This window comes from Streptomyces sp. NPDC007189 (assembly GCF_040703635.1).
Classification (GTDB): Bacteria; Actinomycetota; Actinomycetes; order Streptomycetales; family Streptomycetaceae; genus Streptomyces.
The window spans coordinates 302471-358208 of the sequence record NZ_JBEYEY010000004.1 but is presented as its reverse complement, the minus strand read 5'-3'; the positions used below and the strand labels follow the sequence as shown (position 1 = coordinate 358208).

Here is a 55738-nt window from a genome sequence, read left to right as displayed (position 1 = left end):
GCTTCCGGCGGGCCGGCGCCGGTCCCGGGAGCGGCCGACCGTGCCAGGAACGAACGGCGGTTCGTGGGGGCCGGCACGCCGACCTTCTTGAGTACCGCCGAGCAGCAGGGTGTCAACGCGCTCTAGGGGAGGGCCTGGTCGCCGTGGATCGCAGCGCTGATGGGAGCTTCTTCCACGAAGGCGTCGAACGCCGTGATGCGGCCGTCTCGCACCGTCAGTACGTGGACGATCGCGGCATCGAAGGGTTGTCCTGTCGTGCGGCTGGTCCCCCGGGTTCGCCCTACGGCGAGGACTTGGTCGCCGGCGGTGAAGAGGTGCGCAAGCTCGATGTCGCTTTCGATCAGGTCGAAGGTGCGCGTGAACAACTGCTGGAATTGGGGTCGGTCAGGGCCTGCAGGGTCTGCAGGTCGGAGCGTGACAGTGCCTCGTACATGGCCGTGGCGACGTCTTCGGCGCTGGTGGACGTTGCGGGCATGCGATCTCCTTGCGTGAAGCGGCTGGGGCGGTGTCTGTCGGGCTGGTCACACCTGCGGCACTCGCGGCAGGTGGGGCGGCGGGGGCGGGACGCCTCGGTGTAGAGCGAACCCCCGTCGATCAGCCCGGCGGAAGCGGTTGAGCCGTTCTTCCGCGGGCGTGAAGGCGTTCCTGCCGTAAGGCCGCGCGCTGTGGCGCGAGGGCTCGCCGAGTGCGGTTCAGTCGCCGATGTGCAGGATGATCTTTCCGCGCCGGTGTTCGCGCTCCAGGGCCTCGTACGCCGCCCGGCCGTCCGCCAGGGGCAGCACACGGTCGACCGTCGGCGTCAGGCGGCCGTCTTCTATGAGCTGGGTGATCGACTCCAGCCCGGCCCGGTCGGGTTCCACGACGAAGAAGACCGCGCGGGCGTTGTGGCTCTCGGCCTCCTGCGTGTCGGGGGGAGCCGCGATGCCGACCAGAACGCCGCCCGGTGCAAGGACGTCCCAGGACCTGGCCTGGGTCGGTCCCCCGACCAGGTCGACGACGACGTCGACGGGATCGATCTGGTCCTCGAAGCGCTGGTGGACGTAGTCGATGGCCGTGTCGGCTCCCAGCGATCGCACGAAGTCCAGGTCGTCCGGGCCCACGGTGGCCGCGACGTCGGCACCGAGTGCGGCGGCGATCTGCACGACGAAGGACCCCACACCGCCGGCGCCGCCGTGCACGAGGACGCGCTGCCCGGGGCGCAGGCGGGCGTGGTCGACCAGGGCCTGCCAGGCGGTCAGTGCGGCCAGCGGCACGGCCGCGGCCTGGTCATGGGTCAGGGAGGCAGGCTTGGCTGCCACCATGTCGGCGGGGAGGGTGACGTATTCGGCTGCGGCTCCGTTGCGGGTGAACGGGATCAGTCCGTACACCTCGTCACCTTCCTGCCAGCCGGCGTCGGCGTCAGCGCAGGCGGCCACCACGCCGGAGAACTCGTGCGAGGGGATGATGGGGGTCCGGTCGCGGCCCGAGCCGTCGAAGCTGTCGGTCCAGGTGGCGTCCCAGCCCAGTTCCCCGGCGGTCACCGACGCGGCCCGCACGGCTACGAGGATCTCGCCGCGGCCGGGCTGCGGGCGCGGTGCCTTTTCGTAAGTGAGTTGCTCCGGGCCGCCGCGGCGGTGTGCCCGGATCGCGTTCATCTCGTTCATGATCGCTCCTTTGCGTGCAGGATCGATGCCCGGGCCGCGCCAGCTGCCGGCGTCTGGGCCGGGCCCAGGCGGACACACCGGTCACCGCCGTCCGTGCGGTTACCAGGTGGGGACGAATCCACCATCGATGACCATGTCACTGCCGGTGATGTTCCGTGCGTGGTCGCCGGCGAGGAACAGGACCAGGTCGGCGACTTCCTCGGGCGTTGAGAACCGTCCGGTGGCGGTAGAGCCGGCCACCTGCGCGACCACGTCGTCGGGTGTGATGTTCGCGGCGGCGGAGACGGTGGCCGCGACGCCGCCCTGGGCCAGCCACAGGTCGGTCTGCACCGGTCCGGGGCTGACGGTGTTGACGCGGATGCCCTTGGGCCCGACTTCTTTCGACAGGGCCTTGGAGAAGGCGACGAGGGCGGCCTTGCCGGCGCTGTAGTCGATCACCATCGGGTCGGGCAGGGTGGCGTTGACGGAAGCGACCGTGACGATCGAGCCCTGCCCGGCCTCGAGCATGAGCGGCAGGGCCGCTCGCGTGACCCGTACTGCGCTGAGCAGGTTCAGATCGAGGATGTGCTGCCAGTCGGCGTCGGTCACCGAGAGGAAGCCGCCGGTCCGGGCGGGGGCGGCGCCGACATTGTTGACCAGGATGTCGATGCGTCCCTTGGCCTCCTGGATGATCCGCTCGGCGTCCTGCGGCTTGCTGAGATCGACGGGGACCCAGGTGACCGTGCCCTTCTCCACCAGCGCGTCCAGTTCGGGTGTGGAGGTGCGGGATCCGGCGACGACCGTCGCCCCGGCCTGGGCCAGAGCTGCGACGATGGCCAGGCCGATGCCCTTGCTGGCACCGGTCACCACGGCGGTGCGGCCTTGCAGTGGGGTGTTCATTTCGTGCTCCTGGTTCGTCCGGTGCCGATGTGCACCGGTGCTTCGGGATGGGTCCGGCGCCGGCCGGCGGTCTGCGGCGCTGGTGGTGGAGCTGCCTGGTGGACCAGGGCGAGCGGGTCCGGCGGGGGGTCGTGGGTCAGGCGTATGAGGTGTCCTGGCCCTTGATGCCCTGGCGGGCCAGCCACTGAAGGGCGTAGTCGGCGACGACGGGCCAGCCGTGGTCGATCACCAGGGAGTGACCGCGGTCGGGGAACTGCTTGAGTTCAGTGACAGCCGTCGAGTTGCCGTACAGCTTGTACGCCGAGCGGGTCACCGCGTCCGGGACGGTGTGGTCGGCCTGGCCGGAGATCAGCAGCAGCGGCCCGCGCTCGGTGTTGCCGGTGGCCACTGCGGCCGGTGAGGTGCGGGTGAAGTTGGCGAGCGCGGCCTCGAACAGCGGCCTGCCCGGCGAGGGGATGGTGAACCGCGCGTGCAGGTCGTCGGATTCCTCGCGCGCGAGCGCGTTGCCGAAGCCGTAGGCGAACTGCGCGGCGGTCAGTGAGACGGCACGGCGGCGGTTCGCCGGGTTGCCCAGGACCGGGAAGCCTGTCCGCAGCTGGGCCGGGGGGAGAGCCTTGACGCCTTTGATCTGGGCGGGGTCGATGGCGACGGCGGCGCGCGCCAGACCGGCGCCCAGCAACTTCTGCGCGACCAGACCACCGAAGGAGTGCCCGATGAGCACCGGCGGACGGTCCAGGGAACGGATGACGCCGGCGTAATGGGCGGTGACGTCGTCGATGCCGAGCCCGGCGACCTCATCGGGGTGCCGTCGTGCCTCGGCCACGGTGGCGGCCTCACCGGGCCAGCCGGGAGCGAGCGGCGTGTAGCCGTGCTCGGCGGCCAGGTCCAGCCAGGGCTGCCAGGAGGAGGCGTGCAGCCACATACCGTGGATGAACACGGCGGGAATGCGTGAGTCGGACATGACTGTCTCCTGGGCCTTCGGGAACCGCTTCGGGCGGCTTCACTGCATCCAGGCTCCGGTGACAGTCATGAGCCCCGCATCAGTCGAACGACTGCAGTCACCTACTGCCAGGCCGCACGAGCTTGTGCCGGCCCGGCCGTCACTTCTCGGGGTCCGCTTCGGCCGTATCGGTGAGGGCGTCTCGCAGGGCGGCTCTGGACGTGATGCCGAGCTTGGGGAAGATCCGGTAAAGGTGGGCGCCGACCGTGCGCGGGGACAAGAACAGCTTGGCGCCGATCTCCCGGTTGCTCAGTCCGCCGGCCGCAAGCTCGGCGATCCGCCGCTCCTGCGCGGTCAGCGCAGCCTGGCCCGGTCGGGTGTGCTGCCCGGCGCGCCGGTGGCCCGCAGCTCGGCCTGTACCCGCCGCACCCAGGGGGCAGCACCGAGCCGTTCGAAGGCATCGGCGGCTTGCGCGAGGACGGTGCGTGCGGCTGCGCGTTCCCTCGCTCGGCGCAGCCACACGCCCTGGGCCAAGCGGACCCGGGCCAGCTCGAAGGGATAGTCGGCGGCTGCCGGATGGTGCGTGGCGCGCTCGAAGGCGGCGCGGGCGGCGTCGCCTTCGGTGGTCATGGCGTCGGCTGCGGCGGTGAGGAAGTCCAGTCGCGGGGAGATGGCGGGCAGGCCCTGGTGTCGGGCGGCGGCCGGGTGGGCGCGGGCCTGGTCGCCCCGGCCGGTGTGCAGGGCGGCCTCGACGAGGTCCAACAGCGTGCGGGGGGCCTGTTGCGAGTACGGAGTGAAGGTGCCGGGCGCGGTGATGCCGCTGGCGTAGGCGTAGGCACTTTCGTAGTCGCCCTCTGTGAGGCTGGTGGCCGCGCCGATGGCCTCGGCCAGCTGCGTGAGGTATCCGACCCCGCGAGGCCGGGCCCAGCGGTCCAGCCGGTTCATCGCGGCTGTGGCCCGGGGGGCGTCTCCCCGCCAGGCTGCGATCAGGCCCAGGAAGCCGTGGTATTGGTGCTCGAACAGGCTGTAGCCGTGTGTGGTGGTCAGTTCCAGGCCACGATGCCCGGTGCGTTCGGCGCCGTCCCAGTCACCGCTGGAGATCTGGTCGAGCATGACCACCTGCAGCAAGGTCATGGCATTGGTCACCGCACCGCTGCCGGATTCGCGTTCGGCGACCTGACGGACCAGAAACCTGTAGTCGCCGAGTGCATCGAGACAGTAGGCGGCCACGCTCAGCCGCATGACGTCCCACGGCTGCTCCTCGTCCAGCCGTGCGAACAGCTCCTGCAGGTGCTGCCGGGCGCCGTGTCCGCGCCTGGTGATGTCCCCCCAGACATCCCGGTACAGCACGGTGGTCTCATCACCGCTTGCCCTCCGGGCGTCCACGAGGCCATCGGTCACGCTCCACAGGGCCGGGTCGGCCGAGAACAGGCTGATGGCCAGCAGCAGGTTCAGCAGGCGGGTCCGGATGGCCGGGTCGGTCTGCGGGGACATGGTCCGCAGCGCATGGGCGACACGGCGGTGAGCCGACCGCACGTCGCCTTGCTGGTACAGGGCCGCGTAGGCAGCAGTGATCACGGCGGTGGGGGACTGGGAGCTTGACGCCAGGCGGTCCGACGCCTGCCGTAGTTCCTGCGCCCTGTCCAGAAGAGCGGATTGCGCGGCGACGAAGGCCGCATCACCCAAACGGCGGGAACGCTGCCCGGCTGCGGGGCTGAGTTCCGCGGCGCGCGTCAGCAGTGCCACGGCCGCGGCGGCGCCGCCACGGGCACTGGCCGAGCGAGCGGCGCGCTCCAGGACGGCACCAACGGTTTCGTCCGGATCGACTGTTGCGGACGCCAAATGTCCGGCGTGCCGCTCCAGGTCATCGCGATGCAGCTCAGCCAGCTGGCCGTGGGCCGCGCGGCGCTCATTGGGGGTGGCCGTCTGCAGCAGCGCCGAGCGCACCAGAGGATGCCGGAAGACCAGCTCACCGGACGCGGCGTCCCTCACCAGCAGGCCCCTGGCGACCGCTTCCTCGGCCTGCTCCAGCCGGTACCGCGTCCGGCCGGCCGTCGACGCGTCGGCCGCGCTGCCGTCCAAGGCCGCAAGGAGCAATCGGGAGCGCTCGGCGACGGGCAGGTCCTTGATCCGGTCGCCATACATGCGCTCCAGGCGCCGCGGCAAAGGCAGCGCCTCGACCACCATGCTGCTCGCGGTGCCCTCCTCGAGGGCATGCGGCAGTTCCGTGAGGGCCAGCGGGTTGCCCTGCGCCAGCGCCAGCACACGCGAGCGCACGGCCGAAGGCATCCCCGGAGCCTGCATGCGCAGCAGGTCAGCGGATGCCGCGGCGTCGAGCGGCGCAACGGCCAGCTCCGGCAGAGCGGCCGCATCCCATGCCGAGGACGTTTCAGCACGGACCCCGATGATCATTCGCACGGCATGCCCAGCCAGGCGGCGGGCGATGAAACCGCCGACCTCGGCACTGTGCGGGTCGAACCAGTGCCCGTCATCGACGACCACCAGCAACGGCACATCGCTGGAGGCCAAGGCCATCACATCGAGGACGGCGATGCCCAAGGCCATCACCGACGGCACCTCGCCCGGCCGCCGCCCGAAGACCGTGTCCACCACTGCCTGTGCTGCCTTGTCGAGGCCGGACATCGTGTGCAGCAGAGGATGCAGTATCTGGTGCAGGCCGGCGAAGGGCAGCGCCGTCTCCGACTCCACACCGGTCACCCTGATCACCCGATGGCCCCGAGCACCAGCCTGCTCAGCGGCCGCAGTCAGCAGCACACTCTTGCCCACGCCGGCCTCGCCCCGCACCAGCACCGCCTGGCCATCGGACGACGCCACCAGGCGTGACAACTCCGCCAGCTCCGCTTCCCGGCCGACAATCAGCTGCTTCTCCATGGTTCCTCGTCTTCTGCCTGGCGCTGCGGAGCGACAACGGCTTGGCGATACGGCGGCCCGCATACGCACATCACGCCAATTCTCCGCGGCTCCTCGATTCCGTGATGCGTCATTGCGGCCATCGACGACGTCCCTGCAGCACCTTTATGGTGTGCGCACGCACTCCCACGCCCAGAACTATGGTGTCCCACCACATACGCCTCTGACCTGCCCGTTCCTACGGTGTGGCGACACGCAAACGTCCCCCGTCGAACGCCAGGAAGTGGTGCCGATGTCGTCGCCCGCAAGCGCTCCACCAGCCCCGTCCAGCCTCCCCCGCATCGTCGCCGCCAGCCTCATCGGCACCACCATCGAGTGGTACGACTTCTTCCTCTACGGCTCCGCAGCCGCGCTCGTGTTCAACAAGCTGTTCTTCCCCGGCTCCGATCCGCTGGTCGGGACCCTGCTGTCGTTCCTGACCTACGCCGTCGGTTTCGCGGCCCGCCCACTGGGCGCGCTGGTGTTCGGGCACTACGGCGACCGGCTGGGGCGCAAGAAGCTGCTGGTGCTGAGCCTGGTGATGATGGGCGGGGCGACCTTCGCCATCGGGCTGCTGCCCACGCACGCCACGGTCGGGGCCGCAGCGCCCGTGCTGCTCACCGTCCTGCGGCTGGTCCAGGGGTTCGCGCTCGGCGGCGAGTGGGGCGGCGCCGTGCTGCTCGTGTCGGAGCACGGGGACGCGCGCCGGCGCGGCTTCTGGGCCTCGTGGCCGCAGACCGGTGCGCCGGCGGGGCAGTTGCTCGCGACCGGTGTGCTCTCCCTGCTGACCGCGGTGCTCTCCGACGACGCGTTCGGGACCTGGGGCTGGCGCATTCCCTTCCTGCTCTCCGGTGTGCTGGTGCTCATCGGCCTGTGGGTGCGGCTCTCCGTCGACGAATCGCCCGTGTTCAAGGAGGCGTTGGCGCGGGCGGAGTCCCGGCGGGAGGACGCGGTGGCGGAGAAGCTGCCGCTCGTCTCCGTGCTGCGGCACCACTGGCGGGACGTCCTGGTGGCGATGGGCGCCCGCATGGCGGAGAACATCAGCTACTACGTCATCACCGCCTTCATCCTCGTCTACGCCACGACCTCGGCCGGTGTCTCCAAGCAGACCGCGCTCAACGCCGTGCTCATCGGCTCCGCCGTGCACTTCGCCGTCATTCCGGCCTGGGGCGCGCTGTCCGACCGGGTCGGGCGGCGGCCGGTGTATCTGCTCGGCGCCGCCGGTGTCGGCCTGTGGATGTTCCCGTTCTTCTCGCTCGTGGACACCGGGTCGTTCGGCTACCTGATCCTGGCCGTGACCGTCGGGCTCGTCCTGCACGGCGCGATGTACGCGCCCCAGGCCGCCTTCTTCGCCGAGATGTTCGCGACGAGGATGCGGTACTCGGGCGCGTCCATCGGCGCCCAGTTCGCCTCCGTGGCGGCCGGCGCGCCGGCCCCGCTCATCGCCACCGCGCTCCTCGACGACTACGGCAGCTCCACTCCGATCGCCCTGTATGTGATCGCCGCGGCGGTGCTGACCCTGGTCGCCGTGGGTGTGGCGCGGGAGACACGGCACCGGGACCTCGCCCGTGTCGAGGCCGAGGACGCCGAGTCCGCCGGTGCCGGCACGGCCGCGCAGGCCCGCACGGCCTGACGGGCCCGGCTCCCCGCACGCGTCCGCCGCCCGCCCCCGTACGGCACGTCCGTACGGGGGTCAGCGTCTGTCCGGGGCCGCCAGCCGGTGCAGCCGCAGGGCGAGTTGGATCTCCAGGGCGCGGGCCGGATCCTGCCAGTCCTCGCCCAGCAGACGGCCCACCCGCTCCAGCCGCTGGGCGACCGTGTTCACGTGCACGTGCAGCGCGTCCTTGGTGCGCGCCGGGCTCATCCCGCAGGCGAAGTACGCGTCCAGGGTGCGCAGCAGTTCCGTACCGCGCCGCTCGTCGTAGTGCACGACCGGGCCGATGGTGCGGTCGACGAAGCCGGCGATGTCCCGTTCGCCCGCGAGGAGCAGGCCGAGGAAGCCGAAGTCCTCGGCCGCCGCGCCGTCCCCGGCCCGGCCCAGCAGGCGCAGTGCGTCCAGGCAGCGGCGGCCCTCGGCGTAGGCGGCGGCGACGGTCTCGGGGCGGGTGGTGAGACCGGTGACCGGGGCCGAGGCGCCGACGGTGACGGGCTGGTGGACGGCCGTGCCCAGCTGGCGGGCGGTGCGGCGGGCCAGGTCCGTGGCGGTGTCCCCGCCGGCGAGCGGCAGCAGCAGGACGGTGCCGCCGTCGCGTGCGGCGGACAGGCCGTGCCGGGTGGCGGCGAGGTGGGAGGCGGCCGACCACAGGCGACGGCGGGCCGCGGCCTCCTCGTCGGCGTCGGCCGCGGGGCCGTCGAGGCGTGCGGCGAGGACGACATGGGTGGCGTCGAGGTCGGCGTGCAGCCGGGTGGCGCGCTCGCGCAGCAGGCGCGGGTCCCGGTCGCGGGCGTCGAGCAGGTCGTCCAGCAGTTCGCCGCGGACGCGCTGCTCGGCCTCGGCGGCCGACCGGCGGGCGAGCAGGAGCAGCGAGGTGACCATCGCCGCGCGCTCCAGGGTGCGCTGGTCCACCGGGTCGAGGCCCGGGTGCCCGCGCAGGACCAGCGCGCCGAGGAGTTCACCGCCGGCGGCGACCGCGGCGATCCAGTCGCTGCCGTGCCGTACGGCGTGGCCCTCGGCGCGGGACGCCTCCAGCGCCTCGGCCGGCGCGGCGTCGGCCTCGCAGAACTCGACGGCGCCGTCGAGGACTTCGGAGACGGCGGCGGCCACGTCGTGCACCCCGCCGCCGCGCAGGACGAGTTCGGCGAGCCGGTCGTGGACGTCGGAGGCGCGCTCGATGACGGCGCTGCGGTCCCGGATGATCTCGTTGGCGCGCTCCAGGCCCGCCAGGGCGGCGCGGGTCTCGGTGAGCAGATTGGCGGTGTCGATCGCGGCCGCGGCGAGGGCGGCGAAGGAGCCGAGCAGGGCGATCTGCGCGCGCTCGAAGACGCGGGCCCTGCGGTCCGCGGCGAAGAGGACGCCGATGACGTGGTGGCCGAGCATGAGGGGGACGCCGAGGATGGCGACCAGGCCTTCGTCGCGGACGCCGGCGTCGATGGTGTGGGTGTGCTGGAAGCGGGCGTCCTTGAAGTAGTCGTCCGTGACGTACGGCCGGGTCGTCTGGGCGACCAGTCCGCCCAGGCCCTCGCCCATGCCGAGGCGCAGTTGCTGGAAGCGGGCGGAGACGGATCCCTCGGTGACCCGCATGTAGGTGTCGCCGCGCGCCGGGTCGTTCAGGGTGAGGTAGGCGACGTCCGTGCCGAGCAGGGAGCGGGCGCGCTGCACGATGGCCTGCAGGACGGCGTCCAGGTCGCGCAGCCCCGCGAGGTCGTGGGCGGTCTCGAAGAGCGCGGACAGCTCCGCCTCGCGCCGGCGGCGGCCCTCCAGCTCGGCCCGGACGCGCAGGGCGAGCAGCTTGGCCTGTTCCAGAGCGGCGATCCGGTCGGCCGGTCCGCCCTCGGCGCGGGCGAGCAGCACCGGCTGCTCGTACGCCTCCGCGGAGGCGTCGCGGGCGAGCAGCTCGAGGTACGGGGCCTCGATGCTGCCGCTGGGGGCCGGCTGAAGGTGATCGCGAGACATGGTCACAGGATTCCGCATCGGCCGCCCGGCCGGTCAGGCCTGTGGAAAACTCCGGGGCCGGGCGCCGCCGGGCGCTTCAGTGGGCCGTCCACCCGCCGTCGAGCACCAGGGAGGTGCCGGTGACGAAGGACGCCTGCGGGCTGCACAGGTAGGCCACGGCTTCGGCCACCTCCTCCGGTTCGATGAGCCGCTTGACCGCGCTGTCCTTGAGCAGGACCTCGGAGAGCACACGGTCCTCGGGGATGCCGTGCGCCTGCGCCTGGTCGGCGATCTGCTTCTCCACCAGGGGGGTGCGCACGTATCCGGGGTTCACGCAGTTCGAGGTCACTCCGTGCGGGGCGCCTTCCAGAGCGGCCGTCTTCGACAGGCCCTCGAGACCGTGTTTGGCGGCCACATACGCGGACTTGAACGCGGAGGCGCGCAGTCCGTGGACGGAGGACACATTGACGATGCGGCCCCAGCCCTGTGCGTACATGTGCGGCAGGGCCCCGCGGATGAGGCGGAACGGCGCCTCCAGCATCACGGTCAGCACGGTGTGGAAGACGTCGGGCGGGAACTCCTCGATGGGGCGCACCAGCTGCAGACCCGCGTTGTTGACCAGCACATCGGCGCCGGCGGCGGCGCGTTCGGCGGCGTCGAGGTCGGTGAGGTCGACGGCGAGCGGTTCGACGGCTCCCGGCAGGCCGGCGGCGCGTTCCGCGTGCTGTGCCAGCTCGGCCAGGCCGGCCGTGTCCCGGTCGACGGCCCGCACCTTCGCTCCGGCGGCCGCCAGCCGCAGCGCGCAGGCGCGGCCGATGCCGCTGGCGGCGCCGGTGACGAGGGCGGTCCGGCCGGCGAGGTCGAGGGCGAGGGGCTGGGGGCGAGGGCCGGGCGGGAGGCTGGACGTGGTCATGTGCTCGACCCTAAGCGGAGCCCACCCGTCACCACATGTGGTGGCCACCCATACTTCAGTCGGCAGCCGTAGTGTCAAACCATGTGGGTGCGTCCGACATGGCCTGCTTGATCCGGAAGCGGCCGAACTCATGGAGCTCGGGCAGCGCGTCCACGTCGAACCAGGCCACTTCCAGGGACTCGTCGTCGTTGACCCGGGCCTCGCCGCCCACCGCGCGGCAGCGGAAGGTGATGTCCATGTACTGGCACTGGTCGCCGTTGGGATACGTGACCGGCTCCAGGGCCTGTACGAGGACGACCCGCTCGGCGACGCACCGCACCGCCGTCTCCTCGTAGACCTCCCGCACGGCACAGGCCGCGGGCTGCTCGCCGGGCTCCGGGATCCCCCCGATCACCGACCACTTGCGGGTGTCGGCCCGCCGCCCCAGGAGCACTCTGCCCTCGTCGTCGAAGACGATCGCGGTGATCCCGGGGAGCCAGAGCAGCTGCTGACCCGCGGTGGCCCTCAGCGTGCGGATGAAGTCAGGAGTAGCCATGGGCCCGACCCTAACCGGCCGGGCCCGCCCTCCCGGGGCAGTTCCCGGGGCGTACGCGCCGGTTCAGCGGGTGTACGCGGGCCGTACGGCCGCACGCCACCCGGCGCTGCGATCAGGGTCGTACCGCTACGCGCCCTCGGTACGCCGGCGGCGCAGCCCCGAGCCGATCGCCCAGCCGACGCCGCCCGCGGCGACGAGCACCAGAGCGATCTCGGGGAGGACGCCCAGATCGGTCGCGGGCGTCCTGGACGTGCGCAGCGGCACCTTCTGCTCGAGATAGGCGGGCACGAACATGCCGGTCCTCTGGGTGATCCTCCCGTCCGGCATGATGATCGCGCTGACGCCGCTGGTGACCGGCACGGTGACGGTGCGGCTGTGCTCGACCGCGCGGATCCGGGACATGGCGAGCTGCTGGTAGGTCATCTCGCTGCGGTCGAAGGTCGCGTTGTTGCTCGGCACGGAGATCATCTCCGCGCCGTGGGTGACGGTGTCCCGCACGTCCCAGTCGAAGGCGGCTTCGTAGCAGGTGGCGAGGCCCACCTTGGCGCCGTCGATGTCGAACACGCCGGGCGTGCTGCCGCGGCTGAAGTCCTGGCGGACCATGCCGGTCCAGTTCTTGTTGATCGCGCCGACGAGCCCGCGCAGCGGCAGGTACTCGCCGAAGGGCTGGATCTGCCGCTTGTCGTAGGTCTGCGTCGGCCCCTTGGCCGGGTCCCACAGGATCTGCTCGTTGAGCAGCCTGCCGTCCCGCTCCACGACGGCGCCTACCGAGATGGGCACGCCGACGGCCCTGGCGGCCTCGTTGATGACGGCGGCCGCGTCGGGATTGGCGAAGGGGTCGATGTCGGAGGAGTTCTCCGGCCACAGCACGTAGTCGGGCCTCGGGGTCTTGCCCGCCTTGATGTCGGCGGCGAGCCGCAGCGTCTCGCGCACGTGGTGGTCGAGCACGGCGCGCCGCTGGGCGCTGAACTCCAGACCGGAGCGGGGCACGTTGCCCTGGATGACCGCGACGGTCCGGGTGCCGTCCTGTGCCTTGTCGCTCACCAGCGGCCGGGCGGCGACGGCGCCCGCGACCGGGACGGCCACGCTCAGCAGCGCGGCGGCCGCCGCTGCGCGCCGCAGGGTTCGGGTCCGGCGCCGCTTTGCGAGCAGCCGCCCGGCCTCGTACAGACCGAATCCGCACAGCACGACGGCGAAGCCGAGCACGGGCGTGCCGCCCACCGCGGCGAGCGGGAGGAAGACGCCGTCCGCCTGCCCGAACGCGATCTTGCCCCAGGGGAAGCCGCGGAAGGGCACGCGCGCGCGTACCGCCTCGCCCGCGATCCAGACGGCGGCCGCCCACACCGGCCAGGCCGGCAGCCGGGAGACGGCGGCGACGCCGACGCCGACCAGGGCGACGAAGACCGCCTCGATGGCGACGAGGGCGAGCCAGGGACCGGGACCGACCTCGACGCCGGTCCACACCAGCAGCGGCAGCAGGAAGCCGAGCCCGAACAGATAGCCGAGGCCCAGGGCGGCCTTCCAGCCACGGCCGCGCAGCACCCAGCCGAAGCCGGCGAAGGCGGGCAGCGCCAGCCACCACAGGGTGCGCGGCGGGAAGCTGACGTAGAGCAGCACTCCGCACAGCGCGGAGGCGGCGGCCGGGACCAGGCGGAGCAGCCAGCCGCGGAACCCGCGGGGCGCGGGGGACGGCTGAAGCTGATCCGGCTGGTCCACGGAAGTTGCGGTGACGGTCACCCGGGTGAGTGTACGGCGGCTTCCCGAGCCGCCGACAGCGCGGTTCGCGGGCCGGACCGGCGGCGTCGGCGCTGGTCCGCCGCTGGTCGGCGCGCTCCGCGACCGGCCGGGGAGCCGGTGCGGCGCCGGGCGTTCCCCCACGACGTTCCGCCGCATCTCGTGCCCAAAGCGGTCATCAGCCGCTACGGTGTGCCCAGCCTCGGCGGTGCGGCCGGATCCGGCGCCATGCCCGGCCGTGGCCTGAGGACAGGGGTCGGGGACCGGGGACGAGGGGCAGTGGTGGGGTCGACGGGGACGAGGCCCGCGTCCGGTGTGGACGCGGACGCGGCCGACGTCAGGCGAAACGTTTCTGACGGGGCGGGCATGATCCTGCTCGGCGCCTGCGCCGGCTGGTCGCTGATCACCGCGGCGGTGCACGACGGACGGCCCGAGGGCGTGCTGCTCGCGGTGCTCGCCGTGGCCGCCGGTCACGCCGTCGGCCGGGTGTCCGGCGCACTGCTGCCGGTGGCCGCGCCCTGCGCCGGCGCGGCGGCCGGAGTGACGCTGGCCGTGGCGCTGCCCGGTCTGTCCGTGGGCGCCCGGTACACCGCCCCGCTCGGCCACGCCGGTGGCACGGCGGCCCTTCTGGCGCTGGCCACGGGCGCCGTGTGCGGTGCCGCCTGGGCCACGCTCGTACCGGAACTGAGGCTGGTGCTGCGGCTGCCGGCCGTCGCGATCGTGCCGGCCGGGGCCGTGCTCGGGTCGCCGGCCGGCTGCGCGGCCAGTGCGGCCGTACTGCTGTGTTCGCTCGCCGCCGGTCGGGCGTCCCGGCGGGGCGTGTGGCTGCTGGGTCTGGCCACGGTGGCGGCCCTGACGGCCGGCACGGCCTGGGCGCTCGCCGCGCGCCTGCTGCCGGGCGGCCTCGCCCGGCTGCTGGAGGACCGGCTGGGCGCCCACCGGGTGGCGCTGTGGCAGGACGGCCTGCGGCTGGCCGGCCGCGACCGGGGCCTCGGCGTCGGTCCGGGACGGTTCGGCGAACTGGCCGGTACGGCGCCGCCCGCGCTGTCCGCCGACGGCAGGCCGCACTCGGCCCTGCTGCAGCTCGCGGCCGAGCAGGGCGTCGTCGGGGTGCTGCTGTGCGTCGCCGTGTTCTGCTGGGTGCTGCACGCGCTGTGGCGCTCGCCCCGCTCCACACCGGTCGTCCTGACCGCCGGCGCCGCCCTGACCGCGCTCGCTGCGTTCGCGGCGGTGAGCGACGCGCTCAGCTTCACCACGGTGACCGTGGGCGCCGGGCTGCTGGCCGGGTGGGCGACGGCGCGGCCGTGGGCGCACCGGGGCGCCGAGCCCCGGCTCTGAGCAGTGACCGGCGCGGCCTCAGTGGGCCGGACCGGGAGTGATCGTGCGCAGCCGGTCCCGGATGGCCCGTACCGCCGCCTCGGCGTTGTCCACGGTGATCGTGAAGGTGTGGCCGTCCCACAGGCGCAGCACGATGCCCTCTCCGCGCCGCACCACGACGGCGGTGCCCTTCTCGGGGCGCCACCGGTAGCCCCAGCCGCCCCAGTGCCGGGGGGTGACGAGGGCGGTGAAGTCGGCGCCGGCCACATGGGAGAGCGGGATGCGGCGGCGCGGCAGCCCTATGTGGCCGCAGCGCACTTCCACGCACTCCTTGTCGAGTCTGAGGTCGACGTGCACGAAGGCGAGCGTGCCGAAGAGGACCAGCAGACCGGCGGCGATGCAGCCGACGACGGACATCGCGAGCGCGGCGATGCCGGAGGTCCAGGCGGAGTCCACGGCCAGTTCGACACCCAGTGCCATGCAGGCCGCGCCGACCAGCGCCAGCAGCCACTGGACCCGGTTCGTGGCGCGCCCGGTCCAGATCTCGGGGGGCCGGCCGTCCTCGGCGTGGGGGTGGTCCCTCATGGTTATGAGGTTACTCAGGTTTCGCTGCGCGGGTAGTGCGTCGCGGAGGGTGACTGCCCCGGGTGGGCCAGGGCCGGCCCGCCGGCCACGGGTCAGCGGACGGGGCTGACCGCCTGCAGGAAACGGCCTTCCGCATAGGACAGCGCCGTGTCCGGGAGGGTGGCCTCGCGGCCGCTGAGCAGCACCGTGAGCCCGGCGCCGGGGGCGGCGTCCGGGTCCGCCTCGGCGCCGATCCTGCGCAGGGCCTGCGCGGCCACCGCTCCGGCGGAGCCGTGCAGGGCGAGCGGCGGACGGCCGGGGCGCTGGACGGCGGCCCGGATGCGCTCGCCGACCAGCTCGTAGTTGGTGCAGCCGAGGACGACGGTGGTCACGTCCTCCGGGGTGCGGGCGGCGGCCGCGGCGATCGCGGCGTCGATCGCGGCGTCGTCCGCGTGGTGCACCGCGTCCGCGAGTCCCGGGCAGGGCACCTCGGTGACGTCGACGCCGGCGGCGAACTGCTCGATCAGGTTCCGCTGGTAGGCGCTGCCGGTGGTGGCGGGGGTGGCCCAGATCGCCACGTGCCCGCCGCCCGCGGCGGCCGGCTTGATCGCCGGGACGGTGCCGATGATCGGCAGCTCCGGTTCGAAACGGGCCCGCAGCACCGACAGGGCGTGCACGGAGGCGGTGTTGCAGGCGACGATCAGGACATCGGGGCCGTGGGCGGCGGCGGCCTCGCACACGGCGAGGGCCCGCTGGGTGATGTCCTCGGGGGTGCGCGGCCCCCAGGGCATCCCGTCCGGGTCCCAGGAGAGCACCAGCTCCGCGTCGGGCCGCAGCCGACGTACCGCGGCGGCCGCGGGGAGCAGGCCGATTCCGGAGTCCATGAGCGCGATCTTCACCCGGCCACGATAGACGATCGGGCCTTGCCCGCCGCTCGGGTGGGGCAGACTGCGGGCGTGAGCGCCCTGATGTGGATCACCGTCGTATCGCTGGCCGCCTGGTGCTGGCTGCTGCTGTGCCAGGGCTTCTTCTGGCGCACGGACGTGCGGCTGCCGCCGCGCCGGGAACCGGACGCGTGGCCGTCCGTCTGCGTGGTCGTACCGGCCCGGGACGAGGCGGCCGTGCTGCCCGCCAGCCTGCCGTCGCTGCTGGCGCAGGACTATCCGGGGCGGGCCGAGGTCTTCCTGGTGGACGACGGCAGCACCGACGGCACCGGGGAGCTGGCCCGCGAGCTGGCCCGGCGGCACGGCGGCCTGCCGCTGACCGTGGACTCGCCGGGCGAGCCGCCGGCGGGCTGGACGGGCAAGCTGTGGGCCGTGCGGCACGGCATCGGCCTGGCACGCGCGCGTGACCCCGAGTACCTGCTGCTGACGGACGCCGACATCGCGCACGCGCCGGACAGCCTGCGCGCGCTGGTGGCGGCGGCCCACGCCGGGGGTTTCGACGTCGTGTCGCAGATGGCCCGGCTGCGGGTGGAGAGCGTCTGGGAGCGGCTGGTGGTCCCGGCGTTCGTGTACTTCTTCGCGCAGCTGTACCCCTTCCGCCGGATCGGCCGCAGGGGCTCGCGTACGGCCGCGGCGGCGGGCGGCTGCGTCCTGCTGCGCGCCGGAGCGGCCGAGAAGGCCCGCATCCCCGACTCCATCCGGCACGCCGTGATCGACGACGTGGCCCTCGCGCGCGCGGTCAAGGGCGCCGGAGGACACATCTGGCTGGGGCTGGCCGACCGGGTGGACAGCGTGCGGCCGTATCCGCGGCTGCACGACCTGTGGCGGATGGTCTCGCGCAGCGCCTACGCCCAGTTGCGGCACAACCCGCTGCTGCTCCTCGGCACGGTCGCCGGGCTGGCGCTGGTGTACCTGGTGCCGCCCGCCGCGCTGGTCGTGGGGGTGGCGGGCGGCTCCCCGGCGACGGCGGCCGCGGGCGGCGCGGCGTGGGCCGTGATGACCGGGACGTACGTGCCGATGCTGCGCTACTACCGGCAGCCGCTGTGGCTCGCCCCGCTGCTGCCGTTCACCGCCCTGCTGTACCTGCTGATGACGGTCGACTCGGCCGTGCAGCACTACCGGGGCCGCGGGGCGGCGTGGAAGGGCCGCACGTACGCGCGTCCCGGCGCCGTGCCCGACGAGGGCTGAGCCCGGTCACTTGCGGCCGGGCGTCCAGTTCATGCCCCAGCCGTAGGCGCGGTCGACGGTCCGCTGCGGACTGACTCCGCGCTGCGGCACCAGGTACCGCGCCTCGCGCTGCACGAGGAGGTCGCCGCCCGTGTTGGTGATCAGCGCGAGCGCGCACACCGTGGAGGGGACGGTGCACTCGTCGAGCGAGAAGTCGATCGCGGCGCCGTGCTGCGGCTGCAGGGTGACGGTGGCATGCAGGTCGGCGAAGGAGTCGGCGCCCTCGTAGATGGTGACGAAGACGAGGATGCGCCGGAAGTCCTGCTTGTGGTCGAGGTTGACGGTGAGGTTCTCGCCGCTCGCGAGGGCGCCGGTGCGGTCGTCGCCGTCGAGGTGGATGTACGGCGGCCGGTGCAGCGATCCGAAGGCGTTGCCGAGGGCCTGTACGACGCCTTTGCGGCCGTCGGCGAGTTCGTACAGGGCGCACAGGTCGAGGTCGATCTCTCCGCGGCCGCCGCCTCCCCACCGGCTGCCCCACCCGGAAAGATGCTTGCGCGTCTGCCAGTTGAGGTTGACCCGCATGGCTCCGGACGTGCCGCCCTGCTTGGCGAGCGAGACGGACGGCGCCGTCTTCGTGAGGGTGACCTTGGACAGGCGGACGGGCTGGGGCGCCGGAGGCGGCACGGGGGCGCTCGGCACGGGCGGCGGAGGCGGTGCGGGGGCGCTCGCGGGAGCCGGGGGCGGCGTCAGACTTGCCGGTGCGGGAGGCGGCGGGGGTGCGGGGGCCGCCGGGGGCGGGGGCGGCGCCACCCGGGGCGGTGCGGCGGGCGGCGCCGCGTGCTGGGGCTCGTCCACGGTGATGCCGAAGTCCGTTGCCAGGCCTTCGAGTCCGCTGCTGTAGCCCTGGCCGACGGCGCGGAACTTCCAGGCGCCCTGACGGCGGTAGAGCTCGCCGAGCACGAACGCCGTCTCCACGGTCGCGCCGGGGCTGTCGAAGCGGGCGACCGGCCGGCCGCTCGCGGCGTCCGTCACCTCGATGTAGAGGCCGGGGACCTGTCCGAAGGTCCCGCCGTCGGCGGAGGCGGCGAGGACGATCCGCTCGATGGCGCCCTCCACGCGCGCGAGGTCGACGACGAGGGTGTCGGTGACGGCCGCGCCGGCCGTCCTCTTCCCCTCGTGGCGCGCCGCGCCGGAGGGGTGGGCGGGCTGGTTGTAGAAGACGAAGTCGTCGTCGGAGCGCACCTTTCCGGTGGCGAGCAGCAGCGCCGAGGCGTCCGCGTCGGGCACGCCCGGTCCGGAGCGCCACCCCAGCTCCACGCGCAGCGCCGTGCTCGGCACCGGCGTGTTCGCCCCCTTCATCATGGACATGTCCGCCCCCATCCGTATCGGCTTCGCGGCCGTCGGTCGTCCAGGTCATCCCTACCCGCACAACCTATGCGCGCCCACGGCGAACTCCCATGCTCCGGCGCCGGAAGATCGCCGGTCGGCCGGCGGTAACCCCGGAGGAAGTCGCCCTTTACATGATTTAAACGCGGGCCGCCGTCCCTTTTTGCCAAGTTCGCTCGGATTGGGGATCCCACGTCACTGCGGACACGGAAAACAACCCTCTTATCGGTCTCCCCAACGAGCACATCGTGGGCTTAACTTATGTGCCATGACCTCCCCCCGCTCCACTTATGGTGGCGGCTACTACTCCGCCTCCTTCCCGGACACCCCGATCTACGACTCGCTCGTCGCCGAGCGCGGTACCCCGCAGATCGCCCCGATCCGGGTCCCCGCCGCCTATGACACGGGCAGCAGCCTGCCCGCACTGTCGTCGGCCCTGCCCGCCCTCCCGGCGGGTCCCTCCCCGCAGGCCCCCGCCTACGGCTACCCGCATACGCCACAGCCGGCGCCGCTGCAGCAGGCGCCGACGGCGTACATCCCGCAGCAGGCGAGCGCCCCGCGGGGTTACCCCGGCCCGCAGGCGCCGCAGCAGCAGCGTCCGATGGCCACGGGTTACGAGGCCATGCGCCCGGCCGCGCCGAGGCCCGCGCCGACGCCCTATCAGGACCCGTACAACAACCAGCAGCAGTACCGCGGCTACTGACCGGCGCATGCCGCCGTCAGCGCCCGCTGGCACGATGACGGCATGGGAAACGCCGAAGTGCAGTCGATCCACGTCCATCCGGTCAAGGCATTCCGGGGTGTCGCACCCCGGCAGGCCGTGGTGGAGCCCTGGGGCCTGGCCGGCGACCGGCGCTGGACACTGATCGACGACGGGGGAAAGGTCGTCACCCAGCGCGAGCAGCCGCGGCTCGCGCTGGCCGCCGCCGAGCCCGGGCCCGGCGGCGGCGTCCGTCTGTCCGCGCCCGGCCGCGCGCCGTTGACGGTGCCGGTGCCCGAGCCGGCCGGGACGGTGCCGGTGAACGTGTTCGGCACGAAGGTCGAGGCGGTGCCGGCCGCCGACGCCGCGCACGCCTGGTGCAGTGCCTATCTGGAGGCGGACGTCCGCCTGGTCCACCTCGACGATCCGGCCACCCGCCGCCCGGTCGACCCCGAGTACGCCCTGCCCGGCGAGACGGTGAGCTTCGCCGACGGCTACCCCCTGCTGGTCACCACGACCGCCTCCCTCGACGCGCTGAACTCCCTGATCGCCGAGGGCCCGCACGCGCACGAGGGTCCGCTGCCGATGAACCGCTTCCGGCCCAACGTCGTCGTCTCCGGCACCGAGGCCTGGGCCGAGGACCACTGGTCGCGGATCTCCGTCGGCGCGGTCCTCTTCCGCGTCGCGAAGCCGAGCGGGCGCTGTGTCGTCACCACCACCGACCAGGACACCGCCGCACGCGGCCGGGAGCCGCTGCGCACCCTGGCGCGTCACCGCAACGTCGGCTCCAGGCTCCTCTTCGGCCAGAACCTCGTGCCCCTCTCACGCGGCACGATCAGGATCGGGGACCCCGTCCGGGTGCTCGACTAGCGCACGGCAAAAGGGCCCGGCGGGCGGGGAACCGGGGCCGGGTTCCGGTCGTTGATGCGGATGAGAGATTCGTGAGAAGCCGCGTGCGTGACCGAGCGCGGTGGAAGTGATGTCGCTCTCTCTTGCTCCAGGCCGCGGATGCGCTTCCGCGCCGGGGGATATGACGGAGCGAAAGGGGGTGGGGACATGCGGGTGATCAGTGGTCTGTGGCGCTGGCGGCGCAATCCGCTGCGCCGCGCGACCGATCTGGCCGAGGCGTGGGTGGCCCTCGTGGCGCTGGTGCTGATGGCCGTGGCCGCGCCCGTGGCCGGCTGCCTGGCCGGCGCCGCCGCCCAGGACTCGCTGCAGCGGTCCGTGCGCGAGCAGCGGCACACCCGCCATCTCGTCACGGCCACGGTGGTACGCGACCTGGGCGAGGCCCCGCTGGACACCGATCCCGACACCACGACGGCCCGCGAGACCCGCAGCCGTGTCCTCGCCGCCTGGACGGCGCCGGACGGCACCCACCGGCACGGCCGGGCCCTGGCGGACCTGAAGTCCCCGCACGCCGGCGACCACTTCAGGATCTGGACGGACCCGCACGGACGAATAACGGCCCGCCCGCTGGACTCCCCCACCGCCACGACCCACGCGGTGCTCGCCGGGATCGGCGCGGCCCTGCTGGCCGCGGGCCTGGTCGAGGGCGGCAGGCGGCTGACGGTCTGGCGGATGGTCCGCAGGCGGTACGCACGCTGGGACCAGGCCTGGGAGCGCGCAGGCCCGGACTGGGGCAAGGCGGGCACCGGCTGCTGACCGCCTTCCGCCTCCGGTCAACCCACCCCGCACGCACACGCTACGGTGGACCGGCCGAAGCGCTTTCGGCGACAACCCGCGGGTGAGCGAACCGCAGGGCCGCGCCCAGGTTTTCGGGAGCGTGAACGCGCACCAGCCCCAGGGCTGAGCACGGTCGCGGTTCCCGGTGCCGGCGGGCAGGTCCCCTGAGGGAGCGAGCCATCAGTACGACGAGGTGGGGGCACAGCAACGCCATGGCACAGGGCACGGTCCAGGTGACGCACACCGGTACGTCGCGGTGGCGGCGCCGCACAGGCGAGTACGCATCCCTCGCCGCCGCCCTGGAGGCCGCCGCCGACGGTGACGTCCTCACCATCGCCCCGGGCACCTACCGGGAGAACCTCGTGGTCGAGCGGGCGGTGACGCTGCGCGGGCCCGAGGGCTCGCCCGGCTCGGTGCGGATCGCTCCGGAGGCCGGCGTGCCGCTCACCGTGCGCGCCGCGGCCGTGGTGCAGGACGTGCACGTGGAGGGCCAGGATGCGGCGGCGCCCGCACTGCTCGTCGAGGAGGGCACGCCCGAGCTGATGGACGTGCGGATCGTCACCCGGTCCGCGGCGGGCATCGAGGTGCGCGGCGGCGCCCGGCCAACCGTGCGCCGCTGCACCGTCGACAACCCGGCCGGCATCGGCATCGCCGTACTCGACGGCGGGGGCGGGGTGTTCGAGGAGTGCGAGGTCGTCGCGGCCGGACAGGCGGGCGTGGCGGTACGGGGCGGTGCGCACCCGCGTCTGGAGCGCTGCCGGGTGCACCACGCCTCGGGCACCGGGATGACCGTGACCGGCGAGAACTCCGCGCTGGAGGCGGTGGGTTGCGAGATCTACGAGGTCCGCGGCTCCGGCGCGCAGGTCAGCCAGCGGGCGACCGCGCATCTGACCGACTGCGATGTGCACCGCACCACGGCCGACGGCGTCACCCTGGACACGGACGCGGTGCTCACGCTCGCCGACTGCCGCATCCACGACATCCCCGAGAACGCGGTCGACCTGCGCTCCCGCTCGGTGCTCACGCTCACGCGGACGACGGTGCGTCAGTTCGGGCGCAACGGCCTGTCGGTGTGGGATCCGGGCACCCGGGTGGACGCCAACCAGTGCGAGATCTTCGACAGCACCGGCGACTATCCGGCGGTGTGGGTCAGCGACGGGGCCACCGCCGTCCTCGACTCCTGCCGGGTGCACGACGTGCCGGACGCCCTGTTCGTGCTGGACCGCGGCTCCCGCGCGGACGTCGTGGACAGCGATCTGTCGCAGGTGCGCAACACGGCGGTGTCGGTGAGCGACGGGGCGACCGCGCAGCTCGACGACTGCCGGATCCGGGAGGCGGCGACCGGGGCGTGGTTCCGCGACCACGGCAGCGGCGGCACGCTCAACAACTGCACCCTGGACGGCACCCAGACGGGCGTCATCGTCACCAAGGGCGCCGACCCGGTCATCGAGCAGTGCACGGTCGACTCCCCGGCCGAGGCCGGTTTCTACGTCTCCGCGGGCGGCCGCGGCAGCTTCCTCAACTGCCGGGTCAGCGGCAGTGGAGGCTACGGCTTCCATGTGATCGACGGCTGCCGGGCGACGCTGCGCCGGTGCCGTACCGAGCGCTGCGCGCGCGGGGGTTACGAGTTCGCCGACGCCGGCCCGGACGGCGGGTCCGGGACGGGGCCCGTCGTGGAGGACTGCACCAGCGACGAGAGCGCGGGCATGCGGCCGCCCGCGGTCCGCGAGAGCGCCGTACAGACGATGGCGCACTCCCCCGGTCTGCTCGGCACGATCCCGGGGCAGCGCAGCACGGAGCAGGAACCGCTGGTCACCGCCGCCGAGCCGGACAAGCCGGTGCGGACGTCGAAGGACGTGCTCGGGGAACTCGACGCGCTGGTGGGCCTGGAGAGCGTCAAGCGCGAGGTGCGGGCGCTGACCGACATGATCGAGGTGGGCCGGCGCCGGCAGCAGGCCGGGCTGAAGGCGGCCTCGGTGAAGCGGCATCTGGTGTTCACCGGCTCCCCCGGCACCGGCAAGACCACGGTCGCCCGGCTCTACGGCGAGATCCTCGCCTCCCTCGGTGTGCTGGAGAAGGGGCACCTGGTGGAGGTGTCCCGGGTGGACCTGGTCGGCGAGCACATCGGTTCCACGGCGATCCGCACCCAGGAAGCCTTCGAGAAGGCGCGCGGCGGTGTGCTGTTCATCGACGAGGCCTACGCGCTGTCGCCGGAGGACGCCGGGCGGGACTTCGGCAAGGAGGCCATCGACACGCTGGTGAAGCTGATGGAGGACCACCGGGACGCGGTGGTGGTGATCGTCGCCGGCTACACGGCGGAGATGGAGCGCTTCCTGTCCGTCAACCCCGGTGTCGCCTCCCGCTTCTCCCGCACCATCACCTTCGGCGACTACGGCCCCGAGGAGCTGCTGCGGATCGTGGAGCAACAGGCCGACGAGCACGAGTACCGGCTGGCGCCGGGCACGGCCGAGGCGCTGCTGAAGTACTTCACGGCCATCCCGAAGGGCCCGGCGTTCGGCAACGGCCGCACCGCCCGCCAGACGTTCGAGGCGATGGTGGAGCGGCACGCGAGCCGGGTCGCCCAGCTGGCGGACCCCAGCACCGACGACCTGACCCTGCTGTTCGCGGAGGACCTCCCGGAACTGCCCTGAGCGGCCGCCGGTAGGCACCTAGCCGGCGTCGGCGCGCCGCTCCTTGGATTCCGGGCGCGGCGCCGGGAGTTCCGGGCGCAGCCGGTTCAGCAGGCGGGCTCGTACGCGGGCGAAGGCCGGGTCCGCCTGGTAGTCGGAGTGGCCGAGGACGGGCGCCGGGAGGGGGTGTTCGGGCGTGCGGCCGTAGGCGAGGGGGTCGCGCAGGGGGCCGTGGTCGACCCCGGGGGTGGTGCCGTCGGCGAGGCGGACGGGGCCGCCGATGGGGTCCGTGGTGCGCCAGAGGTTGAGCAGGCGACGTCGCGGTGCAGCGCGGCGAGCGCGGGCGGTCCGAAGTGGGCCGGGAACCAGCGGCCGTAGAGGCGTTCCAGCGGGGAGCCGTAGGTCAGCAGCGCGATGCGGCCGCGGACGGACGGCGGCAGCTGCCAGGCGGCGGCCGCGGCCAGCACACTGCCCTGGGAGTGTCCGGAGAGCACCAGGCGGCCCCCGGTGCGCTGGGTCCAGGTGGCGATGCGCCAGGTGAGGTCCGGTACCGCGCGCTCGGCGTAGCACGGCGGTGCGAAGGGGTGCGCGGCGCGCGGCCAGAAGGTGCCGACGTCCCAGAGGATGCCGATGGTGCGCCGCGCCGCGGCGTCCTTGTAGGCGCGCCTGCCCGCCCCAGGTCACGAAGAGTATGAAGCCGAGGCCGACCAGCCAGGAGCCCAGTGCCTGCGAGGTCTCGGCGACGGCCCGCACGGCGTCATAGGTGCGGCGGGCGGCCCCGTCGGGTGTCTGCCCGGTGGCCAGCGCGCCGGCCAGCGCCACTCCTCCGAGCAGCAGGGTGGTGCCGGCGAGCACGCCGACGACCAGGGGCGCCCGGTCGGTGAGGGTGGCCATGGCGCGGGCGTGGGCGATGGCGCGGGTGCGGGCCGGGTCCTCGGGTTCGCCGGGATGCTCGTGGCGGATCCGGCGGCGTTCGGCGCGGGCCAGCCGGGCGGCGCCGGCGGCGAGCCGGGCGGCGAGGAGCAGCAGGACCGCGAGGACCGGCGGGATGGTGGACGCCTGCCAGGTCAGCAGGACGGGCGGGCCGGGGAGCAGGGTGCGGGTGCCGTCCAGCCAGTCGGCGACGCGCTGGGCGACCCCGCCGGACATCACGCCGCCCAGGGCGCAGGCGAGCAGGGCGACGGCCGGTCCGCCGAGGCCGCGCATCCCGGTCCGCGGGTCGGGGCCGCCGCGGTACAGGGTTCGGGCCACCACGGCGAGTGCGACGACCAGCAGGCCCTGGGCCAGCATCAGCGCGCCGAACGCGGGGTCGCCCGGGAGGCGGCCGGTGGACCGCCAGCCGGGCCGGGCCCAGCCGGCGTAGACCGCGGTGAGCAGCAGCAGGGCGAGCGCGCCGAGCGGCAGCAGGCGTACGAGGTGCCGGTCGAACCGCTGGTCGAGGCGGTGCTCGGTGCGGCCCCGGCGGCAGGCGACGCCCACGGCTGTCGCCGCCCAGGCCGGCAGGGCCGCGGTGAGCAGCCCGCCGAGGACGTCGAGGGCGGCCGGGCCGCCGGGCCGGAGGTCGAAGCGGACGGCCGGGGTGGCGAGGGCGGCGGCGACGGTCAGCAGGGCCACGGCGGTGTGGGCGGCGCGCAGCCGGGCCACGAGCCGGCGGCCGTACCAGAAGCCGGGCCTGGTCAGCGCGCTGCCGTCGGTGTCCGGTTCGACGTCGTGGGTCATCGGCCGGTGGGACTCGTACGCACTCCAGGTCCGCCGGGAGAGGTACCAGAGCAGCAGCGTCAGCGTGGTCGGCGCCAGCGCGGCGAGCGCCAGCCGGCGAGCGCCAGCCGGCGGCCGGGCAGGCTCCACCAGCCGCCGGGGGCCGCCGGTGCCGGGGGCGTGAGGAAGGCCAGCCAGGAGTGGCGCCGGGCGCAGCTCCGCACGCCGGCGCACTGCCAGGCCACCAGGTCCAGGGCCACCTCGCAGGCGGCGGCGACCAGCAGCACGGTCAGGGTGAGGGCGGCTGGCCGGACGAGGAGGCCGTAGAGGCGGACGGCGCGCTGCCGCCCGGCCGGCGCGGGGCGCATCCAGTGGGCGAGGTTGACCACCATGAACGGCAGGAGCAACAGCCACAGGGCACGGCTGCTGTCCCCCGAGGTGAGGTTGCACCAGACGTACGCCTCCTGGACGGGCCCCTCGCGGCGCCCCTCCCCGGCCTCGGCGTCCTCGGCGCGCCGGCAGACGGCGGCGGTGTCGTCCCCGCTCACCCGGACGGTGCGCGGATCGCCCAGCATCTTGTCGGGAGTGGTCCCGCCCACCCCGTGCACCAGCAGTTCCAGCTCGGCCTCCGCCGCCGCCGGGCCCTGGCCGGTCCGCCGCTCGCCGGAGTGTTCCCGTGCGCGGTCCACTGTGCTCGCACCCCCGTGAAGCGCCCGGAAAACCGTGTCGACGCGGGCTTCAGGATCTCCGGCCGGAAGGCGGTCCACACCCCTCGTCACGGAATCTCCCCGATCCGGGTGACGGCGGCCGTGGCGGATATGGCATGAGCGCATCGTGACAGGCAGTGGCGCAACCGGTGCCGACCCGTGAAAAGATGAGACGCCCGCGCACCTGGGGCCGGCCGGAATGTCCTGGTCGGAGGCGGTGTGCCGGGCGTGTCGGACGGATGGCGGCGAAAGGACCGGAGCGTACGTGAGCGAGAATCAGAACCTCCTCGCCGAGCAGCGCCGCGCACTGATCCTGGACGAGGTCCGGCGCCGGGGCGGTGTGCGGGTCAACGAACTGACCCGCAAGCTCGGCGTGTCGGACATGACCGTGCGGCGCGACCTGGACGCCCTCGCCCGCCAGGGCGTGCTGGAGAAGGTGCACGGCGGCGCGGTGCCGGTGGTCGAGGCCAGCACGCACGAGCCCGGTTTCGAGGCCAAGTCGGGTCTGGAGCTGACCGCCAAGGAGGACATCGCGCGCGCCGCGGCCAAGCTGGTCACCCCGGGCACGGCGATCGCCCTGTCCGGCGGTACGACGACGTACGCGCTCGCCCAGCAGCTGCTGGAGGTCCCCGATCTGACCGTGGTGACGAACTCGGTGCGGGTCGCGGACGTCTTCCACGCCGCGCAGCGCACCTCCGGCCAGCGGCAGGGCGCGGCCACGGTGGTGCTGACCGGCGGGGTGCGCACGCCGTCGGACTCGCTGGTGGGTCCGGTGGCCGACCAGGCGATCGCCGCCCTCCACTTCGATCTGCTGTTCCTCGGTGTGCACGGCATATCGGTGGAGGCCGGGCTGTCCACGCCGAACCTCGCCGAGGCGGAGACGAACCGGCGCCTGGTGCACTCCGCGCGCCGGGTCGTGGTGGTCGCCGACCACACCAAGTGGGGCACGGTGGGCCTGAGTTCGTTCGCCGCGCTGGAGCAGGTGGACACGCTGGTGACGGATGCGGGGCTGCCCGCGGAGGCCCGCGCGGAGATCTCCGAGCATCTGCGGGTGATCGTGGCGGGCGAGCCCGGGGAAGACGACACGGACATCTGAGCGCCCGTCAGTCACGGCCGGTCGTGCAACTGCCGAGCGCCACATGGGGGTTGCGTCGCTCGCCGAGGGCTGCTCGCCGGGGCCACCGGCGGGAGATCAGGCGCCCGGTGAGGCGCTGATCAGGTGGTGCCGCGGGCGTGGTGCGCCTCGGACACGACCGCCGCCATCAGTTCCGGGTCCAGTACGGAGACGTCGGCCAGGCGCGAGGCCGCGGACAGCGAGTTGAGCAGCGCCTTGGTGACGCGCAGGGCCGCCTGCGGGCGGCGCACGACGGGCCTGGCCCACTCGGCGACGGCCGCGTCGAGTTCGTGGGCGGGGACGACCTTCTGCAGCAGGGACAGGGACTGGGCCTCCGCCGCGGTGACGACCCGGCCCGTGAGGACGATCTCGCGGACCCGGGCCGCGCCGACCTCGCTGATGAGCCGGGGCAGCAGGCCGCCCCAGGCGGTCGGCAGCCCGAGGGCGAGTTCGGGCAGCCGGAAGGTGGCGTCCTCGGAGCCGACCCGCAGGTCGCAGGCGAGCGCGAGGGCGACGCCCGCCCCGACGGCCTTGCCGTGGACGCGGGCGATGGTGACGGCGGGGTTGCCGGTCAGGGCCTCGCACACGCGCCGGGCCTTGGTCCCCGAGAAGCGGATGCCGCTGCCCGTGGGGTCGTGGGCGAGGTGCCGGGTGAACTCGCCGCGGTCCCCGCCGAGGCAGAAGTCGTCGCCGCTGCCGGTGAGGACCAGCACCCGGACGGCCGGATCCTGGTCCTGGAGAACCGCCAGGAGATCGTCCAGCAGGGCGTCGGTGACGGTGTTGCCCTGCTCGGGGGTGTTCAGCTCGACGGTGAGGACGGGGCCCTCCCGGTGGGTCCGCAGGGTCCGCCGTACGGTGCCGGCCGGGAGGGTGTCGAGGGGGAGGGCGGTCATGTCGTCACTTTCAGGGAGGTGATGCGCCGGAACACCATGCGGCTCGCGTAGGTGGGGGCGGCGATCGGCCGCAGGGTGGGGAACCGTTCCAGCAGCTGGGTCAGCAGCAGTTGGGCCTCCAGGCGGGCCAGGCCCGAGCCGAGGCAGTAGTGGACGCCGCCGCCGAAGGTGAGGTGGGCGCCCTTGCGGCGGATGTCGAAGACGTGGGGGTCCGGGTTGCGGCGCGGGTCGTGGTTGGCGGCGCCGTACAGGACGTGGACCGTGGTGTCCTTGGGGACGGGGACTCCGGCGAGGACGGTGTCCTCGGCGGCGAAGCGGGAGTTGAGGTGGATCGGCGGGTCGTAGCGCAGCGTCTCGTCGACCGCGTCGTCGATGTGCTCGGGGTGCCGGCGCAGCCAGTCGGCGCGCACCGGGTCCTGGGTGAGTAACCACACCGCGTTGGTGAGCAGGGTCGCGGTGGTCTCCAGGGAGGCGATGGTGATGAACATCGTCAGGTCGTACAGCATCTGGTCCGCGGCTGCCCGGTCGCCGGGGCAGTGGGCGTCCCAGTAGCGGATCCAGCCGCTGAGGACGTCGTCGCCGAGGTGGCGGCGCCGGTCGGCTATGAGGCCGGTGAAGAAGGCCCGCATCTCCAGGGTGGCCTGGGCGGAGACGGCCAGTTCGCTGCTGGTGGGGAGCAGTTCCTGGGCGTGGACCTGGCGGTGGGTGAAGTCCAGGATGTGCGGGTAGTGCTCGGCCGGGATGGCGAGCCACTGGCCGACGGTGTGGATGGGCAGCTGGTCGCCGACCGTGCTGACGAAGTCGGCCTCGCCCTGGGTGCGCAGCTGCAGCTCCAGGCGGTCCAGGAGCCCGGTGACGTGGTCCTCGATCCGGGGCCGCATGTCCTCCAGGGTGGCCCGGTCGAAGAGGTTGCCCAACGCGCGGCGCCGCAGGGTGTGTTCGGGCGGGTTGAGGCGGGAGAGCGTGCGCGTCATCTCCCGGGTCGCCGGATGCTGCCAGCGGGTCGGGTCGGGCTGGCGTTCCTGCCAGGCGAAATCCGGTACGAGCCAGTCCCTGCCGCGCAGGATCTGGTTGCAGAGATCGAATCCGGTGACGAAGTACCCGCCCCAGGGAGCGGGTACCACCTCTCCCAGGGCGCGCAGTTCGTCCCAGACGGGGAAGGGGTCGGCCTGTCCTTCGGCTGAACGGAGGTGACGGAGAAGGGGGATGACGGCTCGGCGATCGGTGGTGGTACCACGTATGACGCCAACGGCGGTCACGCGAAGCTCCTTTGTGGCTGGGCGCTACCGTTACCGCCGGAATCTACCCTTCCCCTCTCCGTCGTCATGCGCCTGTTGTTGTTGCTCCCGTCACATGCCACCCAACAAACCGTCACATGTCGCGCATCAAACGCGGAAGATGTCCAGGAAGCTGCTCCAGAAGCCCTTCTTTCTGGCCGGTTCCTGACGGACGGCGCTGACCGGCGCCGCGGGCAGCGGCTGCTCCGCCGCGGCGGGGGCGGTACGGCCCTGCAGCGCGGAGGCGATGTGGGTGGCCGGCGTGGGGCTGAACGCCACGGGCAGCGCGACCAGCGCCCGGTGGAACGGGCCCGGCCGCCACTGAAGCTCCCGCGCGGGGGCGGCCAGGGTGAGGTCGGGCAGGGCGTTGAGGAGCTTCTCGATCGCGGTGACGGCGATGACCGTCGCCGGGTCCTTCGCCGGGCAGGCGTGCGGACCGGCTCCCCAGGCCAGGTGGGCGCCCTTGCTGTGGGTGCGGCGGGCCTCGGCCAGGGCCGGATCGGTGTTGGCGGCGGCGAAGCTGATGACGACCGGAGTGCCCGCCTCGGCCACCACTCCCCCGAGGTCCACGTCCTGGACCGGGTAGTGGGTGGCGTAGTTGGCGATGGGCGTCTGGTTCCACAGCACGTGGTCGATCGCCTCCTCGATCAGCATCCCGGAGTCGCGTCCGCTCGCGTCGGGCGACAGCAGCAGGAGCAGGGCGTTGCCGATCAGGTTGCGCTCGGGTTCCACGCCGGCGCCCATGAGCATCACCAGCTGGTCCTTGAGCTCCTCGTCGGTCAGCCCGGCGGGGTGCTGGATCAGCCAGGAGGTGACGTCGTCGCCGGGCCTGCGCCGCTTGAGGGCGATCAACTCCATGAGGCAGGAGGTGAGTTCCTCGTTGGCGCGCAGGGCGTCCTTGCCGTCGAAGATCGCCGACATGGCGCCGGTGAGGGTGTCGCCGATGTCCGCAGGGCAGCCGAAGAGCTTGTTGAACAGCAGCAGCGGCAGCAGCTTGGCGTAGTCGTTGAGGAGGTCGGCGCGGCCCCGCTCGCTGAACTGGTCGATGAGGTAGTCGGCGATGGGCTCGACGTCGCGGCGGATCCGGGTGATGTTGAGCCGGGCCAGGCTGTCCGTGACCGCCTTGCGCAGCCTGAGGTGCACGGCGCCGTCGGTGAACAGGCAGTTGGGCCGGTACGCCATCATCGGCAGCACCGGGTGGTCCAGCGGGATACGCCCCTCGCTCAGCGCCTTCCAGCGGCGGGCGTCCCGGGCGAAGAGCGTGGAGTTCTGCAGCACGCGCAGGGCCGTCTCGTGGCCGACGACCAGGGTGGCCTCGACGCCGGGGGCGAGCTCGACCGGTCCGGCCGGGCCGTGGGCCCGCAACCGGTCGTAGACCTGCTGGGGGTCGGCGGCGAACGCCGTGTCGTGCATGGGGCATCTGGCCGCCGCGGTGGCGGGGGCTGACTGGGGGTCCATGGGGGTTCCTTCTGCTGGCTCCGGGCCGGTGGTCCGGGAGGAGACGGTCCGGGCGGATAGGGGGTGTCAGGCGGCTCGGGTGAGCAGGTGGCGCACGAGGGCGATCAGCGCGAGGGCGGACGACTGCCGGTCGCGTGCGTCGCAGTAGACGACGGGGGTGTCCGGGAGCAGGTCCAGGGCCTCCCGCACCTCCGCCTCCTCGTACACCGTGGCCGGCTCGAAGCTGTTGACGGCGATGGCGTACTCGAGGCCGTACCGTTCGACGAGGTCGATGACGGGGAAGGTCTCCTCCAGCCGGCCGGGGTCGACCAGGAGCAGCGCCCCGAGCGCGCCGCGGGCCATGTCCTCCCACAGCTGCATGAAGCGCTGCTGTCCCGGAGTGCCGAACAGGTACAGCACGAGTTCGTCGCTGAGCGTCAGCCGGCCGAAGTCCAGCGCCACGGTGGTGGTGGTCTTGTCCGCGACGCCTCTGAGGTCGTCCACGTGGAGGGACGCCTGTGTCATCTTCTCCTCGGTGCGCAGCGGGGTGATCTCCGACAGCGAGCCGATGAAGGTCGTCTTGCCCACGGCGAAATGGCCGACGACCAGGATCTTGGCAGCGTTGGTCACCGCGCTGGAGACGTAGATGGATCCAGGGGCCGTCTCAGCCGATGAGGGATTGGAGTCCATTCAGAACCTTCTCGAGGGTCGCTCTGTCAACGTTCTGCGCCCGGGGCGGCTCCGCGCGGCGCAGGAGGTGGCCCTGCTCGAATAAGTCGGTCAGCAGCAGCCGGGCCACCCCCACCGGCAGTCCCACGTGGCCGGCCACTTCGGCGACCGACAGATAGCCGCCGGAGCACAGCTTCCAGATCGCCATCACCTCGGGGCCGGCTCCCAGCGGAGGGGTCCGCTCGGGAGCCAGGGTGACCAGGGTGTGCAGCGCCAGGTCGTCCGAGGCGGGCAGGCTCCGGCCGCCGGTGATGACGTAGGAGCGGACGAACTCGCTGGTGACGGAGGCTTCCTCGCCGGGCGTCGTCATACGCCCGCACCGTCCGAGCGCGGGGCCACACTCATCGCCTTGCTCAGGCCCGCGACCGTCTTCTGCATGCGGAAGGACATCGCCTCCATGTCGACGTCCAGCGCGGCCGAGACGGCGAGGTAGGAGCCCTGGCCGGCCGCGATCAGGAAGATCCAGCCGCCGTCGTACTCCAGCAGCGTCTGCTTCCAGATCCCGTGTCCCGCTCCCACGAACCCCGCGACGGCGCGGCTCAGCGACTGCATCGAGCTCATCGCCGCGGCGTTCGTCTCGGCGTCGTCGCGCCCGATGTCGTCCGAGCGCTGCAGCAGCAGGCCGTCTCCCGAGACGAGGATCGCGTGCCGGGCTCCGCGCACCTCGAGCACGTCGTTCAGCACCCACGACAGGTCGATGTTCACTGGTTGTCAGGTCCTTCCGTGGTGTTCGTGGTGCGCCCGAGCTGAGTTCCGCGCGCGAACGCCCCGATCCGCGACGCCGTCACCTCGCTGACCGCCTCCGGAGTCTGTTCCGGGCCGGCGCTGTCGAGGGCCGGGACGACCGTGACGGGACCGCTGCGCCGCCGGCGTTTGGGCAGACCTCCCGAGGTCTGCCCCACCACGTGCGTGGGGCCGACGACCGGTACCGGCGCCAGTCGCTGGGGAGCCTCCTCGGGGGTCGCGGTGTCCTGGGCGTCGGCCGCGGGGGAAGGAGCGTCGGCCGAGAGCAGACCTTCGGGTACACGGATCACTGCACGCACTCCGCCGTAGGGGGACACGGAACCGACGGAGACGGCGAAGCCGTAGCGGGCGGCGAGCATGCCGCACACGGCGAAGCCGAACCGCGGCGGATCGCCGAGACCGGTGATGTCGACGGGACCGTCGACGGACAGCAGTGCCGCCGCCCGGTCCTTGGTCTCCTGGTCCATGCCCAGGCCGGCGTCGTCCACGATGAAGCACACACCGGTCGGCACGCTCTGGATGTTGACCTCGACCGGCGTGCCGGGCGCGCTGTAGTTCGTCGCGTTGTCCAGCAGTTCGGCCAGTACGACGGCCACCGGCTCGACCGCCTTGCCGACGAGCGAGACGTTGACCTGGGAGTGGACGCTGACCCGGTTGAAGTCCTTGATCCTGCCCTGGGCGCTGCGGGCGACGTCGTAGACGGTCGCGGCGCCCTCGCGCCTGCCCAGCCATCCGCCGCACAGCACGGAGATGCCCTTGGCGCGGCGGCCGAACTGGCTGCCGGTGTGGTCGACCGTCATCAGGTCGGCGAGGACGTCCGTGGTGTCGCCGTACTTCCTCAGCAGGCTGTCGAGGAGGACCTGCTGTTCCTCGGCGAGCGACTGGAGCGTGCCCATGGCGGACTTCAGCACCGCCTTGGTCGCCGCCTCGGCGTCGGCCCGTACGTCGGCGAGGTCGCGCTGCTGCTGTGCGGTGAGCGCGGCGATGTGCGCGTGCAGCCGGCCGGCCTCGCCGCGGGCCTCGCCCAGCCCTGTCTCCAGTTCCTTTCGCGTTCTTCGGAGCGCCATGTTGGTTCTCCGGGCCCGCATCACTGCGACGACCGCAGCGACGAGCACCACCAGCAAGATCCACAGCAGTGGATCCGTGGTCAATGACGTCATGAGACTCTCTTCAAGTCGCATCGCGCCGAAAGCGTGCGAGCGCGATGGTGCCTTCGAGACTGTCCCCCCGTGCGCGTCCGTGACACGCCGTCAGCCCATGTGAAAAGTGGGATGATCTTATCAGTCACAGAGGCACAACGAGCTTGCCCAGAACCGCAATTGAGACGTCACCAAACCCACACACCCCTGTCACCGGGGCGTCGGGTGCCGGCCTCCCGGACGGCCGGGCCGGCTCAGTCCGGCCACACCCCCGTGGCCAGCAGGGTCTCGATCGCCGCGGCGTACGGCGCGATGTCCAGGCCCTGCCCGGCGAGCCAGGCGTCGGAGTAGTACTTGTCGAGGTAGCGGTCGCCGGGGTCGCACAGCAGGGTGACGACACTGCCCCGGCGGCCCTCGGCCACCATCTCGGCGACGATCTTCAGCGCGCTCCACAGCCCGGTGCCCGTGGAGCCGCCCGCCTTGCGGCCGATGGCCCGCTCCAGGGCCCGTACGGCGGCGACGCTGGCCGCGTCCGGGATCTTCATCATCCGGTCGATCGCGCCGGGCACGAAGCTCGGCTCCATGCGCGGGCGGCCGATGCCCTCGATCCGCGAGCCGCAGGCGCAGGTGACGTCCGAATCGCCGGTGGTCCAGCCCTCGAAGAAACAGGAGTTCTCCGGGTCGGCGACGCAGATCCGGGTGTCGTACTGCATGTAGTGCACATAGCGGGCCAGGGTCGCGGAGGTGCCGCCGGTGCCGGCGGTGGCGACGATCCAGGCCGGCTCCGGGAACCGCTCCAACTCCAGCTGGCGGAAGATGGATTCGGCGATGTTGTTGTTCCCGCGCCAGTCGGTGGCCCGCTCGGCGTAGGTGAACTGGTCCATGTAGTGCCCGCCGGTCTCCACCGCGAGGCGGGCGGACTCCTCGTACATCTTCCGGGAGTCGTCCACGAAGTGGCACCGGCCGCCGTGGAACTCGATCAGACGGCACTTCTCCGCGCTGGTCGTGCGCGGCATGACCGCGATGAAGGGCACGCCGATCAGCTTGGCGAAGTAGGCCTCGGAGACGGCCGTCGAGCCGCTGGAGGCCTCGATGACCGGGCGGCCGGGGCGGATCCAGCCATTGCAGAGGCCGTAGAGGAACAGGGAGCGGGCGAGGCGGTGCTTGAGGCTGCCGGTGGGGTGGGTGGACTCGTCCTTCAGGTAGAGGTCGATGCCCCACTGCTCGGGCAGGGGGAAGCGCAGCAGGTGCGTGTCCGCGGACCGGTTGGCGTCGGCCTGGACTTTGCGCACGGCCTCTTTCAGCCAGTCGCGGTAGCCGGCGTCGCTGCGGTCGACGTCGAGGGTGGCGCCGGTCCGGGTCGGGTGGGTGGTGCTCACGGCGATGCTCCTTCGGCTGGGCGCCGACGACGCCTCACGCGGCCGGCACCTCGAGCATAGGCATCTTTCACACCGCTTCCCACCTGCATAAACGCATCTTTCAGCCACCCAAAGACACCCCTGGGGAGCAGGGGGCGCGAACCATCGGGGCGCATTGGCGGGAGTGCTCCGGGCGGGCGGCGCGGGCGCCTCGCGTCTACTGGTGCTCCCGGCCTCATCGGGGCAGACTGCACGCGTCGGGACGATCGTCCCGGCCGTGGGCGCACACTGGATCGCGGAAGCACACGGGCAAGGGGGCGGCCAAGGATGGCGGAGCCGGAGTTCACAGCCACGGGCGTGCGGATCGGCAAGCGGCTGCGTTCGCTCACCCGGGCCGGTCAGGTCCGGATCAACGACGGCAGGCTGGAGTTGCTCACCAGCTACGGCACCGAGATCGACAGTGCCCCGGTGCAGGCGGTGCGCGCGTCCCGGCCGTGGTTCGGGCCGGACGACAAGGCACTCGCCGACCTCAACGGCAAGCGGTACCTGCTGACGCTGGGCGAGCGCGACCCCGCGCCGGGCGAGCCGGGTCCGCCCGCGGCACGCCGGTTCATCGAAGCGGTGCGGCGGGCCGCCGGGCGCGGCGGCTGAGGACGGCACGGCCGCCCGCTCGGCAGGACGCCGGTCGTATGACTCCGAGCAGCGGTCCGTCGCGGCGAGTTGCGGGACCGCATCCGCTGCGTCACGCTGGTCTCACGTCACTCTGGGTTTACCGGCGATAACGCTGCGAACCAGCCCGCCGGCCACGACAGCAGGCGGACGTTTGGACGCAAGCCACCCTGCTGGATCCGTTGTTCTCCGTGTTCTTCCGGTCCCTCGGACCTCTACATCGGGGAGTCGCAGCCGTGATCAGTCACCCAAGCAGGCACTGCACGGTGGAGCTCCAAGCCCTGCCGTCGCGGATCGGCCAGGTCCGCAGAATCGTATCTGCGCAGTTGCGCTACTGGCACATGGACGCGTTGATAGACCGGGCGGCGCTCGGTGTGACGGAACTGCTGAGCAACGTCCACCGGCACGCCAGGCCCGACAAGTCGTGCACCGTCGAGCTGGAGCTGGCGCCGGACCGGCTCACGGTCTCGGTGCGCGACAACGATCCCCGGCTTCCGGTGCCGGCCGACGCCCCGGACACGGCGGCCGGCGGCCCGCTGGCCACGTGCGGGCGCGGGCTGGCGATGGTGGCGGCGGTCAGCGAGAGCTGGGGGGCGCGGCCGGACGGCGAGCACGGCAAGGTCGTCTGGTTCACGCTGCCCGCCCCCGCGGTGGTACGGCCGTATCCGGCCCACGCGCCGCGCCGTGCCGCCGAGGTGCCCGCCGCGCCGGAGCCCGTCCGCGTCGGTACGGCGGCCCGGGCGCCGGTCGGGACGCCCGTCGGCGCCGGTGTCGCCCTCACCGCGGAAGCGCCCGCCGCGGCCGCGCCGGTGGCAAGCGCGGCCGGCGCCGGCCCCCGCCCCCAGGCTCCCGCCCGGTCCGCCGTTCCCGGCTGACCGGGCGGTGAGACACGCCACGCCGGGCATCCCGCCGACACGAACGGGCTGCCCGGCGCAGCGGGGCTCAGCTTGCGACGGTGCCCCCCAAGCGCCGGCACTGCAACCCCCCAGGGGCGCGGGGAACTGCGCGACGAGCCACACCCGCACCCGCACCCGCGCGACGACCAGAACCCACCCGCCCAGTAGGCGACCGCAGCGACAGCGGTAACTCGCAGCCGCCGGCACGGCAACCCCCAGGGGCGCGGGGAACTGCGCGACGAGCCACACCCGCACCCGCACCCGCGCGACGACCAGAACCCACCCGCCCAGTGGGCGCAAGCCGCCAACGCGACGCAGTCACTCCGTGGCGATGGCCCCCAGCACATCCAGCCGCCCCGCCCGTCGTGCCGGGCGCAGCCCCGCCAGGGCCCCGGCGAGGAGGCCGGTCAGGGCGACCACCAGGAGCCGTACGGGCGGGAGAGCGAAGGCGAACGCCGTGTCGCTCGCGCCGTCGGAAGCCCTCACCAGCACCCAGCCCAGGAAGGCGCCGAGCCCGAGCCCGCCGACCGTGCCGAACGCGGCGACCAGCACCGACTCCCAGCGGACCATGGCCCGCAACTGGGCCCGGGTCTGGCCGACGGCCCGCAGCAGGCCGAGTTCCCGGGTGCGCTCGTGCAGCGCGAGGGTCAGCGTGTTGGCGATGCCGAGCAGGGCGATGACCACGGCGAGGGCGAGGAGCGCGTAGACGAGCGTGAGCATCATGTCGATGCCGCCCGCAGACGACTGCGCGTACTCGTCCCGGGTCTGCACGGACGGGTTGCCGTACCGCGCGGCGGCCTTCTTCACCGCGGCCTCGCCAGCGTCGGCGCCCACCCCGTGCTTGAAGGTGACGGCGATCAGGGTGTCGGCGTCCTGCGTGCGGTGCGGAGCCCACGCGGCCCGGGTGATGACGTAGTCACCGGCGAGTTCGGACCGGTCGTACAGGGCCCGGACGGTGAAGTTCTGCGTCCTGCCGTCGGTGAAGGTCAGCCTGGCCGTGTCGCCGGTGCGCAGGTGCTGCCGGCCCGCCTCGGTGCGGTCGACCGCGATGCCGTCGGCCCCGAGGCCGCGCAGCGAGCCGGTGACGGTGCCGAGGTCGAAGGTGCGGGCGAGGGCCGCCGGGTCGGTGACGGTCAACGCCCGCCCCCTGCCGTCGACTTCCGCGACCCCGCGGCCGAGTCCCACGGCCGTGTCCACCTGCGGCAGCCGCTGCAGCGCGGGGGCGAGCCGGGGGCTGAGGCCGCTGCCGCCGGCGCCGAAGGACGGGCTGCTGACGGCGACGTCCCCGGCGAAGGACCGGGACACCGTCTGGTCCATCGTCGCCTTCAGCGAGGCGCCGAAGACGGTGAACAGCGACACCACGGCCACACCGATCATCAGCGCACTCGCGGTGGCCGCCGTCCGCTTCGGACTGCGCAGGGCGTTGCGCCGGGCCAGCGAGCCGGTGACGCCGCGCAGCCGGTCCAGGGGGCCGCCGAGCAGCCGTACGGCCGTCGTGGCGGCGACCGGGCCGAGGACGACGAAGGCCGCCAGGGCGAGCAGCGCGCCCAGGCCTGCCGGCCACACGGACGGGGACACCAGGACGCCGGTCAGGGTTGCGGCGAGCGCCAGCGCGCCGAGGACGGCCCCGGCGATGGCCCGCACGCGTGAGGCGCCGGAGGTGTCGACCGCCGTCTCGCGCAGCGCGGCGAGCGGCGCGGTCCGTCCGGCGCGGCGGGCCGGCAGCAGGGCCGAGCCCAGGCAGACCACGATGCCCACGGCGAGCGGCAGCGCCATCGACAGCGTCTTGATCACCAAGTCGCCGTCGGGGAACGGGAATCCGATCGCCGGGAACAGCGCCTGGAGGCCCGCGGCGATGCCGATGCCGCCCGCGAGCCCGGTGAGGGACGCGGTGAGCGCGACGAGGCAGGCCTCGGCGAGGGCGGCGGCGGTCACCTGGCGGCGGCCCGCGCCGAGGGCCCGCAACAGGGCGTTCTCGCGGGTGCGTTGGGCGACCACGATCGCGAAGGTGTTGTGGATGGAGAAGGTGGCGACGAGCAGGGCGACGCCGGAGAAGACCAGCAGGAAGGTGGTGAAGACGGTCAGGAACTGACTGGAGATCATGTCGGTGTTCCCCTGGGCCGCCTGCTGCCCGGTGATCGCCTCGACTCCCTTCGGCAGCACCGGAGTCAGCCGCCGGACCAGCTCCCGCTGGCTCACCCCTGGCCCGGCCCGCACCGCGATGGACGCCGCCTGGCCGGGCCGCGCGGTGAGGTACTTCTCGGCGTCGGCGCGGGACATGCCGGTGAACGTCACCTGGGCCATGCCGTCCTGCCCGCCGAAGGTGGCGAGGCCGACGATAGTGACCTTCACCGGGTCCGGGGTGCGCAGGGTGGTGGTGTCACCGATCTTCAGGCCGCCCTTCTTCGCGGCACCCCGGTTCACCACGACCTCGCCCGGCCGGGCGGGGGCGCGGCCCGCGGCGATCCGGTACGGGTTGAGCCCGGGGTCGGTGATCCAGTTCCCGGCGACCGTGGGCGGTCCCTGGCCGCCGACCGGCTTGCCGTCGGCGCCGACGAGCTGGCCGGCGCCCTGGATGTCCGGGGCCGCCGCGGCGACGCCCGGCACCCGCTCGACGGTCTTCACCAGCGAGGTGTCGACGGGCCGCCGTACGCCCTGGGCCTGGCCGGGCGTGGTGATGGCGTCGGCGCCGCGTACGACGGCGTCCGTGCCGCTGGTGGCCTCGCCGAACATGCTGTCGAAGCTCGCCCGCAGCGTGTCGCCCATGACGAGGGTGCCGGTCAGGAAGGCGACGCCGAGGAACACGGCGAGGAAGGTGCCGGCGAACCGGCGCCGGTGCGTGCGCAGGGAGGTCAGGCCGAGCCGGAGCGAGGCGTTCATGAGCGCACCTCGAAGGCCTTCATGCGGTCCAGGACCCGGTCCGCGGTCGGCGATTCCATCCGGTCGACCAGCCGTCCGTCGGCGAGGAAGAGCACTTCGTCGGCGTGCGCGGCGGCCACCGGGTCGTGGGTGACCATGACGACGGTGCGGTCCATCTCCCGTACGGCTGAGCCGAGGAGGCCGAGCACCTCGGCGCCGGAGCGGGAGTCGAGGTTCCCGGTCGGCTCGTCGGCGAAGACCACCTCGGGCCGCCCGGCGAACGCCCGCGCCACGGCGACGCGTTGCTGCTGGCCGCCGGAGAGCTGCGACGGCCGGTGGTGCAGCCGGTCGCGCAGTCCGACGACGTCGATCAGCGCGTCGATCCACTCCGGATCGCCGCGCCGGCCGGCCAGGTCAAGGGGCAGGGTGATGTTCTCCGCGACGGTGAGCGTCGGCACCAGGTTGAACGCCTGGAAGACGAAGCCGACCCGGTCGCGACGCAGCAGGGTCAGGCGCCGGTCGTCCAGCGCGCCGAGTTCGGTGTCCCCGATCCAGGCGGCGCCGGAGGTGAGCGTGTCGAGTCCGGCCGCGCAGTGCATGAGGGTGGACTTGCCGGAGCCCGACGGGCCCATGATCGCGGTGAAGCGCCCGGCGGGGAAGGAGACGTCGACGCCGTCCAGGGCGCGTACGGCGGTGTCGCCACCTCCGTACACCTTCACCGCGTCCACCACGCGGGCCGCGGCCCGCAGTGCCGTCGCCGTCATGCCGCACCGCCCTTGCCGGCGCGGCCGAACTGCTCCTCCAGGACGGACAGCCGGCGCCAGTACTCGTCCTCGTCGATCTCGCCGGAGGCGAAGCGGCGGCCGAGGACGGCCAGCGGCGAGTCGCCGGCCGGGCGTGCGCCGTCCGCCGGCCGCCACGGGCCGCCGCGGCCGCGCCAGGCGGTGCGGCGCAGGACGGTGACGGCGCCGATCACGACGGCCGCCCAGATCAGCGGGAAGAACAGGATCCATGGGCCGGGTCCACCGTGCCAGTCGGCCAGGGTCTGCATCTCGGGTCACTCCCTTGTCGGTTGCGCTGTGCGGGGATGACACGAGACTCCCTCCGGGGAGGGGTCCGGGTCGTCGTGCGGCCGGCGGCAGTGCGGGTACCTCGCGGGGAGTACGACGGGAGCGGCGGCCTGCTCCCCGGGAAACACTGGGCGACTGTAACTACTAGTATGTACAGTAGGAGGCATGAGGAGCACCCCGGAACGACTGATCGAGTCCACCCGTGAGCTGCTGTGGGAGCGCGGATACGTGGGCACGAGCCCGAAGGCGATCCTGGAGCGGGCCGGCGCCGGACAGGGCAGCATGTACCACCACTTCAAGGGCAAGCCGGATCTCGCCCTGGCGGCGATCCGGCGGACGGCGCACGAGCTGCGCGAGGCCGCCGAGCGGGTCCTCGACGGTCCGGGCACGCCGTACGAGCGCATCGAGGCGTATCTGCTGCGCGAGCGTGACGTGCTGCGCGGCTGCCCCGTCGGCCGGCTGACCATGGACCCGGACGTGATGGCCGACGACGAGCTGCGCGCGCCGGTGGACGCGACGCTCGCGTGGATCCGGGAGCGGATCGCCGGGATCGTCGAAGAGGGCAAGCGGCAGGGGCAGTTCGCGCCCTCGCTGGACGGTGATGAGATCGCCGCCGCCGTCCTCGCGACCGTGCAGGGCGGCTATGTCCTCGCCCGCGCCTGCGGTTCCCCCGCCGCCTTCGACGCCGGCGTCCGCGGCCTGCTCGCCCTGCTCGCACCCCGGACTCCCGGCCGGCACGCGCGCGTGGAGGACCACCCCGCCTGAGACGCGGGATCCCAGACCTGAGCGGCGATCCGCGAACCCGAGAGAGGACCGGGGCATGCACGCCATGCAGTACGAGTTCACCCTGCCCGCCGACTACGACATGGGCGTCATCCGCTCCCGCGTCGCCCGGGTCGGGCATCTGCTGGACGACTGGGAGGGACTCGGCGTCAAGACGTACCTGCTGCGTGAGCGCGGGGTGCTCGGCTCGCCGGTGAACCAGTACGGGCCGTTCTACCTGTGGAACACCATGGAGGGCATGAACGGCTTCCTGTGGGGAGGGGCCTTCCAGGGGCCGGTGCACGACTTCGGGCGGCCGGCGGTTAGGCAGTGGACGGGCCTGGCGTTCGAGGAGGGCGCCGCGAGCCGGGCGGCGCCCCGGTTCGCCGTGCGGCGCCGTCAACCGGTGCCGGACGGCGTGGAGTTGGCGGCCTTCATGAGCGACGCGGCAGCCGAGACCGGACGGCTGGCGGAGCAGGACGGCGCGGTCCTCGCCGCGGCGGCCGTGGACACGCGCGCGTGGGAGCTGGTGCACTTCTCGCTCTGGGAGCACGAGGCGCCCAAGGCCGGCGGCGACCTCTTCCAGGTGCTGCACCTGTCCGCGCCCGGCCGGGACCGGCTCCCGCGGGGGCGGCAGTGGTGAGCCGTGTCCGTACGGTCCTCGGCGACATCCGGCCCGAGCAGCTGGGCGTGTGCGACGCGCACGACCATCTCTTCCTGAGCAGCCCGCTGCTGCCCGGCCAGGAGCTGAACGACCCCGCGGCCGCACGGGCCGAGCTGACCGCGTTCCGGGCGGCGGGCGGAGCGGCCGTCGTCCAGTGGACGCCGTACGGCATGGGACGGCGGGCGGCGGACCTGCCGGAGCTGTCCCGGGCCACCGGTGTGCGGCTGGTGTGCGCCACGGGCCTGCACCAGGCCGGGCACTACGACCCCGACGTGCTCGGCCGGCTGCGCGGTGCCGGTCTCGCCGGGCTGTTCGTGTCCGAGCTGACCGAGGGCATCGGCACGACCGGGGTGCGCGCCGGTCTGATCAAGGTGGCGGGCGGTTTCCACACGCTCGACGCGCACGCCCGCTGGACGATGGCGGCGGCGGCCGAGGCGCACCACGCCACCGGTGCGCCGATCGCCGTGCACCTGGAGCAGGGCACGGGCGCACCGGACGTACTCGACCTGCTGTGCGGGGAGTTGGGGGTGCCCGGCGACCGGGTGATCCTCGGGCATCTGAACCGCTTCCCCGACCCGGTGACGCAGCGGCAGGCCGCCGAGTCCGGATGCTGGCTGGCCTTCGACGGGCCCTCCCGCGCCCATCGCGCCACCGACTGGCGGATGCCTCAGGCCGTGCGGGCGCTGGCCGAGGCCGGCTTCGGCGACCGGCTGCTGCTCGGCGGGGACACCGTGGTGGCCGGGGCCCGCTCGGTCGACGGCGGGCCGGGGATGCCGTACCTGCTGCGCCGGCTGCGGCACCGGCTGGCGGCCGAGCTGGGCGCGGACCTGGTGGCACGCATCCTCTCCGAGCATCCCGGGCGGGCGTTCGCGGTCGAGTGGGCGTGAACGGGCGGGGCGTGGCCCGATCGCAGGGATCGCTGTCCGTCCGGGCCATGGCGGCTGGGCCGGTCGCCCGAGGAATGGGAGGCGACAGGCCCCGCAGCCACGGCCCGAGGAGACGACACGGCCACGCCCCTTCAGATGCGCGCCGCCGTAGGCCGACCGCCGCCTCGTGAGCGGCGGACCGGTGGCCGGCTAGGCCACAGAGATGTCCACCGACGGACGCAGTTTCGCCGCCGCGGCCAGCGCCTCGTGCACCGGGTGCTCGGCGAACGCCGTCACCAGGCCCTGGTCCGCGGGGTGTTCGGCGGCCGGGAAGGCGATCTGCTCGCAGGCGGCCTGGAAGCGCGGGCCCCAGCGGCGGGCGCCGAGGCGGGCCGTGCGGGAGCAGTTGTCCACCATGTACGCCACGTCGCGGGCGTGCATGTACGGCAGCAGGGAGTCGACGGCCTCGATGACCGACTCGTTGACGATCTCGGACCAGGGATGGCCGCGCTCGGCGAACTCGTCGATCTGGGCGGTCATGGCGGCGAGGAAGACGCCGGCGGTGAACGGCTCGACGGGCAGGTCGCGTTCGCCGTGCCGGGCCCGCACCCGCTCGCCCGCCGCCCACATCGCGGAGCCGCCGATCCGGCTCATCGGCCGTGCTCCGAGCCGCTGTTCGGCCAGGATCACGCTGCGCAGCTCGGTGCCGTCGGCGACCTCGTCGTAGATCTCGGCGACGAGTTCGCGGGCCGGGCCGTACGTCGCCGCGTAGGCCCGGTCGAAGGTCTCCCGCCCGGCGGTGCCGAGGCTGTCGCGCACGGCGCGCAGGCCCGAGCGGGAGATGGTGCGGGCGATGGGTCCGGTGATGTTCTCGCAGGAGCGCTCGTACGCCGTCACGGGGTCGTCGCCCGCCAGCCGGTACCGGCCGTACAGGCTCTCCACGATGCCGTGCACGGCGCCGAGCAGGATCGCTCGCTCGCCGACGATGTCGGAGCGGTACTCGCTCTCCAGCGTGGTGCGGAAGGTGTACGGCGAGCCCAGCGCGACCGACCAGCCGAGGGCGAGGTCGGTCGCCCGGCCGTCGGGGTCGGCGTGCACGGCGAAACTGCTGTTGATCCCGGCGCCGTTGACCTCGGCTCCCTGCTCGTACAGGCGGCGCACGGAGTCGCCCATGCCCTTGGGGCAGACGGCGATCACGCCGTGCCCGGCCGGGAAGTCGCCGCCGGTGGCGCGCAGATGACCGAGCAGGAAGCCGTGCGAGAGGCCGATGACCGCGCCGGGCCTGAGGGCGGCGAAGATCTCCCCGTGGTGCGCGGCCAGCGCGGCGTCGGCGACGAGCAGCAGGACCAGGTCGCTGTCGGCGGCCACGGCGAGCCAGTCGCCGAGGGTACCGTCCTCCTCGGTGAAGCCGTGGGCGCGGGCGTCGGCGGCCGAGGATGAGCCGGGGCGCAGGCCGACCGCGACCGTGATGCCGCTTCCGGCGAGGGAGTCGCGCAGGTTGCGGGCCTGGGCGCGGCCCTGCGGCCCCCAGCCGAGCACGCCGATCCGGCGGACTCCAGTGAAGGCGTTCGGCAGCAGCGGGAACAGGTGCCGGCCGCCGCGCAGGACGGTCTCCGTGCCGCCGGGCACGTCCATGGTCTCGAGGGGGAAGACGCGGGAGGTGTACGTGGTCGAGGTCATGGAGGAGTTGTAGGCTCCGGCCGATCGTTGCGGCAAGCGCAAGATTCGCAGCGGAGCGTTGCGTGATCCGAAAGGCAGAGGTCGGCGGATGCGGGACGACCATCGGGAGCTGCGGCTCTTCCTCCATCTGGCGCAGTCGCTCAACTTCGGCCGGACGAGCATGGACTGCCATGTCAGCCCGGCGACGCTCACCCGGACCGTGCAGCGGCTGGAGGCGGAGCTGGGGCACCGGCTGTTCGACCGGGGGCCGCGCGGGGTGTCCCTGACGGCCGAGGGGCACCGGTTCCGCGCCTACGCCGTCGAGGCGCTGGAGTTGTGGCGCGCCTACCGCGAGGAGCACCCCGACCCCGCCGAACTCACCGGGCGGCTCGCGGTGTTCGCCACGGTGACCGCCTGCCAGGCGCTGCTGCCCGACCTGCTGGCGCCGTTCCGTGCCGCCCATCCCCAGGTGCGCCTGGATCTGCGCACCGGTGACGCCGCAGCGGCGCTGGCCCGGCTGGACGAGGGCGAGGTGGACGTGGCCGTGGCGGGGGTGCCGGCGCGGTTGCCGGAGCCGCTGGTGAGCCGGACGGTCGCGGTCACCGACCTGGTGCTGGTGACCGCTCGCGGCCGCCCGGACCCGGACCTCGCGGGACCGTTCGTGCTGCCGCACCGGGGGCTGGTGCGCGACGCGGCCGACCGCTGGTTCCGCGCTCGCGGCCGGCAGCCGGAGGTGGTGTGCGAACCGGACGGCCACGAGGGGCTGTTGACCCTGGTCGCCCTCGGCTGCGGCACGGGCCTGGTGCCGCGGCTGGTCCTGGAGCACAGCGCGGTGCGCGACCGGCTGAGCGTCGTACCGGCGGACCCGGCCCCGGAACGCTTCCCGATCGGCCTGTGCGTCCGCAGAGCGGACCTGCGCCGCCCCTCGGTGGCGGCGCTGTGGAGCCTCACGGACCGGGCGCTCACCTGATTCGGGGGCCCAGGCCAGGGGGACTCACTCCCTGGGGGTCCGTCCCGTGCCGGCCGCGTCAGCGCAGGGCCGTCAGCGGGTCGTCCAGGACCGGCTGCCAGGCCAGTTCGGCCGCTCCGACGAGGCTGTTGTGGTCGAGCGTGCAGGGCAGGATCGGCACTCCGCCGCTCTGCCCCCACAGGCTGCGGTCGGCGACGACGGCGCGCAGCCGTTCCGGGTCGGCGTCCAGCAGCGTGCGGTGCAGGCCGCCGAGGATGATGCGGTCGGGGTTGAGGATGTTGACCAGTCCGGCCAGGCCCAGGCCCAGCCGGTCGATCAGCGCCTCGGTGGCCCTGCGGACGGCCGGGTCGCCGTACTGGGCGCGCACCAGGTCGATGGCCTGCTGGAGCAGGGAGACCTCGGGGCCCGGTTCGCGGCCGGCCTCGACCAGCAGGGCCAGCGGGTCGGCCTCGACGTCCAGGCAGCCGCGGCTGCCGCAGTGGCAGGGCCGGCCCTCGGGGTTGACGGTGAGGTGGCCGACCTCGAGGGCGAGTCCCGAACTGCCGGTGTGCAGGCGGCCGTCCAGCACCAGCGCGCCGCCGACGCCCCGGTGCCCGGTGGCCACGCACAGCAGGTCTTTGGCGCCCCGCCCCGCGCCGTGCCGGTGTTCGGCGAGCGCGGCGAGGTTGACGTCGTTGCCGGCGAACGCCGGTCCGGTGATGCCGGCCTCGCGCACGCGCTCGGCGAAGATGCGCCGGACCGGGGCGCCGACGGGCCAGGCCAGGTGCAGCGGGTTGAGGGCGAGGCCGTCGGGCTCGGCCACGGCGGAGGGTACGGCGAGGCCGGCGCCGACGCAGCGGCGGCCGGTGGTGCGCAGCAGCTCGGCGCCCGCCTCGACGACCGAGCCGAGCACCTTCGCCGGGTCGGCCTCGACGGTCTCGCAGCCGGGCGCGGTCGCCACGATCCGCCCGCCGAGACCGACCAGCGCGGCCCGGAAGCCGTCGGCGTGGACCTGGGCGGCGAGCGCCACCGGGCCGTCCTCGGCGACCTGCAGCCGGTGCGAGGGGCGGCCCTGGGAGCCGGCCGCGGCGCCGGGCCGGGCGTCCACCCGGATCAGCCCGAGCGCCTCCAGCTCGGCGGCCACGGCCCCCGCGGTGGCCCGGGTGACGCCGAGTTCCGCGGTGAGCACGGCGCGGGTCGGCGCCCGCCCGGTGTGCACCAGCTCCAGCGCGGGTCCGAGGGCGCCGCGCCCCCGGTCCAGCCGGGCTCTCGAGGTGGTCCTCTCCCCCGCCGTCCGGGGATCCGCGTTGCCGCTCATGAGGGGGAGTCTCCCATGATCCGCAGGTGCGGCCGGCTACCGGCCGCTGACCCGAAGTGTGATGTTCAGACGTCCGGACAGGCCCAGCCCGGCCGGCGCGGTGCCCGCGTACACCCGCGGGACCCCGTGGTAGGCCAGCCGCGACGGCCCGCCGAACACGAACAGGTCGCCGCTGCGCAGCTCGACGTCCGTGTAGGGCCGGGAACGCGTCTCGGTGTTCCCGAACCGGAAGACACAGGTGTCGCCCAGGCTCAGCGACACCACCGGCGCGTCCGCCTTCTCGTCGCTGTCGCGGTGCATGCCCATCCGGGCCTCGCCGTCGTAGAAGTTGATCAGCGCGATGTCGTACGCGTACGGCGGCTGCGGGCCCAGCGCGGCGACGGCGGCGCGGCGCCCCAGCTCGCCGAGCCAGGCCGGGAAGGGCTTCACGGGGGCGCCGTCGCCGTCGACGGCCGTGCGGGCGTAGGCGTACGGGTACCAGTGCCAGCCCAGGCAGACCTGCCGCGCGGTCATCGCGCCGCCGCCCGGGGTGCGGACCGTCCGCAGTCCGGCCGGCGGCCGCGCCCACCGGCGGCAGGCGCCGAGCAGCTCGCGCTGCGCGCCGGCGTCCAGCCAGTCCGGGACGTGCACGGCGCCCGGCGCGACCTCGGCGCGCTCCCGGGCGAACAGCTCGTCCTCCATGCCCCCATCCTGCCCCACCACCCCTGAGCTGCGGCTCCGCTAGCCTGGGGGGCACGATGAGCGACCGTATGACGACACCGTGGGGCGAGGTCGAGCTGGCCCGCTTCCCCGAGGACCCGCGCGACCGGCTGCGCGCCTGGGACGCCGCCGACGCGTACCTGCTGCGGCATCTGGCCGAGGAGGGGGTGCCGCTCACCGGCTCGGTCGTGGTGGTCGGGGACCGCTGGGGCGCGCTGGTCACGGCGCTCGCGGAGCACCGGCCGGCGCAGATCACCGACTCGTTCCTGACCCAGGAGGCGACCCGGGCGAATCTGGCGCGGGCCGGGGTGGAGCCCGGTGCCGTCCCGCTGCTGACCACGCAGGACCCGCCGCCGGAGCGGGTGGACTTGCTGCTGGTGCGGGTGCCCAAGAGCCTGGCCCTGCTGGAGGACCAGCTGCTGCGGCTGGCGCCGGCCGTGCACGCGGGCACGGTCGTCGTGGGCACCGGGATGGTGAAGGAGATCCACACCTCCACGCTCCAGCTGTTCGAGCGCGTTCTCGGCCCGACCCGGACCTCGCTGGCGCGGCAGAAGGCGCGGCTGATCTTCTGCACCCCGGACCCGGCGCTGGAGCGGCCCGCGAACCCGTGGCCGTACCGCTACGCCCTCCCGGAGGGCGTCGGCGCGATCTCGGGCCGCACGGTCGTCAACCACGCGGGCGTCTTCTGCGCCGACCGCCTCGACATCGGCACCCGCTTCTTCCTCCAGCACCTGCCCGCACCGGGCGCGGGCCGTGTGGTGGACCTGGGCTGCGGCAACGGCGTCGTCGGTACGGCGGTGGCCCTCGCGGACCCGTCCGCCGAGGTGCTGTTCGTGGACGAGTCCTTCCAGGCGGTGGCCTCGGCGGAGGCGACGTACAAGGCCAACGGGGTGCCGGGGCACGCCGAGTTCCGGGTCGGCGACGGGCTGACCGGGGTGGCGCCGGGCAGCGTGGACCTGGTGCTGAACAACCCGCCGTTCCACTCCCACCAGGCCATGACCGACGCGACGGCGTGGCGGATGTTCACCGGGGCGCGGCGCTCGCTGCGGCCGGGGGGTGAGCTGTGGGTGATCGGGAACCGGCACCTCGGCTACCACGTGAAGCTGAGACGGTTGTTCGGGAACAGTGAAGTGGTGGCCTCCGACCCGAAGTTCGTGGTGCTGAGGGCCGTCAAGAAGGGTTAGGCCGTCCGGGACAGGACGCCGATGATCCGGCGCACCTCGCGGGCCATCGCCTCCCGTCCCACGCTGAGGTACGTGCGCGAGTCGACGGCCTCCGGGTGAGCCGCGAGGTGATCCCGGATCGCGCCGGTCATGGCCGCGTTGAGCGCGGTGCCGACGTTGACCTTGGCGATGCCGCCGGCGACCGCGGCGGTCAGCCCGTCGTCCGGGACCCCGGAGGAGCCGTGCAGGACGAGCGGGACGGGCAGCGCGGCGGCCAGCCGTTTGATCAGGGCGTGGTCGAGGGCGGCGGTGCGGGTGGTCATGGCGTGCACGCTGCCGACGGCGACGGCGAGCGCGTCGACGCCGGTGCCGGCCACGAAGTCGCGGGCCTGGTCCGGGTCGGTGCGGGCGCCCGGCGCGTGCGCGTCCAGCGGGGGCCGGCCGTCCTTGCCGCCGATCTGGCCCAACTCGGCCTCGATCCAGAGCCCTTGGGCGTGCGCCCAGTCGACGGCGGCCCGGGTGGCGAAGAGGTTGTCGGCGTACGGCAGCCGGGCCGCGTCGTACATCACCGAGCTGAACCCGGCGTCGGGCGCCTGGCGCAGCAGGTGCTCGCTCTGCACATGGTCGAGGTGCAGCGCGACGGGCACGCCGGCGCGTTCGGCGGCGGCGACGGCGGCCCGGGCCAGTGGCAGCAGCCGCCCGTAGCGGAACTTGACGGCGTTCTCGCTGACCTGGAGCACGACCGGTGCGCCGGCGGACTCGGCGCCGGTGATGACGGCCTCCATGTGTTCGAGGGTGATGACGTTGAACGCGGCGACGGCGGATCTGCGGGCGGCGGCCGCGGTGACCAGGTCGCCGGTGGACGCGAGGGGCACGGCGGGTCTCCTTCCGGGGGGCCGGGGGTCAGGGGGCGAGGATCACCGAGCGGGTGAGGTGGCGCGGCTGGTCGGGGTCGAGGCCGCGGGCGGCGGCGACGGCGACGGCGAGCCGCTGCACGCGGACCAGTTCGGCGAGCGGGTCGAGCCCGCCGTCGATCCACAGTCCGCCGGTGGCGCGGACCTGCCGGGCTAGTCCTTCGGGCGCCTCGCCGAGCATCCAGGTGGCGGTGCCCGCGGTGGTGATGCTGATCGGGCCGTGCCGGTACTCCATCGCCGGGTACGCCTCGGTCCAGGACAGCGAGGCCTCCCGCATCTTCAGCCCGGCCTCGCTCGCGAGCCCGACGGTCCAGCCGCGTCCGAGGAAGGTGAACTGGGTGCAGTCGACCAGCCCTTCGGGAAGAGGAGTGGTGAGGGCCGTGCGCGCGTCGGCGACGACGGAGTCGGTGTGCAGGCCGAGGTGGGCGCGCAGGAGGGTGAGGGCGGTGGTGGCGAACCGGGTCTGGACGACGGAGCGTTCGTCGGCGAAGTCCAGCACGACGAGGTCGTCGGCGGCCGAGGCCACCGGCGTGTCCGGGTCGCCGGTGACGGCCGTGGTCCGCGTCCTGCCCCTCAACTCCCCCAGCAGGTCCAGTACTTCGGTGGTGGTTCCGGAGCGGGTGAGGGCCACGACCCGGTCGTACGGCCGCCCGTACGGGAACTCGGAGGCCGCGAACGCGTCGGTCTCGCCCCGGCCCGCGCCCTCGCGCAGCACAGCGGCCGCCTGTGCCATGAAGTACGACGTCCCGCACCCCACGATCGCGACCCGCTCCCCCGGCGCCGGCAGCGCGTCCCGGTACCGCCCGGCCTCGTCGGCGGCCCGTATCCAGCACTCGGGCTGGCTGTTCAGCTCGTTCTCGACATGGCTCATGGCCACACCCTCCCCTAGCTGATTGTTCCTGCAAGATATAGCGAGCTTTCGAGCACAATCAAGCAATCGCGCGCAGAGTGCGGTGCGCTAGGGTCACCGGGAGCACATCGGAACGGAGGCTGCGGATGTCCCGGGACGCCCGCTGGAAGGCGCTGCTGGAACTGCTCGTCGAGCGCGGCCGGCTGGAGGTCGAGGAGGCGGCGGCCGAGCTGGAGGTGTCGGCGGCGACGATCCGCCGGGACTTCGACCAGCTCGCCGAGCAGCAGATGCTGGTGCGCACCCGGGGCGGAGCGGTGGTGCACGGGGTGTCGTACGAACTCCCGTTGCGCTACAAGACGGCCCGCCGCGCCTCGGAGAAGCAGCGCATCGCCAAGGCCGTGGCCGAACTCGTCGCGCCGGGCGAGGCGGTGGGGCTGACCGGTGGGACGACCACCACGGAGGTGGCCCGCGCCCTGGCCGTACGCGGCGATCTGGCCACTGGCTCGCCCGCGCTGACCGTCGTCACGAACGCGCTCAACATCGCCAACGAGCTGGCCGTACGGCCCCAGTTCAAGATCGTGGTGACGGGCGGGGTGGCGCGCCCGCAGTCGTACGAGCTCATCGGCCCGCTCGCGGACGGGGTGCTCGGACAGATCACGCTCGACGTGGCGGTGCTCGGGGTCGTCGCCTTCGACGTCACGCACGGCGCGGCGGCCCATGACGAGGCGGAGGCCGCGATCAACCGGCTGCTGTGCCGGCGTGCCGAGCGGGTGGTGGTCGCGGCGGACTCCAGCAAGCTGGGCCGGCGCGCGTTCGCCCGGATCTGCGCTGCGGAGCTGGTGGACACGCTGGTGACGGACACGGCGGCGGAGCAGGAGACGGTACGCCGCTTCGAGGAGGCGGGCATCCGGGTCGTCACGGTGTGACGGGCGGCCGCGTCGCGGTTCTCGGCTCAGAGGCGCGCGGCACGTCGCGGCCCTCGGCTCAGATGCCGCCGAGGTCGGCCTTCACGAAGCCCGCGCCGCGCTGGTCGTTGCAGCCCACCGGCGGCCGGTCGAGGAGGTCGGGCGAGGTCTGCTGGGCCTGGAGCGCCACGCTCGCCAGGGTCAGCAGCAGATCGACGTCGCTCGACGCGTCGAGGCGCAGGGTCACCCACTGCGAGCCGGGCACGATCCTGATCGCCCCGGCGCCGCGGAGGTCCTTGGCGAACCGGCGGATCGCCCGGTCGGTCAGCCGCAGGTCGACATCCCGGTCCGAGTGGAAGTGGGCGATCTCGCCCCGGGCCGAACTCACCGCCTGTCCCAGGCCGCAGCTCGGGACCGCCTGGCTCAGGTCGGGCCAGGTCGCCAGTTGCGCGAGCGCGCGCGAGGCCAACGTCATGACGCCATCATGGACCGCTCATCCCCCGGCAACCAGCTCGTGAGCAAGCATTAACCGACCTGTATCCGACGGCCGAGCGCGCGGGGGCGCTCGCCCCGCGCCTCGAACAAGCCGTTCAGCACGCCGTGTTGACACCGCCGCCATCGCTCGCGAACCCAAGTCGGCGCAGGTCAGGCCGCAGCGGCCGGCCATCGGTCCCTGTTCTCTGGTCGTGGAGTATCCGGGGCAGCCCGAAGAGCGGCAGCAGCGCGTTGTCGCCGAAGCGGGTGATGGCGCCGATGCCGTCGTCTCGCAGAGTGAGAACCACCAGACCGTAGGCGTGCGCGATCGCGTCACCCGGTTCGCGCAGATAACTGCCGAACGCGGGCTGACCGTTGGCGCGCGTGGGCACGAGACGCAGCGCCCGCTCACCCCACCAGGGCAGGGCGCCGTAGAACCGGGCGATCGCCGCGCGTCCTTCGTACTCCAGGGGTTCGGGCGGCATCGTCAGCCGGGCGTCCTCGGTCAGCAGCGCCACCAGCCCGTCGACGTCGGACTGCTCCAGGGCGTCCACGAACCGTCCGGCGAGCGCGCGTTCCCGTGCCGAGCGCGGCAGCGGGGCACGGTCCCGGTCCGGACCGGGAAGCCGGCCGTCCAGCGCGGCACGCGCGCGTTGCAGCGCGCTGTTGACCGACACGCCGCTGCTGTCGAGGAGTTCGGCCACTTCGGCGGCGCGGAAGCCGAGCACATCGCGCAGGACCAGCACCGCGCGCTGCCGTGGCGGCAGGTGCTGGAGCCGGGCCGTGAACGACAGCGCCAGGGCCTCGCGCGTCTCGTAGCGGGCCTCCGGTCCCGGCGCGGTGTCGGGCAGGTCCGCCAGCAGGGCGTCCGGGTAGGGCTCGTACCAGACCGCCTCGGAGCGGCGCGTGGGCTCGGGCACGCCGGACGGCGGCGGCCCCGGTTCGCGCGGCTGGGGCCGGCGGCCGGCGTCGCGCAGCGCGTTGTGGTGACGGGCAAGGGAGTCGAGCGGGTGTGACGCGGGGGCGGGCGCCGGGCGGTGAGCGGGGCTGATGCGCGCGGTCAGGGGGTTCTCGGGCGCGGGTCGTCCGCCTGCCTGTCGTGCGGCGTGCCGGCGGACTCGGTGTGTGCGAGTGCGCCGAGGAGCCGCAGTTTCTCGTCGCTGTCGCTGTCCTTGTCGGGGTAGTAGATGACGAGGATGACGTCGTCGACGGGGAGTTTGTCCCGGTGGAGGCGTAGTTCACCGACGACGGGGTGGTGGACGGTGGTCGTGCCTCCGTCGAGGCCGCGGACGTCCTGGCGGGCCCAGAGGCTGCGGAACCGCTGACTGGACAGCGCGAGTTCTCCGACGAGCTCGACGAACCGGGGATTGTCGGTGTCGTCGCCGACGGTGGTCCGAAGGGCGGCGACGAAATCGGCGGTGGCTTTCGTCCAGTCCTGGTGGAAGGCTTGTTCCTCGGGATCGAGCAGGAGAGAACGCAGCCGGTTCTCGCCCGGCCGCAGGCGGGGCGAGAGTGCCACGGCCATGGGGTTGGAGGCCAGGACGTCGAACGCGCGCCCCTCGACGAACGCGGGGATCTCAAGGTGGGCGAGCAGCTGGTGCACCCGCGCCGGTACGTGCTCGGGCCGCTTGCGGCGCGGCGCCCTGGGGTGTGCCGCCGAGAGGCCGAGCAGGTACGTCCGCTCGATGTCGTCGAGCTGCAGGACGCGCGCGAGTGATTCGAGGACCTGCGGTGAGGGGTTCTTGTCGCGGCCCCGTTCCAGGCGCAGGTAGTAGTCGGGACTGATTCCGGCGAGCAGGGCGACTTCCTCTCGGCGCAGGCCGGGCACGCGGCGGTTGCCGCCGGGCTGGAGCCCTGCCTGCGCCGGCGAGACCAGCTCACGCCGGGCGCGCAGGTAGCTGCCGAGCCGGTTGCCGGATTCCTCATCCTTCATGACGCCACCGTAATGCGGTGCGTGTGTCCCACAGGGGGCCCTGGCAGGACCAGGGAAGACCGGGGCCCTGCCCCACCCGGCGGATTCCGTCGAGACTGCGGAGCACTGTCGTGAACGAGACAGGGCACATCGCTCTCTGCGCCGGGGGCCTGCACGCCGTCGGCGCCCTGCACTGAAGGGAAGATCTCGTGGATCTCTCCAACCGCACCGTTCTCATCGTCGGCGGGACCTCGGGCATCGGGCGAGAGCTGGCCCGGCGGTTCGCCGCGGCGGGCAGCACCGTGGCCGTGGGCGGCCGCGGCCCGCAGGCGCTCTCGGAACTCGCCGGGGAAGGTTTCGGCACGTTCCGTGTCGACGTCACGGACGGCTCCTCCGTCGCATCGGCCCGTGACGCCGTGCTCGCCCGGTACCCCGGGCTGGACACGGTGGTGACGATGTCGGGCGTCATGCTCGTGGAGGACCTGCGCGACCCCGCGCACTTCGAGGCCGCACAGACGACGATCGACACCAACCTGGTCGGCACCATCCGGGTCATCGACGCCTTCACCCCGCACCTGCTCCGGCGGGGCGCCGGCACCTTCATCACCGTCACCTCCGGCATCGCCTTCCTGCCGTTCCCGCCGATGCCCGGCTACGCCGCCTCGAAGGCCGCGGTCCACGCCTACTCCGAGGCACTGCGCGCGCAGCTCGACGGCACCGGTGTCGGCGTCGTCGAGCTCGTACCCCCGGCCGTCGCCACAGCAGGCCAGGAAAAGGTGAACCCGCACGCACTGCCGCTCGACGACTTCGCCACCGAGGTCATGCACCTGCTCTCAGCGGACCCCACCCCTCACGAGATCCTGGTGAAGGGCGTCCTCATGCACCGCTGGGCCGAACGCGACGGCACCTACGACGACCTCGTCGCACAGCGCTCCCAGGCCCTGGCCATGCTCCCCGGCCGCGAAGGCTGACAAGCCCCCGGTTCCTCCACCCTCCGCGTTCCCCTTGCCGCGCCCCCGCCCCGCCACCTAGCCTGACTTTGTGCCGCTAATAAACAAATCCCGTTCGCACAGCGTCGTGCCGGGTGGCACCGGTGACCTCACCCGGCTCCGCGTCGCTCTCACCACGTTCTTCGCCCTCGATGGTTTCGTCTTCGCGGGCTGGGTCGTCCGTATTCCGGCCATCAAGCAGCAGACCCACGCCTCCGCCGGCGCGCTGGGCCTGGCCCTCCTCGGCGTCTCCGCGGGCGCCGTCGTCACCATGACCCTGACCGGGCGGCTCTGCCGCCGCTACGGCAGCCATCCGGTCACCGTGGTGTGCGCCGTGCTGCTCTCCCTCAGCGTCAGCCTGCCCCCGCTGACCCACTCCGCGCCCGCCCTCGGCGCCGTACTCCTGCTCTTCGGCGCCGCCTACGGCGGCATCAACGTCGCCTTCAACAGCGCCGCCGTCGACCTGGTGGCCGCGTTGCGGCGGCCGATCATGCCGTCGTTCCACGCGGCGTTCAGCCTCGGCGGCATGGTCGGAGCCGGTCTCGGCGGACTCGTCGCCGGTGCGCTCTCCCCCACGCGGCATCTGCTCGGCCTCACCCTGACCGGGCTGCTCGTCACGGCCGTCGCCGGGCGCATCCTGCTGCGGCAGGCGCCGCCCGCCCCCGCGGACCGTACGCCCTCCGCACGAACGGAGACGAACGGTGCGGGGCCGCTGCGGACCGGCGGCCGGGGGCTGGTTGTCGTCTTCGGGCTGGTCGCGCTGTGCACCGCCTACGGCGAGGGCGCGATGGCCGACTGGGGCGCCCTGCACCTGCAGCAGGACCTCGCGGCGCCGTCCGGTGTGGCGGCGGCCGGGTACGCGTGCTTCGCGCTGGCCATGACCCTGGGCCGGGCGACCGGCACGACCCTCCTGGAACGCCTCGGCCGCGCCCGCACGGTGATCGGCGGGGGCAGCGTCGCCGCCCTGGGCATGCTGCTCGGCTCGCTCGCCCCGTCCGTGTGGGCCGCGCTGATCGGTTTCGCGGTCACCGGGCTGGGCCTCGCCAACCTGTTCCCGGTGGCGGTGGAACGGGCGGGCGCCCTGACCGGTCCGTCCGGCGTGGCGGTCGCCTCGACGCTGGGCTACGGCGGCATGCTCCTCGGGCCGCCCGCGATCGGGTTCATGGCCGACTGGTTCTCCCTGCCGGCCGCGCTGACCAGCGTGGCGGCCCTGTCCGCCGTCGCCGCGGTCATCGGGGTGTGCACCCGCCGTACGGCGGGTGTCTGACGCGCCGGCCGAGCAGGGGCTCGGCCGGACCGAAAAGTGTGCGCTTCGAGCCGGCTCCATCCGGCAGACTCGCGCCCATGGACACTGCCGACTTTCTTCAGACCCTGGACCGGGAGGGCCGGTTGCTGGCCGAGGCGGCCGAGCAGGCCGGCGCCGACGCCAAGGTGCCGACCTGTCCCGACTGGCAGGTGCGGGACCTGCTGCGGCACACCGGGATGGT

The 55738-nt window shown here is 73.4% G+C and carries 53 protein-coding genes and 1 pseudogene (2 of these 54 cut by a window edge); 20 read left to right on the top strand and 34 right to left on the bottom strand.

Annotated features, from left to right (window positions below; all coding sequences use genetic code 11):
• On the top strand, window positions 1-91 hold the 3' portion of the coding sequence (locus AB0950_RS10785) for a fumarylacetoacetate hydrolase family protein (protein WP_360573545.1). It extends 932 nt beyond the left edge of the window; the window shows 91 of its 1023 coding nt (coding positions 933-1023); its start codon lies off the left edge, out of view; the stop codon is at window positions 89-91.
• A gap of 31 nt (window positions 92-122) precedes the next feature.
• Here AB0950_RS10785 and AB0950_RS10780 read toward each other — a convergent pair whose 3' ends face one another.
• From AB0950_RS10780 to AB0950_RS10750, 7 genes are all read right to left on the bottom strand, one after another.
• A complete protein-coding gene (locus tag AB0950_RS10780) occupies window positions 123-365 on the bottom strand; it encodes a nuclear transport factor 2 family protein (protein WP_360573543.1) in 243 nt (80 codons plus the stop codon).
• On the bottom strand, window positions 341-475 hold the full coding sequence (locus tag AB0950_RS10775) for a hypothetical protein (protein ID WP_360573541.1): 135 nt from the start codon (window positions 473-475) through the stop codon (window positions 341-343). The genes AB0950_RS10780 and AB0950_RS10775 overlap by 25 nt, the downstream gene beginning before the upstream one ends.
• Window positions 476-692: 217 nt before the next feature.
• Window positions 693-1643: an NADP-dependent oxidoreductase gene (locus AB0950_RS10770; RefSeq protein WP_360146199.1), complete on the bottom strand. Its 951-nt coding sequence runs from the start codon at window positions 1641-1643 to the stop codon at window positions 693-695.
• Window positions 1644-1742: 99 nt separating this feature from the next.
• Complete coding sequence (locus AB0950_RS10765; RefSeq protein ID WP_360146202.1) at window positions 1743-2522, bottom strand: oxidoreductase; 780 nt, start codon at window positions 2520-2522, stop codon at window positions 1743-1745.
• A gap of 136 nt (window positions 2523-2658) precedes the next feature.
• Window positions 2659-3483, bottom strand: coding sequence for an alpha/beta hydrolase (locus AB0950_RS10760; RefSeq protein ID WP_366778325.1), 825 nt, complete (start codon window positions 3481-3483; stop codon window positions 2659-2661).
• A gap of 139 nt (window positions 3484-3622) precedes the next feature.
• A complete protein-coding gene (locus tag AB0950_RS10755; RefSeq protein WP_366778435.1) occupies window positions 3623-3775 on the bottom strand; it encodes a helix-turn-helix transcriptional regulator in 153 nt (50 codons plus the stop codon).
• 41 nt (window positions 3776-3816) lie between these two features.
• Complete coding sequence (locus tag AB0950_RS10750) at window positions 3817-6354, bottom strand: AAA family ATPase (protein WP_366778324.1); 2538 nt, start codon at window positions 6352-6354, stop codon at window positions 3817-3819.
• Between the two features lie 271 nt (window positions 6355-6625).
• On the opposite strand from AB0950_RS10750, the gene AB0950_RS10745 reads away from it, so the two are divergent.
• Window positions 6626-8005: an MFS transporter gene (locus tag AB0950_RS10745; RefSeq protein ID WP_360146211.1), complete on the top strand. Its 1380-nt coding sequence runs from the start codon at window positions 6626-6628 to the stop codon at window positions 8003-8005.
• 60 nt (window positions 8006-8065) lie between these two features.
• Here the strand turns inward: AB0950_RS10745 and AB0950_RS10740 are convergent, their stop codons facing one another.
• The 4 genes from AB0950_RS10740 to lnt form a co-directional block, all read right to left on the bottom strand.
• Window positions 8066-9985: a helix-turn-helix domain-containing protein gene (locus tag AB0950_RS10740; protein WP_366778323.1), complete on the bottom strand. Its 1920-nt coding sequence runs from the start codon at window positions 9983-9985 to the stop codon at window positions 8066-8068.
• A 76-nt stretch (window positions 9986-10061) separates the two neighbouring features.
• The gene (locus AB0950_RS10735; protein WP_360573528.1) at window positions 10062-10877 is read right to left on the bottom strand and encodes a 3-hydroxybutyrate dehydrogenase; all 816 of its coding nucleotides are present in this window, start codon (window positions 10875-10877) and stop codon (window positions 10062-10064) included.
• A gap of 55 nt (window positions 10878-10932) precedes the next feature.
• Window positions 10933-11412 carry an NUDIX domain-containing protein gene (locus AB0950_RS10730; protein ID WP_360146218.1) on the bottom strand — a complete coding sequence of 160 codons (480 nt, stop codon included), beginning with the start codon at window positions 11410-11412 and terminating at the stop codon, window positions 10933-10935.
• A 126-nt stretch (window positions 11413-11538) separates the two neighbouring features.
• Entirely contained in the window at window positions 11539-13149 is a 1611-nt protein-coding gene (lnt, locus tag AB0950_RS10725; RefSeq protein ID WP_366778322.1) for an apolipoprotein N-acyltransferase, read from the bottom strand.
• A gap of 363 nt (window positions 13150-13512) precedes the next feature.
• Between lnt and AB0950_RS10720 the strand changes: the two genes are divergently transcribed.
• The gene (locus AB0950_RS10720) at window positions 13513-14484 is read left to right on the top strand and encodes an O-antigen polymerase (RefSeq protein WP_366778321.1); all 972 of its coding nucleotides are present in this window, start codon (window positions 13513-13515) and stop codon (window positions 14482-14484) included.
• A gap of 18 nt (window positions 14485-14502) precedes the next feature.
• Here AB0950_RS10720 and AB0950_RS10715 read toward each other — a convergent pair whose 3' ends face one another.
• Together AB0950_RS10715 and AB0950_RS10710 are read right to left on the bottom strand one after the other, a co-directional pair.
• A complete protein-coding gene (locus AB0950_RS10715) occupies window positions 14503-15048 on the bottom strand; it encodes a hypothetical protein (RefSeq protein WP_360146227.1) in 546 nt (181 codons plus the stop codon).
• A 92-nt stretch (window positions 15049-15140) separates the two neighbouring features.
• Window positions 15141-15926: an aspartate/glutamate racemase family protein gene (locus tag AB0950_RS10710; RefSeq protein WP_360146230.1), complete on the bottom strand. Its 786-nt coding sequence runs from the start codon at window positions 15924-15926 to the stop codon at window positions 15141-15143.
• Between the two features lie 69 nt (window positions 15927-15995).
• Here AB0950_RS10710 and AB0950_RS10705 point away from each other — a divergent pair, with 69 nt between their 5' ends.
• The gene (locus tag AB0950_RS10705; protein ID WP_361981020.1) at window positions 15996-17159 is read left to right on the top strand and encodes a glycosyltransferase; all 1164 of its coding nucleotides are present in this window, start codon (window positions 15996-15998) and stop codon (window positions 17157-17159) included.
• Between the two features lie 6 nt (window positions 17160-17165).
• Here the strand turns inward: AB0950_RS10705 and AB0950_RS10700 are convergent, their stop codons facing one another.
• A complete protein-coding gene (locus tag AB0950_RS10700; RefSeq protein WP_366778434.1) occupies window positions 17166-18500 on the bottom strand; it encodes a TerD family protein in 1335 nt (444 codons plus the stop codon).
• Between the two features lie 292 nt (window positions 18501-18792).
• Between AB0950_RS10700 and AB0950_RS10695 the strand changes: the two genes are divergently transcribed.
• From AB0950_RS10695 to AB0950_RS10680, 4 genes are all read left to right on the top strand, one after another.
• The gene (locus tag AB0950_RS10695) at window positions 18793-19227 is read left to right on the top strand and encodes a DUF6643 family protein (protein ID WP_360146233.1); all 435 of its coding nucleotides are present in this window, start codon (window positions 18793-18795) and stop codon (window positions 19225-19227) included.
• A gap of 42 nt (window positions 19228-19269) precedes the next feature.
• The gene (locus AB0950_RS10690; protein ID WP_360146236.1) at window positions 19270-20094 is read left to right on the top strand and encodes an MOSC N-terminal beta barrel domain-containing protein; all 825 of its coding nucleotides are present in this window, start codon (window positions 19270-19272) and stop codon (window positions 20092-20094) included.
• Window positions 20095-20280: 186 nt separating this feature from the next.
• On the top strand, window positions 20281-20886 hold the full coding sequence (locus AB0950_RS10685) for a hypothetical protein (RefSeq protein ID WP_360146239.1): 606 nt from the start codon (window positions 20281-20283) through the stop codon (window positions 20884-20886).
• 233 nt (window positions 20887-21119) lie between these two features.
• On the top strand, window positions 21120-23558 hold the full coding sequence (locus AB0950_RS10680; protein WP_366778320.1) for a right-handed parallel beta-helix repeat-containing protein: 2439 nt from the start codon (window positions 21120-21122) through the stop codon (window positions 23556-23558).
• 18 nt (window positions 23559-23576) lie between these two features.
• Here the strand turns inward: AB0950_RS10680 and AB0950_RS10675 are convergent.
• Window positions 23577-25810 (bottom strand): annotated as a pseudogene (locus tag AB0950_RS10675) (hypothetical protein).
• Window positions 25811-26207: 397 nt separating this feature from the next.
• On the opposite strand from AB0950_RS10675, the gene AB0950_RS10670 reads away from it, so the two are divergent.
• Window positions 26208-27038: a DeoR/GlpR family DNA-binding transcription regulator gene (locus AB0950_RS10670; protein ID WP_330341546.1), complete on the top strand. Its 831-nt coding sequence runs from the start codon at window positions 26208-26210 to the stop codon at window positions 27036-27038.
• 119 nt (window positions 27039-27157) lie between these two features.
• Here the strand turns inward: AB0950_RS10670 and AB0950_RS10665 are convergent, their stop codons facing one another.
• The 8 genes from AB0950_RS10665 to AB0950_RS10630 form a co-directional block, all read right to left on the bottom strand.
• Window positions 27158-27949, bottom strand: coding sequence for an enoyl-CoA hydratase/isomerase family protein (locus AB0950_RS10665; RefSeq protein WP_366778319.1), 792 nt, complete (start codon window positions 27947-27949; stop codon window positions 27158-27160).
• Complete coding sequence (locus AB0950_RS10660) at window positions 27946-29208, bottom strand: cytochrome P450 (RefSeq protein WP_366778318.1); 1263 nt, start codon at window positions 29206-29208, stop codon at window positions 27946-27948. Before AB0950_RS10660 ends, AB0950_RS10665 begins: the two co-directional genes overlap by 4 nt.
• Window positions 29209-29334: 126 nt before the next feature.
• Window positions 29335-30639, bottom strand: coding sequence for a cytochrome P450 (locus AB0950_RS10655; protein ID WP_360147160.1), 1305 nt, complete (start codon window positions 30637-30639; stop codon window positions 29335-29337).
• A gap of 111 nt (window positions 30640-30750) precedes the next feature.
• Complete coding sequence (locus AB0950_RS10650) at window positions 30751-31353, bottom strand: ATP/GTP-binding protein (RefSeq protein WP_360146254.1); 603 nt, start codon at window positions 31351-31353, stop codon at window positions 30751-30753.
• Entirely contained in the window at window positions 31328-31702 is a 375-nt protein-coding gene (locus AB0950_RS10645) for a DUF742 domain-containing protein (RefSeq protein ID WP_360146257.1), read from the bottom strand. Before AB0950_RS10645 ends, AB0950_RS10650 begins: the two co-directional genes overlap by 26 nt.
• Window positions 31699-32097 carry a roadblock/LC7 domain-containing protein gene (locus AB0950_RS10640; protein ID WP_360146260.1) on the bottom strand — a complete coding sequence of 133 codons (399 nt, stop codon included), beginning with the start codon at window positions 32095-32097 and terminating at the stop codon, window positions 31699-31701. The genes AB0950_RS10645 and AB0950_RS10640 overlap by 4 nt, the downstream gene beginning before the upstream one ends.
• Entirely contained in the window at window positions 32094-33296 is a 1203-nt protein-coding gene (locus tag AB0950_RS10635) for an ATP-binding protein (RefSeq protein WP_360146263.1), read from the bottom strand. The genes AB0950_RS10640 and AB0950_RS10635 overlap by 4 nt, the downstream gene beginning before the upstream one ends.
• Window positions 33297-33529: 233 nt before the next feature.
• A complete protein-coding gene (locus AB0950_RS10630) occupies window positions 33530-34654 on the bottom strand; it encodes a PLP-dependent cysteine synthase family protein (protein WP_366778317.1) in 1125 nt (374 codons plus the stop codon).
• Between the two features lie 306 nt (window positions 34655-34960).
• Here AB0950_RS10630 and AB0950_RS10625 point away from each other — a divergent pair, with 306 nt between their 5' ends.
• Both AB0950_RS10625 and AB0950_RS10620 read left to right on the top strand, forming a co-directional pair.
• On the top strand, window positions 34961-35284 hold the full coding sequence (locus AB0950_RS10625) for a hypothetical protein (RefSeq protein WP_366778316.1): 324 nt from the start codon (window positions 34961-34963) through the stop codon (window positions 35282-35284).
• A 254-nt stretch (window positions 35285-35538) separates the two neighbouring features.
• Window positions 35539-36177, top strand: a complete 639-nt coding sequence (locus AB0950_RS10620; RefSeq protein ID WP_360146272.1) for an ATP-binding protein — start codon at window positions 35539-35541, stop codon at window positions 36175-36177.
• Window positions 36178-36516: 339 nt separating this feature from the next.
• Here the strand turns inward: AB0950_RS10620 and AB0950_RS10615 are convergent, their stop codons facing one another.
• From AB0950_RS10615 to AB0950_RS10605, 3 genes are read right to left on the bottom strand one after another with little or no spacing between them, the layout of a single operon-like run.
• Window positions 36517-39078, bottom strand: a complete 2562-nt coding sequence (locus tag AB0950_RS10615; RefSeq protein ID WP_366778315.1) for an FtsX-like permease family protein — start codon at window positions 39076-39078, stop codon at window positions 36517-36519.
• Window positions 39075-39821: an ABC transporter ATP-binding protein gene (locus AB0950_RS10610; protein ID WP_360146278.1), complete on the bottom strand. Its 747-nt coding sequence runs from the start codon at window positions 39819-39821 to the stop codon at window positions 39075-39077. The genes AB0950_RS10615 and AB0950_RS10610 overlap by 4 nt, the downstream gene beginning before the upstream one ends.
• A complete protein-coding gene (locus AB0950_RS10605) occupies window positions 39818-40108 on the bottom strand; it encodes an SHOCT domain-containing protein (protein WP_330341534.1) in 291 nt (96 codons plus the stop codon). Before AB0950_RS10605 ends, AB0950_RS10610 begins: the two co-directional genes overlap by 4 nt.
• Window positions 40109-40292: 184 nt before the next feature.
• Here AB0950_RS10605 and AB0950_RS10600 point away from each other — a divergent pair, with 184 nt between their 5' ends.
• Genes AB0950_RS10600 through AB0950_RS10590 form a run of 3 tightly spaced genes read left to right on the top strand, consistent with a single transcriptional unit; the run spans window position 40293 to window position 42440 of the window.
• On the top strand, window positions 40293-40892 hold the full coding sequence (locus AB0950_RS10600) for a TetR/AcrR family transcriptional regulator (RefSeq protein ID WP_360146281.1): 600 nt from the start codon (window positions 40293-40295) through the stop codon (window positions 40890-40892).
• A gap of 55 nt (window positions 40893-40947) precedes the next feature.
• On the top strand, window positions 40948-41532 hold the full coding sequence (locus AB0950_RS10595) for a DUF4865 family protein (protein WP_360146284.1): 585 nt from the start codon (window positions 40948-40950) through the stop codon (window positions 41530-41532).
• Window positions 41529-42440: a phosphotriesterase gene (locus AB0950_RS10590; protein WP_366778314.1), complete on the top strand. Its 912-nt coding sequence runs from the start codon at window positions 41529-41531 to the stop codon at window positions 42438-42440. Before AB0950_RS10595 ends, AB0950_RS10590 begins: the two co-directional genes overlap by 4 nt.
• Before the next feature lie 189 nt (window positions 42441-42629).
• Here the strand turns inward: AB0950_RS10590 and AB0950_RS10585 are convergent, their stop codons facing one another.
• Entirely contained in the window at window positions 42630-44099 is a 1470-nt protein-coding gene (locus AB0950_RS10585; RefSeq protein ID WP_366778313.1) for a ketol-acid reductoisomerase, read from the bottom strand.
• An 88-nt stretch (window positions 44100-44187) separates the two neighbouring features.
• Between AB0950_RS10585 and ilvY the strand changes: the two genes are divergently transcribed.
• Window positions 44188-45048: an HTH-type transcriptional activator IlvY gene (ilvY, locus tag AB0950_RS10580; RefSeq protein ID WP_360146293.1), complete on the top strand. Its 861-nt coding sequence runs from the start codon at window positions 44188-44190 to the stop codon at window positions 45046-45048.
• Between the two features lie 58 nt (window positions 45049-45106).
• Here ilvY and AB0950_RS10575 read toward each other — a convergent pair whose 3' ends face one another.
• Entirely contained in the window at window positions 45107-46345 is a 1239-nt protein-coding gene (locus AB0950_RS10575) for an ROK family protein (protein WP_366778312.1), read from the bottom strand.
• A 36-nt stretch (window positions 46346-46381) separates the two neighbouring features.
• On the bottom strand, window positions 46382-47026 hold the full coding sequence (locus AB0950_RS10570) for an alpha-ketoglutarate-dependent dioxygenase AlkB (RefSeq protein WP_366778311.1): 645 nt from the start codon (window positions 47024-47026) through the stop codon (window positions 46382-46384).
• A gap of 68 nt (window positions 47027-47094) precedes the next feature.
• On the opposite strand from AB0950_RS10570, the gene AB0950_RS10565 reads away from it, so the two are divergent.
• The gene (locus tag AB0950_RS10565; RefSeq protein ID WP_366778310.1) at window positions 47095-48228 is read left to right on the top strand and encodes a methyltransferase; all 1134 of its coding nucleotides are present in this window, start codon (window positions 47095-47097) and stop codon (window positions 48226-48228) included.
• On the opposite strand, the gene AB0950_RS10560 is transcribed toward AB0950_RS10565, so the two are convergent.
• A complete protein-coding gene (locus AB0950_RS10560) occupies window positions 48225-49082 on the bottom strand; it encodes a class II fructose-bisphosphate aldolase (RefSeq protein WP_360146305.1) in 858 nt (285 codons plus the stop codon). The genes AB0950_RS10565 and AB0950_RS10560 overlap by 4 nt on opposite strands.
• Window positions 49083-49110: 28 nt before the next feature.
• Complete coding sequence (locus AB0950_RS10555) at window positions 49111-49992, bottom strand: SIS domain-containing protein (protein ID WP_360146308.1); 882 nt, start codon at window positions 49990-49992, stop codon at window positions 49111-49113.
• A 125-nt stretch (window positions 49993-50117) separates the two neighbouring features.
• On the opposite strand from AB0950_RS10555, the gene AB0950_RS10550 reads away from it, so the two are divergent.
• Window positions 50118-50897, top strand: coding sequence for a DeoR/GlpR family DNA-binding transcription regulator (locus AB0950_RS10550; RefSeq protein WP_360146311.1), 780 nt, complete (start codon window positions 50118-50120; stop codon window positions 50895-50897).
• 58 nt (window positions 50898-50955) lie between these two features.
• On the opposite strand, the gene AB0950_RS10545 is transcribed toward AB0950_RS10550, so the two are convergent.
• The 3 genes from AB0950_RS10545 to AB0950_RS10535 form a co-directional block, all read right to left on the bottom strand.
• Window positions 50956-51351, bottom strand: coding sequence for a luciferase family protein (locus AB0950_RS10545; protein WP_360146314.1), 396 nt, complete (start codon window positions 51349-51351; stop codon window positions 50956-50958).
• A 115-nt stretch (window positions 51352-51466) separates the two neighbouring features.
• Complete coding sequence (locus AB0950_RS10540; protein WP_366778433.1) at window positions 51467-52327, bottom strand: RNA polymerase subunit sigma-70; 861 nt, start codon at window positions 52325-52327, stop codon at window positions 51467-51469.
• 83 nt (window positions 52328-52410) lie between these two features.
• Window positions 52411-53283 carry a helix-turn-helix transcriptional regulator gene (locus tag AB0950_RS10535; protein WP_366778309.1) on the bottom strand — a complete coding sequence of 291 codons (873 nt, stop codon included), beginning with the start codon at window positions 53281-53283 and terminating at the stop codon, window positions 52411-52413.
• Window positions 53284-53471: 188 nt separating this feature from the next.
• Between AB0950_RS10535 and AB0950_RS10530 the strand changes: the two genes are divergently transcribed.
• From AB0950_RS10530 to AB0950_RS10520, 3 genes are all read left to right on the top strand, one after another.
• On the top strand, window positions 53472-54233 hold the full coding sequence (locus AB0950_RS10530) for an SDR family NAD(P)-dependent oxidoreductase (RefSeq protein WP_366778308.1): 762 nt from the start codon (window positions 53472-53474) through the stop codon (window positions 54231-54233).
• Between the two features lie 106 nt (window positions 54234-54339).
• Window positions 54340-55518, top strand: a complete 1179-nt coding sequence (locus tag AB0950_RS10525) for an MFS transporter (RefSeq protein WP_366778307.1) — start codon at window positions 54340-54342, stop codon at window positions 55516-55518.
• 77 nt (window positions 55519-55595) lie between these two features.
• Window positions 55596-55738, top strand: the start of a protein-coding gene (locus AB0950_RS10520; RefSeq protein ID WP_366778306.1) for a maleylpyruvate isomerase family mycothiol-dependent enzyme. It continues 598 nt past the right edge of the window; 143 of the gene's 741 nt are visible here — the first part of the coding sequence; it begins with the start codon at window positions 55596-55598; its stop codon lies beyond the right edge, outside the window.

Bases quoted from the DNA above. Each gene is read 5' to 3' on its own strand.
- AB0950_RS10595 (WP_360146284.1), top strand. From the start codon at position 40,948: ATGCACGCCATGCAGTACGAGTTCACCCTGCCCGCCGACTACGACATG.
- AB0950_RS10610 (WP_360146278.1), bottom strand. From the start codon at position 39,821: ATGACGGCGACGGCACTGCGGGCCGCGGCCCGCGTGGTGGACGCGGTG.
- AB0950_RS10765 (WP_360146202.1), bottom strand. From the start codon at position 2,522: ATGAACACCCCACTGCAAGGCCGCACCGCCGTGGTGACCGGTGCCAGC.
- AB0950_RS10740 (WP_366778323.1), bottom strand. From the start codon at position 9,985: ATGTCTCGCGATCACCTTCAGCCGGCCCCCAGCGGCAGCATCGAGGCC.
- AB0950_RS10720 (WP_366778321.1), top strand. From the start codon at position 13,513: ATGATCCTGCTCGGCGCCTGCGCCGGCTGGTCGCTGATCACCGCGGCG.
- AB0950_RS10750 (WP_366778324.1), bottom strand. From the start codon at position 6,354: ATGGAGAAGCAGCTGATTGTCGGCCGGGAAGCGGAGCTGGCGGAGTTG.
- AB0950_RS10650 (WP_360146254.1), bottom strand. From the start codon at position 31,353: ATGGACTCCAATCCCTCATCGGCTGAGACGGCCCCTGGATCCATCTAC.
- AB0950_RS10600 (WP_360146281.1), top strand. From the start codon at position 40,293: ATGAGGAGCACCCCGGAACGACTGATCGAGTCCACCCGTGAGCTGCTG.
- AB0950_RS10745 (WP_360146211.1), top strand. From the start codon at position 6,626: ATGTCGTCGCCCGCAAGCGCTCCACCAGCCCCGTCCAGCCTCCCCCGC.
- AB0950_RS10575 (WP_366778312.1), bottom strand. From the start codon at position 46,345: ATGAGCGGCAACGCGGATCCCCGGACGGCGGGGGAGAGGACCACCTCG.
- AB0950_RS10775 (WP_360573541.1), bottom strand. From the start codon at position 475: ATGCCCGCAACGTCCACCAGCGCCGAAGACGTCGCCACGGCCATGTAC.
- AB0950_RS10625 (WP_366778316.1), top strand. From the start codon at position 34,961: ATGGCGGAGCCGGAGTTCACAGCCACGGGCGTGCGGATCGGCAAGCGG.
- AB0950_RS10535 (WP_366778309.1), bottom strand. From the start codon at position 53,283: ATGAAGGATGAGGAATCCGGCAACCGGCTCGGCAGCTACCTGCGCGCC.
- AB0950_RS10665 (WP_366778319.1), bottom strand. From the start codon at position 27,949: ATGACCGCCCTCCCCCTCGACACCCTCCCGGCCGGCACCGTACGGCGG.
- AB0950_RS10700 (WP_366778434.1), bottom strand. From the start codon at position 18,500: ATGATGAAGGGGGCGAACACGCCGGTGCCGAGCACGGCGCTGCGCGTG.
- AB0950_RS10770 (WP_360146199.1), bottom strand. From the start codon at position 1,643: ATGAACGAGATGAACGCGATCCGGGCACACCGCCGCGGCGGCCCGGAG.
- AB0950_RS10545 (WP_360146314.1), bottom strand. From the start codon at position 51,351: ATGACGTTGGCCTCGCGCGCGCTCGCGCAACTGGCGACCTGGCCCGAC.
- AB0950_RS10715 (WP_360146227.1), bottom strand. From the start codon at position 15,048: ATGAGGGACCACCCCCACGCCGAGGACGGCCGGCCCCCCGAGATCTGG.
- AB0950_RS10645 (WP_360146257.1), bottom strand. From the start codon at position 31,702: ATGACGACGCCCGGCGAGGAAGCCTCCGTCACCAGCGAGTTCGTCCGC.
- AB0950_RS10730 (WP_360146218.1), bottom strand. From the start codon at position 11,412: ATGGCTACTCCTGACTTCATCCGCACGCTGAGGGCCACCGCGGGTCAG.
- AB0950_RS10695 (WP_360146233.1), top strand. From the start codon at position 18,793: ATGACCTCCCCCCGCTCCACTTATGGTGGCGGCTACTACTCCGCCTCC.
- AB0950_RS10680 (WP_366778320.1), top strand. From the start codon at position 21,120: ATGGCACAGGGCACGGTCCAGGTGACGCACACCGGTACGTCGCGGTGG.
- AB0950_RS10570 (WP_366778311.1), bottom strand. From the start codon at position 47,026: ATGGAGGACGAGCTGTTCGCCCGGGAGCGCGCCGAGGTCGCGCCGGGC.
- ilvY (WP_360146293.1), top strand. From the start codon at position 44,188: ATGCGGGACGACCATCGGGAGCTGCGGCTCTTCCTCCATCTGGCGCAG.
- AB0950_RS10735 (WP_360573528.1), bottom strand. From the start codon at position 10,877: ATGACCACGTCCAGCCTCCCGCCCGGCCCTCGCCCCCAGCCCCTCGCC.
- AB0950_RS10585 (WP_366778313.1), bottom strand. From the start codon at position 44,099: ATGACCTCGACCACGTACACCTCCCGCGTCTTCCCCCTCGAGACCATG.
- AB0950_RS10615 (WP_366778315.1), bottom strand. From the start codon at position 39,078: ATGAACGCCTCGCTCCGGCTCGGCCTGACCTCCCTGCGCACGCACCGG.
- AB0950_RS10655 (WP_360147160.1), bottom strand. From the start codon at position 30,639: ATGCACGACACGGCGTTCGCCGCCGACCCCCAGCAGGTCTACGACCGG.
- AB0950_RS10690 (WP_360146236.1), top strand. From the start codon at position 19,270: ATGGGAAACGCCGAAGTGCAGTCGATCCACGTCCATCCGGTCAAGGCA.
- AB0950_RS10550 (WP_360146311.1), top strand. From the start codon at position 50,118: ATGTCCCGGGACGCCCGCTGGAAGGCGCTGCTGGAACTGCTCGTCGAG.
- AB0950_RS10555 (WP_360146308.1), bottom strand. From the start codon at position 49,992: ATGAGCCATGTCGAGAACGAGCTGAACAGCCAGCCCGAGTGCTGGATA.
- AB0950_RS10605 (WP_330341534.1), bottom strand. From the start codon at position 40,108: ATGCAGACCCTGGCCGACTGGCACGGTGGACCCGGCCCATGGATCCTG.
- AB0950_RS10635 (WP_360146263.1), bottom strand. From the start codon at position 33,296: ATGACGTCATTGACCACGGATCCACTGCTGTGGATCTTGCTGGTGGTG.
- AB0950_RS10685 (WP_360146239.1), top strand. From the start codon at position 20,281: ATGCGGGTGATCAGTGGTCTGTGGCGCTGGCGGCGCAATCCGCTGCGC.
- AB0950_RS10760 (WP_366778325.1), bottom strand. From the start codon at position 3,483: ATGTCCGACTCACGCATTCCCGCCGTGTTCATCCACGGTATGTGGCTG.
- AB0950_RS10565 (WP_366778310.1), top strand. From the start codon at position 47,095: ATGACGACACCGTGGGGCGAGGTCGAGCTGGCCCGCTTCCCCGAGGAC.
- AB0950_RS10705 (WP_361981020.1), top strand. From the start codon at position 15,996: ATGTGGATCACCGTCGTATCGCTGGCCGCCTGGTGCTGGCTGCTGCTG.